Origin of the sequence: Streptomyces sp. NPDC102259, from assembly GCF_044766465.1 — a bacterium.
Classification (GTDB): Bacteria; Actinomycetota; Actinomycetes; order Streptomycetales; family Streptomycetaceae; genus Streptomyces.
The window spans coordinates 112601-169331 of record NZ_JBIWMA010000008.1 but is presented as its reverse complement, the minus strand read 5'-3'; the positions used below and the strand labels follow the sequence as shown (position 1 = coordinate 169331).

Below are 56731 nucleotides of genomic sequence, written 5' to 3'. Positions count from 1 at the left end.
CCGGACAGCGCGGCGACCAGGCGCTCTCCGTCGTCATTCTCGACCCGACCCCTTCGGTCGCCGCCGCACAGCGCAAGAAGCCCGACGAACTGGCGTCCATCGTCCAGGACTTGACCACCCTCCTCGAGAACATCACGCCGATGCTCGAGAAGGGCCGTTACCCGGAGAAGACCTCCGGCAAGCAGATCGCCGGTCTGCTGCGCGCGGTCGCCGACCAGTTGGACGTCTGACCGGTAACGGCCGACGGAAAATCGGTATCCGTCACGGCGTCACGGGAAATCGAGCGCATGCGGGCCGAGGGGCGGCAACAGTCCCTCGGCCGCCGCGCGCGTCAGCAATCCCCTGACCGCCGCATAGCCGTGCTCGCCCAGATCCGCCGTGAACTCGTTGACGTACAGACCGATGTGCTGGTCGGCGACGGACGGGTCCATTTCCTGAGCGTGTTCCATGACGTACGGGCGGGAGACCTCGGGGGCGTCCCGGGCGGCGCGTACGGAGGCGCGGATCGAGTCGGCGAGCCGGGTGAGGGTCTGCGCGCCCAGTGAGCGCTTGGCGATGATGGCGCCGAGCGGGATCGGCAGCCCGGTCGTGGACTCCCAGTACTCGCCCATGTCCGCGAGCTTGTGCAGCCCGTAGTCGCGGTAGGTGAAGCGGGCCTCGTGGATCACCAACCCCGCGTCGACCTTCCCGTCCCGCACGGCCGGCATGATCTCGTGGAACGGCATGACGACGATCTCGCCGACGCCCCCCGGCACCAGCTCCGCCGCCCAGAGCCGGAACAGCAGGTACGCCGTCGACCGCTCGCTGGGCACGGCGACCGTGCGGCCGGTCAGCGCCCCGCCGCCGAGAGCGTGCGAGCCGCCCCCGGTCCCGGCCTCTCTCGTCAGCACCAGCGGGCCGCAGCCCCGGCCCAGCGCGCCCCCGCACGGCAGCAGCGCGTACGTGTCCAGGACGTACGGCAGCACGGCGTACGACACCTTCAGCACGTCGAACTCGCCGCGCTCGGCCATGCCGTTGGTGATGTCGATGTCCGCGAACGTCACGTCGAGCCCCGGCGCGCCCGGCACCCGGGCGTGGGCGAGGGCGTCGAAGACGAACGTGTCGTTCGGGCAGGGCGAGTACGCGATCTTCAGATCGTCACCGGTCATGTGGGTTCCAACTCTCCAGGACGGGTGTGAGCTTCCCGAAGGCCGTGGTCAGGGCGGCGAGCGCCGCGCCGATGCGCCAGGCGTCGCGGTCGCGCGGGCCGACGGGGTTGGAGACCGCGCGGATCTCCAGCACGGGAACGCCGTGCGCGGCGGCGGCCTCGGCGACCCCGAAACCCTCCATCGCCTCGGCCAGGGCGCGCGGGTGCAGCTCACGCAGGACGGCGGCCCGGGCGGCGCTGCCGGTGACCGTCGAGACGGTCAGGACGACGCCCGTCAGGGCGCCGGTGGCGGCCGCGGCCGCCCGTACGAGGGACTCCGGCGGACGGTGGGTGACGGCGCCGAAGCCCAGCTCGGTGACGGGCAGGAAGCCGTCGGCGGTCTCGGCGCCCAGGTCGGCGGCGGTGATCTCGTCGGCGAGGACCAGGGAACCGACGGGGGCGGCGGGCGCGAAGCCGCCGGCGATGCCCGTCGAGACGACGAGGCCGTAGGGGGCACCGCTCAGCGCGGCCGCCGTGAGGGCGGCCGAGACGGAGGCGGCGGCCAGGGCAGGGCCGACCCCGGCGGCGAGAAGGTCGTGGGGACCGTCCGTGCGGTGCAGGGTCACGCCCGGCAGGCGCACCTCACGGCCGGGCCCGGGCAGCCCCCGAGCCACCGCGTCCCGTTCGGCGGGGACCGCGGTGGCCACGAGGACACGGTGGCGGGACGTGGTCAGTCGTCCTTCTTGAGCTTGAACGACCACAGGCCGGTCACACCCTGGCTGTCCTTCTTCCCGTCGCCGGCCTTGATGGAGACGAGGGTGGAGTCGCCCTGGGCGCCGTACTGGGCGTTGAAGAACACGCTGCCCGGGATCGTGCGGTAGGTCTTGTCGCTGTCCTCGGTGAGCGGCTGACCGTTCATCAGGATCGTCCAGCGCTTGTCGGCCACGTCGGGGTCGACGCCGAAGCGGACGGTCTCGTCCGGGTCGACGGTGATCGACTTGATGTCCTTGTCCGCGAGGCACTTGGTCAGCGCGGCGGCCTGGAGGGTGTCGCCCTCCCCGCCACAGGTGGCCTCGGCGCTGACCGAGGCGCGGCCGACGGTGATCGTGGACAGCGGGGTCGGCTTGTCGCAGGCCGACAGGACGAGCAGTCCGGCACAAACGGCGCCGGCCGCGGCGACGACGCGACGGCGTCGCGCGACGCCAGGTACATCAGCGGCTCCGCCGCGGGGCAACGTGGTCATGGCGGAAGGCTATCGGGCACGTCCAGCCGTCTCTTTACGTGGGGGGCGGCGTTGGCCGTGTGTCGGGCCACGCGGTTACGCCACGCGGGGTTTCGCACCGCTCCCGTGCCGCACCGAGGACAGCAGACCGCGGACCGTGGTCAGCCAGCCCAGCGCGAGCACCCCGGCGGCCACCGACAGGCCCAGCGCGCCGTTCAGCGGCATCACGATGCCGACCGCGCCGCCGAACACCCAGCACACCTGGAGCAGCGTCTCCGAGCGGGCGAACGCCGAGGTGCGCACCAGCTCGGGCACGTCCCGCTGGATCAGCGCGTCCAGCGACAGCTTGGCCAGGGCCTGCGAGAACCCGGCCACCGCCGCCATGCACGCCACCAGGAACGCCCCGAAGAACACCGCGGCGGTGATGGCCGCGCCCAGCACGACGGCGACGACGGTCACGATGATCAGCTCCGGGGCCTTGGAGCGCAGCCACGCCCCCACCGCCGTACCGAGCGCGTTGCCCACGCCCGCCGACACCGCCACCATGCCCAGCGACACGGCCGCGCTCTGCCCGGTCAGCGGGTGCTCGCGCAGCAGGAACGCCAGGAAGAAGGTCAGGAACCCGGACAGCCAGCGCAGGGCCGCGTTGGCGCCGAGGGCGTGGGTGACGGCGATGCCGACGGTCCGCAGGCCCGGCCGCTTCACCGGCTGCCGGTGCGGGCCGTGCAGGTGCTGTTCGTCGGCGGCGAGCAGCGCGACGGCCTCGCCCTTGGCGGAGTCGACCTTGCGGGGCAGCGAGAAGGACAGGAACGTACCGGCCACGAAGATCACGAAGGCGCCGTAGAGCGGGTAGCGCGGCCCGAGGGCCTGGAGCCCCGCCCCGACGGGCGCGGCGATCCCGGTGGCGAGGAGACCGCCCAGGGTGACCCGTGAGTTGGCCTTGACCAGGGAGAACCCGGGTGGCAGCAGCCGGGGCACCACGGCGCTTCTGACCACCCCGTACGCCTTGGAGGAGACGAGCACGCCCAGCGCGGCCGGATACAACTCGATGCTGCCGGTGGCGACGGCGCCGGACAGCACGAGCGCGAGGAGCGCCCTGGCGAGCATGGACCCGGCCATGGCGGCGCGCCGCCCGTGCGGGAGCCGGTCGAGCAGGGGGCCGATCACGGGGGCGAGGACGGTGAAGGGGGCCATGGTGATGGCGAGGTACAGCGCGACGCGACCGCGGGCCTCGTCCGTGGGCACCGAGAAGAACACGGTGGAGGCGAGCGCGATGGTGATCATGACATCGCCGGCGCCGTTCACGCCGTGCAGCTCGATCAGCTTGCCGAGGCCGGACTCGCCGGCGCCGTGCGCGTGGGTGGCCTTCCGGATGCCGCGGGCGGTTCCGGTGAAGGGGAAGTGCAGGGCACGGCCGACCGCGCGGACGGACCCGCTCATCCGGCCCGAACCGCTCACCCGGCTCCTCCCCTTGTTCCCCTTCGTCGCACCGATCCCGGTGGCGCCCTGGGGTGTCCTCGCGGCTGCCACCCCGTCATAGTGCCCCGGAAAAGCGGTACGTAGTGCGGTTACCGCGCGTATGGGCGTGTGATCGTCGCCGCGACGGGCCGGTCCGGAGGGGATTCGACGGCGGTTCGTCGGCTTCTGTGAGCGGGAAACGTCCCGTCGGTGTAGGCCGAGCGTCCGCGAGCAGGTAGCGTGCGTAGCGCGCCGTGGCGATTGTTCTCGGCCGCGCGCCTCCCGGCCATCCCGCAGAATGGATGACAGCAGGTGCGCCCGAGCGCGATCGGGCGCGGACGTCGACGCGGCACTCCCCCAGTGCTTGAAGAGCCTGGGAGGTAACCCCAGCCGCTCCGTCCGCACCCGCCGCCTTCAGGCCGGCGCACCGAGAGACGGCGTAGGAGAGAAGCGATACCTGTGAGCGCAGCGACCACGCGAAGCCGCACCCCCGACCGCCTGTGCGCCGAGGCCGTCGACCTCGCACGCGCCGCAGCCGAGGAGGCAGCCGCCCCCGGCGTGGTGGGCGAGCATGCGGGGCTGGTCTCCGAGGGCGACCGGGTGGTCACCCACTACTTCGAGTGCAAGGAGCTGGGCTACCGCGGCTGGCGCTGGGCGGCGACGGTGGCACGGGCCTCGCGCGCCAAGACCGTCACGCTCGACGAGGTGGTGCTGCTGCCCGGCCCGGACGCGGTCCTGGCCCCCGAATGGGTTCCGTGGAGCGACCGGCTGCGCCCCGGCGACATGGGCCCCGGCGACCTCCTGCCCACGGACGCGGAGGACCTGCGTCTGGAGCCCGGCTACACCGGCGAGGACGATCCGCGTCTCCAGCCGGGCTACTTCGACTCGGACGAGCCGACGCCGAACTCGCCCCTCTCCGAGGAGATGGCCGAGCTGGTGGAGGCGGAGGACGCGGAGGTGACGCCGGCCCCGCCCGCGGCCCTCCCGGCCGCTCCGCGCCGGGGCACCATCGCCGCCGTCGCCGAGGAACTCGGCCTGCGTCGCGCCCGGGTCCTGTCCCGCTACGGTCTGCACACCGCGGCGGACCGCTGGGAGGACGGCTTCGGCCCCAAGACCCCCATGGCCCAGGCGGCCCCCGCGTCCTGTGTGAGCTGCGGTTTCCTCACTCCCATCGGCGGCTCCCTCGGTCAGGCCTTCGGCGTCTGCGCCAACGAGTTCTCCCCGGCCGACGGCCGGGTGGTCTCCCTGGCGTACGGCTGCGGCGGCCACTCGGAGGCGGCGGTCATGCCGACGCCCCCGCGGCCGGCGCCACCGGTGATCGACGAGACCCGGGTCGACCCGTTCCCGCTCCGCCCGGCACCGGACTCGGGTTCCGTGCCGGACACGACGGACGAGGACACGGCGGAACTGGGCCACTCCTAGGTCCCGCCCGCAGGCCCCGCCCGTAGGTCCCGCCCAAGTGGGGGACCGGCCCCTGGTCCCCGGTGTCACCGGCTCCTCGGGCCTCCCGCGGCCCGGCCGCCGGCTGGCACTGGCCCCTGGAGCGCCCTGACACAGGCTCCGGGGCCTGGTGGGCCGCCCTGGTGTCATCTGACTCCCGCCGGGGTCCCTCGGTCCTCCGGGGCCGCTCCCCCTGAGCCTCCCGGGGCTGCTCCCAGGGGTCTCCCTGAGCCTCCCGGGGCCGCTCCCAGGGCCCCGGGACCGACCGGGGGGACCTCACGATGTCCCCGGAGGGGCCGCGCGGGGCCCGGCTCCGCCCTGCTCGCCGGTCGGGGTTCGTAGTCGTTGTGTGATTGTGATGTGAGGGGTGGCCGGGGTCCGGGCACGGCTTCGCGGGGCGTTCTGCCGTCACTCCGTCGCGCGGTACCTTCGAGCCCACGCCGATGAGGAGAGTGAACGTGAGCAAGTTCGTGCGGCCGGCACCCGAGGGCGCGGACCCCTTCGGCACGGCCCGCCTGCGTCGCGGAGTACTGGACGCCTGGGCCACGAGCCCCGCCCGATTCCGGGAGGACGCCAACGCCGAGGAGGACCTCGTCCTCGGCGGGTACCGGGACCGGCTCGTCGTCGAGCTCGCGCAGAACGCCGCCGACGCCGCCGCCAGGGCCGGCGTTCCGGGACGGCTGCGGCTCACCCTCCGGGACGGCGTCCTCGTCGCCGCCAACACCGGCGCACCCCTGGACGCCACCGGGGTGGAGTCCCTCGCCACCCTCCGCGCCTCCGCCAAGCGCGAGGCCCGGCAGTCGGCCGTGGCCGTCGGGCGGTTCGGTGTCGGCTTCGCCGCCGTCCTCGCCGTCACCGACGAGCCCGCCGTGGTCGGGCGGCACGGCGGTGTCCGCTGGGACCTGGCCGAGGCCCGCGAACTCGCCTCCGACACCGCCCGGCACAGTCCGGGGCTCGGCGACGAGATCCGGCGGCGGGACGGCCATGTGCCCCTGCTCCGGCTCCCCTTCGCCGCCCAGGGCACCGCCCCCGACCCGTACGACACGGCCGTCATCCTGCCGCTGCGGGACACCGCCGCCGCCGACCTCGCCGAACGCCTCCTCGCCGGCGTCGACGAGGCCCTCCTCCTCGCCCTCCCGGGCCTGGAAGAGGTCGTGATCGAGATCGGCGACGACGCGCCCCGCGTCCTGCGCCGGGACACCGACGCCGACGACGACACCCTCACGGTCGTGGCGGACACGCGGGACGGGACCACCCGCTGGCGCGTCGTCGCGGCGCACGGCCCCCTCACGCCCGACCTCCTCGTCGACCGCCCGGTGGAGGAGCGGCTGCGCCCCCACTGGTCGGTCACCTGGGCCGTACCGGTCGACGACGACGGTTCGCCCGCCCGGCCCCGCACCACCCCCGTTCTGCACGCCCCCACCCCCAGCGACGAGCCCCTCGGCGTCCCCGCCCTGCTCATCGCCTCCTTCCCGCTCGACACCACCCGCCGGCACGTCGCCCCCGGCCCGCTCACCGACCACCTGGTGCAGCGCGCGGCGGACGCGTACGTCGAACTCCTCGCCGGCTGGCGGCCGGTGGGCGCCGGGATCATCGACCTGGTGCCCGGGCCGCTGGGCAAGGGGGAGCTCGACGGGGCGCTGCGCCAGGCGATCCTGGAGCGGCTGCCGCGGACCGCGTTCCTGCCGCCCGCCGTCCGGCCCGTCCCCGAGGACGAGGACAAGGGCGACGACGCGGTCGCGTTCCCGGAAGCCCTCCGTCCGCGGGACGCCGAGGTCGTCGAGGGCGCCGGCGCCGACACCGTGCGGGTGCTGGCGGAGGTGCTGCCCACCCTGCTGCCCGCCGGGCTGGAGCGGCGCGTCGAGCTGCGCACGCTCGGCGTCGCCCGGATCCCGCTCGCCGACGCCGTGGACCGGCTGGCCGGCCTGGAGAAGGACCCGGAGTGGTGGTACCGGCTCTACGACACCCTCGCCGGCGTCGACCCGGACCGGCTCTCCGGGCTGCCGGTGCCGCTGGCCGGGGGCGCCTCCCAGGGTTTCGGCGCCGGGGGAGTGCGGACCGCCATCGGTCCCCGCCAGGTGCTGCTGCCCACGGCGGACGCGGCCGGCCCCGACCCGGAGGTGCTCGCCCGCCTCGGCCTCAAGGTCGCCCACCAGGACGCCGCGCATCCCCTCCTGGAGAAGCTCGGCGCCCTGCCCGCCACCCCCCGCGCCGTCCTGACCACCCCGCAGGTGCGGGCCGCCGTCGCCGCGTCCCTGGACGACGACGGCGGCGCCTGGGACGACCAGGACACCCCGGACGCCGAGGAGCTCGCCGACACCGTGCTCGCGTTGGTCCGCGACGCGGGCCTGGAGCCGGGCGACGAACCCTGGCTCGGCGCCCTCGCGCTGCCCGACGAGGAGGGAGAGCTCGTCCCCGCCGGTGAACTGGTGCTGCCGGGCAGTCCGTTCGCCGCCGTCATCCGGGAGGACGAACTCGCCCACGTCGACGCCGAACTGGCGGACCGGTGGGGCGAGCAGCCCCTCGCCGCCTGTGGCGTCCTCGCGAACTTCGCGCTCGTCCGGGCCACCGACGTAGTCCTCGACCCGGACGAACTGGAGCCCCGCGAGGGGGACTTCGCCGAGCCCGACGACGCAGGCCTGCTGGACGCCGTCGACGTGTGGTGCGAGGACATCCTCGACCGGTTCCCCGACAGCCCGGTGCCCCCGGTCGCCACCGAGCTGGTCGCCGTCCGCGACCTCGACCTCGTCGACGACGACCGCTGGCCGCAGGCCCTCGCGCTGCTCGCCCAGCCGCCCCTGCGGGACGCCCTCACCCAGCCCGTCCGGATCCTGCTGCCCGACGGCACCCACGAGGCCGTCAGGCCGTACACCGCCTGGTGGCTGCGCGGGAACCCGGTGCTCGACGGCCGCCGTCCGGCCGGTCTGCTGGCGGCCGGCGGGGATCCGCTCCTGCACGGGCTGTACGAGGAGGCCGACGCCACCGGCTTCGACGACGAGCAGGTGCTGCGCGCCCTCGGCGTGCGGACCTCCGTGGCCGCGCTCCTCGACGAGCCCGGCGGCGCGGCCGAACTCCTGGACCGCCTCGCCGACCCGGAACGCCCCGTCACGGCCGCTCAACTGCACGGGCTCTACGGCGCGTTGGCCGAGCTGGATCCCGAACGGGTGACCCTCCCGGACGAGCTGCGGGCGGTCGTCGACGGACAGGTCGAGGTCGTGGACGCGGCCGACGCCGTCGTCGTCGACTCGCCCGATCTGCTGCCCTTCACCGAGGGTGTGCCGCTGCTTCCGGTACGGCCGTCCCGGGCCGCCGGACTGGCCGAGCTGTTCCAGGTGCGGCGGCTCAGCGAGTCCGTGACCGGGCGGATCGACTCCGAGGGCGTCGAGCACGACGTACCGGAGTCGGTGCGTGTGCTGCTCGGGCCGCGCACGCCCGACACGTACGTCGAACACGAGGAACTCGTCGTCGACGGCGTGGAGATCGACTGGCGGCTGACCGACGACGGCGTGCTGCACGCCGCGACCCTGGAGGGCGTCGCCGCCGGACTCGCCTGGGCGGCGAGGCAGTGGCCGCGCCGCTTCGAGGTCGCCGCCCTGCTGGAGGACCCGTCACGGACCGCGGAACTGGCCCGCGACCGCTGGTTCGACTGACCACGGCACGGCACGGCACGGCACGGCACGGTCCGGATCGAGCGCCCTCGCGGGCTTCCGCGGGGGCGCTCACATCTTCCGCGCAATTTCTCCATCGAACGTGCAACCGTCGGACTGGGGTACGAGTCTCTTCCCGTGAAAGCGATTTCAACGGGGGGAAAACCTATGCGCATCCGCGCCACCGCCGCCGTCTCCTTCGGCGCTCTGGCCCTCGCCGGTCTGGCCGTTCCGGCCGCACAGGCCGCGCCCAGCGACGGCGGTGTCGGCGACACCCGGATCACCAAGGTCGTCGTCGACGGTGACAACAAGGTGCCCGTCTCCACCAACGCGGCGAAGACCATCTCCATCAGCGTGACCGCCACGGACGACTCCGGCATCAAGAGCGCCGAGCACTTCACGCTGACGGGCCCCGACTACGGCTTCGAGATGACCGGCACGCCGACCTGCAAGAAGGTCAACGCCACCACCTCCACGTGCACCGCCTCCGTGAAGGTGGACCCGAGGACCGACTACTTCAGCAACAAGAACGCCGGCACCTGGTACGTCGACGCGTGGATCGACGCGGCCGACGGCGACTTCGTGTGGAAGGAGAAGGCCGGTTCCTTCCACTTCCAGCGCGTCTCCAAGCTGACGGTCAACGCGACGCCGGAGCCCGTGAAGAAGGGCAAGACGATCACCGTGACGGGCTCCCTCACCCGTGCCAACTGGGAGACGCTCAAGTTCGGCGGCTACGGCGCCCAGTCGGTGCAGCTCCAGTACAAGAAGAAGGGCTCCACCAAGTGGAGCACCCTGAAGACCGTCAGGACGACCTCCACCGGCGGTCTGAAGACCACCGTGAAGGCGACGGCGGACGGCAACTACCGCTACGCCTTCGTGGGCAACACGACCACGGCGGCGGTCACGGCCGCGAGCGACTTCGTCGACGTCAAGTAGGCACGCCCGCACCACGGAACGGCCGCACTACGGAACGGCCGATCGTCCGGGAAGTCGTTTCACGTACAACCATTTCCCGGTTTCAGGAATCTGATCAGACGAGCCGACAGGCTCGTCGACCACTTGGGCTCGCTGGTGGCACCCGCCCGGAGAGCCCCTTGATCCCCTTGGGACATTCATGCGCATACGAGCCACCGTGGCCGCCGTCACCGGCGCCCTGGCCCTGTCCGCCTTCGCCGTACCGGCCGCGCAGGCCACCGGCAGCGACACGCACAACCCCGTCGACACCCTGAAGGCCCTTCACGCGGCCACCTCCGGCAAGAACGCCTTCACCGGCGCCACCGCCGACACCGGCACCCCGTACGCGCTGGACGCCAAGTTCGGCAACGTCAAGATCAACAGCGGCAAGCCGATCGTCGCGGGCACCAGCGCCAAGGTCACGGTCCCGGTCACCTTCACGGTCACGCACGGCGCGGACGTCGACGTCACCGCCGACGACACCGAGCTGGACCTGGTCATCTACCGCGGTTCGTACAGCAGCCCGGCCAACATCCTGGTCGGCGACGACTGGCCGGCCTGCACCAACACCTCGGCCACGGTCGCCAGTTGCAAGGGCACCCTCGACATCTACCCGGATGAGGAGCTGCTCAACGCCGACGCCACCACGTGGAAGGCGCTCGGCTACGTCATCGACTGGAACGACGTCGACCCGTACACCACCGACGACATCGACTGGACCAAGGTCGGTTACGCCGAGGGCGACGCCCTGGCCACCACCAAGCTCCAGCGGCTGTCCAGGCTGACGGTCAACGCCGCGCCGGAGCCGGTGAAGAAGGGCAAGACCATCACCGTCACGGGCAGCCTGACCCGTGCCAACTGGGACAGCGGCAAGTACACCGGCTACTCCGGCGTCTACGCCCAGCTCCAGTTCCGCAAGAAGAACTCCACCACCTACACCACGGTGAAGTCGGTCAAGACCACCTCGACCGGCGCGCTGAAGACCACCGTCAAGGCGGGCGTGGACGGCTACTACCGCTACAGCTTCGTCGGCACCACGACCGCCCCGGCGGTCAAGGCCGCGGGTGACTTCATCGACGTCAAGTAAGACGCCGAGACAAAGCACCGAGCAAAACAAAAGCACCAAGACAAAGCACCGAGACAAGACGCCGTAGCAAGAGCGGCCGGCTCCGGAACTCCGGGGCCGGCCGTTCGCCGCTCTTCCCCGGTTCTTACCTCGCGCCGTACAACCGGCGCCATCCGTCATGGATCTCATCCGATGAGTCAACAGACTCCGAGATCTCTCCTCCATCTGGGGAACGCACATGCGCATACGCGCCCTCGTGGTCGCCTCCTCCGGCGCCCTCGCTCTCTCCGCCCTCGCCGTCCCGGCCGCCCAGGCCGCTCCGACGGCGGCGCCGAACGTCACCTTCTCCGCCATGAAGGTCAACGCGGGCAAGGCCGTCGTGGTCGGCCCCTCGGCCAAGGTCACCGTCACCGCCACGTACACCGTGACGAAGCCCGCGAGCCTCAGCGCGAGCTCCTTCGACAGCGGTCCGATGCTCTACCGGGGTGCCTCGCTCGGCGCGAACTCCCAGATCATCGCCGGTGACGAGCCGGGCACCTGCAAGACCGTCTCCACGACGGTCCTCAGCTGCACCGCCAAGATCCAGTTCCGTCCCACCGTCTCCAGCGCGTACGACGACCTGGCCAACAGCCAGGCCGGCACCTGGAAGGTGGGCGCTCTCGCCCTCCCGCACGACGCCGCCGCCGAGACCGACCTGAAGTGGCAGAGCAACCTGGGCGCGGTCAACGTGCAGCGCCAGGCGCAGCTGACGGCCGACGCCACGCCCGAGCCGGTGAAGAAGGGCAAGACCCTCACCATCACGGGCAAGCTGACCCGCGCCAACTGGGACACCAACAAGCTCGGCGGCTACGCGGCCCAGCCGGTGAAGCTCCAGTTCAAGAAGAAGGGCAGCACCACCTACACCACGGTCAAGACCGTGAAGACCAGCTCGACCGGCGCCCTGAAGACCACGGTCAAGGCCGCCGCCGACGGCTACTACCGCTACAGCTTCGCCGGCACCACGACGACCCCGGCGGTCAGCGCGGCGGGCGACTTCGTCGACGTCAAGTGACAAGCCAGCTAGTTAGCTAGGCAGGGAAACGGCGGTCGACCCATTTCCAGGAGATCTCCAGGGCGACCGCCGCCACCGCCGCCACCCCCACCGCGATCCACGGCATGGTCATCCCGACCAGCTTCAGGGCGAAGAAGTCCTGAAGCCACGGGACCACCAGCACCAGCACGAACGCTGCGCCCATCGAGGCCACCAGCAGCACCCGCCACCAGGTGTAGGGGCGGGCGATGATCGCCAGCACCCACATCGAGATCAGGAACAGCGTGAGGGTCGCCGCACTGGTCTCGGCCTCCAAGGAGCCCGCACCGGTGTAGTGGTGACGGGCGACCAGGTAGGTGGCGAAGGTCGCGATCCCGGCCAGCACCCCGCCGGGGATCGAGTACCGCATCACGCGTCGTACGAAGTGCGGCCGGGCCCGTTCGGTGTTGGGGGCGAGGGCGAGGAAGAAGGCCGGGATGCCGATCGTGAGGGTGGACAGCAGCGTCAGGTGCCGGGGCAGGAAGGGGTATTCGACCTGCCAGCAGACCACCAGCAGGGCCAGCAGCACCGAGTAGACCGTCTTCACCAGGAACAGGGTCGCGACGCGCGTGATGTTGCCGATGACCCGCCGGCCCTCCGCCACCACCGACGGCAGGGTCGCGAAGCTGTTGTTCAGCAGCACGATCTGCGCGACTGCCCGGGTGGCCTCGGAGCCCGAGCCCATCGCGACGCCGATGTCGGCGTCCTTCAGCGCGAGGACGTCGTTGACTCCGTCCCCGGTCATCGCGACCGTGTGCCCGCGCGACTGGAGCGCGCCGACGATGTCCCGCTTCTGCTGCGGGGTGACCCGGCCGAACACCGTTCCCTCGTCCAGGGCCCGGCCCATGCCCTCCGGCTCGGCGGGCAGCCGGCGCGCGTCGACCGTACGGCCGTCCAGCCCGAGCTTCGCGGCCACCGCCCCCACCGACACCGCGTTGTCGCCGGAGATGATTTTGGCGCGGACGTCCTGCTCGGCGAAGTAGCGCAGGGTGTCGGCGGCGTCCGGCCGCAGCCGCTGTTCGAGTACGACGAGTGCGGCGGGCTTGGCGCCGCGTGCGGGTTCGGGGTCGTCGAGGTCGCGGGCGGCGCGGGCCAGCAGCAGCACCCGCAGGCCCTGCTCGTTGAGCCGCTCGGTCTCGGCGAGGGCGGGATCGTCGTCGGGCAGCAGCACGTCGGGTGCCCCCAGCAGCCAGGTGCCGTTCTCCCCGTTGCCCTCGCTGAGACTGGCGCCGCTGTACTTGCGGGCGGAGGAGAAGGGCAGGGACTCGGTGCAGCGCCAGTCCTCGGCGTCCGGGTAGGCGTCGATGATCGCCTGGAGCGAGGCGTTCGGCCTCGGGTCGGACTCGCCGAGGGCCCCGAGCACCCGGCGTACGTACGCCTCGTCGTAGCCGTCGAGGGTGTTCAGCCCGGTGACGTCCATGCCGCCCTCGGTGAGCGTGCCGGTCTTGTCCAGGCAGACGGTGTCGACGCGGGCGAGGCCCTCGATGGCCGGCAGCTCCTGCACCAGGCACTGTTTTCGGCCGAGTCGGATGACGCCGATCGCGAAGGCGACCGAGGTGAGCAGGACGAGCCCCTCGGGGACCATCGGGACGATGCCTCCGACGGTGCGGGCGATGGACTCCTTGAGGTCGTTGTTCTTGACGAAGAGCTGTGTGACGACCAGGCCGATCGCGGCCGGGACCATCATCCAGGTCACGTACTTGAGGATCGTGGAGATGCCGGAGCGCAGCTCGGAGTGGACGAGCGTGAAGCGGGAGGCCTCCTCCGCGAGCTGGGCGGCGTAGGCCTCCCGGCCGACCTTCGTGGCCTGGAAGGCGCCGCCGCCGGCCACCACGAAGCTGCCCGACATGACCTGGTCGCCCGGCCGTTTGACGACGGGGTCGGCCTCGCCGGTGAGCAGTGACTCGTCGATCTCCAGCCCGTCCGCCTCGGCGCACACCCCGTCCACGGCGATTTTGTCCCCGGGGCCGATCTCGATGAGGTCGTCCAGGACGAGTGCGGAGGTGGAGACCTCGACGGCGGTGCCGTCGCGGCGGACGGTGGGCCGGGCCTCGCCGACGACCGCGAGGGAGTCCAGGGTCTGCTTCGCCCGCCACTCCTGGATGATGCCAATGCCGGTGTTGGCGAGGATGACGAAGCCGAACAGGCCGTCCTGGATGGGCGCGACGAACAGCATGACCACCCAGAGGACGCCGATGATCGCGTTGAACCGGGTGAAGACGTTCGCCCGGACGATCTCGCCCACGGAGCGGCTGCTGCGGACGGGTACGTCGTTCACCTGACCGCGCGCGACCCGGTCCGCGACCTCGGCGGCGGTGAGGCCGGTCGCCGTCGGCACGGAGACGGGGGCGTCGGTGTGGGCCATGGGATCGACGGTACGTGTGGATCTGGGGCTTCACCCCCCGGGGACGCCGAAGATCCGACCTCGGGAGGAGGGGCGCGGCGCCGTCCGGTACCTCGGTAGTAGCGCCCTGGGACCTGCCTGGGGGAGAGCCTGGGGGACAGCCCCTAGTCGGTGACCGGGCCCACGGGCTCGGCCGGCTCGCTCGCGGCGTCCCGTTTGATCGCCGCGTCCCGTTTGCGGACGTACCAGATGCCGATGAGGCCGAGTCCGGCGCCCGCGAGGCACGTCCAGATCCACCATGCGTGGCCGTGGTCGTCGTACCAGCCGTAGAAGGGGAGCTGGACGAGGAAGAGGACGAACCAGAGGATCGTGCCGCCGGTGACGGTGGCGACCACGGGGCCCTCCAGGGGTTCCGGCGCCTCGTGTTCAGGGATCCACTTCTTCATGGTGCTCAGCTTACGAGGCAGTCGGGTCTACGCGCGGAGATGGCCGATCCGAACGTTATATGTTCATACTGAAACGGTTTGGTACTGACCACTTCTCTTCGTAGGAAACTCCAAAAAGATGCCCACGTCGGCCCCCGCCAAGGTCCCCGCCCCTGAACAGCCGGGAGCCACGCCCCTCTTCGGCGCCCTCGACCGTTACTTCAGGATCACCGAACGGGGCAGCACCCTGCCCCGCGAGATCCGGGGCGGTTTCGCCACCTTCTTCGCGATGGCGTACATCATCGTGCTGAACCCGATCATCCTCGGCAGCGCGAAGGACATGTACGGGCATCAGCTCGACAACGGCCAGCTGGTCACCGCCACCTGTGTGACGGCCGCCTTCACCACGCTCCTCATGGGTGTGATCGGCAACGTGCCCATCGCGCTGGCCGCCGGCCTCGGCGTGAACTCGGTGGTCGCGCTCCAGCTCGCCCCCCGGATGTCCTGGGCGGACGCCATGGGCATGGTCGTGCTCGCGGGCTTCGTGGTCATGCTCCTGGTCGCCACCGGTCTGCGTGAGCGCGTCATGAACGCGGTGCCCTTCGGCCTGCGCAAGGCGATCAGCATCGGTATCGGCCTGTTCATCATGCTGATCGGGCTCGTCGACTCCGGCTTCGTCAGCCGGATCCCGGACGCCGCCCACACCACCGTCCCGCTCCAGCTCGGCGCCGACGGTCACCTGAACGGCTGGCCGGTCCTCGTCTTCATCCTGGGCGCCCTGCTCACGCTGGCCCTGATCACCCGCAAGGTGCCCGGCGCGATCCTCATCTCGATCGTCGCGATGACCGTTCTCGCGCTGATCATCAACGCGGTGGCGACGATCCCGTCCTGGGGTCTCACCACCCCCGAGTGGCCCGGCAACCCCGTCGCCAGCCCCGACTTCGGGCTCATCGGCGAGTTCAGCCTCTTCGGCGGATTCGGCAAGGTCGGCGTCCTGACCGGCGTCCTCTTCGTCTTCACGGTCCTGCTGTCGTGCTTCTTCGACGCGATGGGCACGATCATGGGCGTCAGCGACGAGGCCAAGCTGACCAACGCCAAGGGCGAGATGCCCGGCATCAACAAGGTCCTCTTCGTCGACGGCCTCGCGGTCGCCGCGGGCGGCGCCAGCTCCTCCTCCGCCACCACCGCCTTCGTGGAGTCCACGGCCGGCGTCGGCGAGGGCGCGCGCACCGGCCTCGCGAACATCGTCACCGGCGGCCTCTTCACCGTCGCGCTGTTCCTCACGCCGATCGCCACGATGGTCCCGTCCCAGGCCGCCACGCCCGCCCTGCTCGCGGTGGGCTTCCTGATCCTGGCCGGCTCGGTCAAGGAGATCGACTGGGCCGACCACACCATCGCCATCCCGGCCTTCATCACCATGGTGATGATGCCGTTCACCTACTCGATCACCAACGGCATCGGCATGGGCTTCATCACCTTCGTGCTGCTGCGTCTGGCGGCCGGGCGTGGCCGGGAGGTCCCGGCGCCGATGTACGTGGTCTTCGCCGTCTTCGCCTTCTACTACCTGATGCCGGCCCTCGGCCTCACCTGACGGCCCTCGGCCCTGACGGCCCCCGGCCTCACCTGATCCCCGCCCGCCCGCGGCGGTTCAGGTGAGGCCGTAGAACTTCTCCGTCTCCTCGACGGCGGTCTGGAACCGCTCGTCGAAGTCATCGCGAATGAGCGTCTGGACGACATAGTCCTGGACGCTCATTCCCCTTTTCGCGGCATGCTGCCGGAGCCGCTCGAGCAGCTCCTCGTCTATCCGCAGGCTGAGCACACTGGTCCCCATGGGACGAGGGTCGCGGGCACGTACCGCAGTCCGGTCACTTTCCGCTGCCTACTCACTCGTTCGAGTGATGGAGAGGTTTCCGTGGCCGGGGTCCTGGGGAATCGCGGCACCCCTCAGCTTGTTTAGCCAGAGTAATGAGTTATCCTAAAGAGATGCCTGACCTCACCCATGGCGACAACGCTGCCGCCGTGAACTCCCTGCGTTCGGCCGTGATGCGGCTGTCCCGTCGACTCAAGCACCAGCGGGTCGACGAGTCGCTGAGCCCCACCGAGATGTCGGTGCTCGGCACCCTCTCCCTCTGCGGCAGTGCCACCCCGGGCGAGCTCGCCCGCAAGGAGCACGTGCAGCCGCCCTCGATGACCCGCATCGTGGCGTTGCTGGAGGCCAAGGGTCTGGTCCGGCTGGAGCCGCACCCCGAGGACCGGCGCCAGAAGGTCGTCACCAAGACCGAGCAGGCCGAGGCCATGCTCGAGGAGAGCCGCGCCAAGCGGAACGCCTTCCTGGCCACCCTGGTCGACGGCCTCGACGAGGACGAGTGGGCGAAACTGCGCGCCGCCGCCCCCGTGCTGGAGAAACTCGCACACCTGTAGACAGCCGTCAGGCCTTGAGGAGGCGACCCTTTTGAGTTCGGGATCCGGAGCAGACTCCGCCCCCGCACCGACCACCCACGAGACCCTTGTCGAGGAGCCCGCCGCGGGCGCCCGCAAGTCATCCATGTTCAGCTCTCTGAAGGTCAGGAACTACCGCCTGTTCTTCATGGGCCAGGTCGTGTCCAACATCGGCACCTGGATGCAGCGCATCGCCCAGGACTGGCTGGTCCTCAGCCTCACCGGCTCCGCGACCGCCGTCGGCGTCACGACGGCCCTCCAGTTCCTGCCGATGCTGCTCTTCGGCCTCTACGGCGGCGTGCTCGTCGACCGGCTGCCCAAGCGCCGGACGCTGCTGTTCACCCAGTCCGCGATGGCCCTCACCGGCATCGCGCTCGCCGTCCTCACGCTCTCCGGCCACGTCCAGGTCTGGCACGTCTACGTCGCCGCCTTCGCCGTGGGCCTCGCGACCGTCCTGGACAACCCGGCCCGCCAGACCTTCGTCTCCGAGATGGTCGGGCCCGACCAGCTCCAGAACGCGGTCAGCCTCAACTCCGCGAACTTCCAGTCGGCGCGGCTGGTCGGCCCGGCGGTGGCCGGCGTGATGATCACCGGCGTCGGGACCGGCTGGGCGTTCCTCCTCAACGGGCTGTCCTTCGTCGCCCCCCTCGCCGGCCTGCTGCTGATGCGCTCGCGCGAGCTGCACGCCGTCCACCGCGCCCCACGCGGCAAGGGCCAGCTGCGCGAGGGGCTCCACTACGTCGCCGGGCGCCCCGAGCTGATCTGGACGATCGTCCTGGTCGGGTTCGTCAGCACCTTCGGCTTCAACTTCCCCGTCTACCTCTCGGCCTTCGCCGACGACGTCTTCCACGCGGGCGCCGGCTCCTACAGCCTGTTCAACACGCTGATGGCGGTGGGCTCCCTGGCGGGCGCCCTGCTCGCGGCCCGGCGCGGCACGGCCCGGATGCGGGTGCTGGTCGCCGGAGCGGTGGCCTTCGGCACCATGGAGATCGTGGCCTCCATGGCCCCCTCCCTGTGGCTGTTCGCCCTGCTCATGGCCCCGATCGGCATGTTCGGCATGACGGTCAACGTCACCGCCAACAGCAGCGTCCAGATGAGCACCGACCCGGCCATGCGCGGCCGGGTGATGGCCCTCTACATGATGGTGTTCATGGGCGGCGCCCCGATCGGCGCGCCGATCGCCGGCTGGATCACCGACGCGTACGGCGTCCGGGCGGGCCTGGCGGCGGGCGGGGTCGTCTCGGCCGCCGCGGCCGCCACCATCGGCCTGGTCCTGGCCCGGATGGGCAACCTGCGTCTGACGGTGGGCTGGAACCGCGGCCACCCGAGCGTGCGGTTCGTGCCCAGGGAGAACCGGGAACTCGCCGCGGTGGCGTGACGCCGACGCCGTACGCCGTCACCCGTCCCGCCGTCGTCCGTCACTGTCAGCCGTCAGCCGTCAGCCGTCAGCCGTCAGCCGTCAGTCGACAGCCGGCGCCCGTAGCCCGTCGCCGTCACCCGTCATTCGGAGGGTGCGGCGGGGGGGCCGCACCCTGCGGGCCAGCACCTGGCCCGGCCAGGCGTGTTCGCCGACGGTGTACGCCTCGGTCGAGGTGAAGCCGTTGGCCTCGTAATAGGCGACGAGCTTGCGGTCGTCGCCCGCGTAGCAGTCCACCCGCAGCAGGGCGACGCCCGCCCGCCGGGTCTCCTCGGCGGCGTGCGCGAGCAGCGCGCTGCCCACGCCGTGGCCCTTGAAGCGGCGGTCGGAGGCGAGCCAGTGGATGTACCGCTCCGGCTCCCCGGGCGGCGACAGATGGGCCAGATACGCGCCGGGCGAGTCGGTGAGGGTCAGGGCGGCGGCCGGCACGCCGTCGGCCTCGGCGATGAACGCCCAGCCCTCGTCGACGTACCGGGCGACCGACTCCACCGTCTTCGGGTTCTCCGACAGGGGACTCGTCCCCCACTGGCCGGGACGCCCCTGCGCGGCCAGCCACGCCACGCTGCTGTCGAGCATGCCGAGTATCACGGGGACGTCGTCGGGCCCGCCGTCTCTGATGGTGATCCGCATGACGCCCATCATGCCGGGCGTGCGGCCCCGCCGGCCGGGAAAATCGGGGGCATGAGACTCTTCGCCGCCGTGCTGCCCCCGGACGACATCGTCGACGAACTCGCCGCGGCGGTCGCCCGGTTGCACACCCTGCCCGGTGCGGAAGGCCTGCGCTGGACGGGCCGCCCCGGCTGGCACTTCACCCTCGCCTTCTACGGAGAGGTCGACGACGACCTCGTACCGGAGCTGACGGCACGGCTGGGCCGGGCCGCGCGTCGCGGCACGCCCTTCGCGCTGGCCGTGCGGGGCGGGGGACAGTTCGGGCACGGGCGGGCGCTGTGGGCCGGAGCGGCCGGGGACGTACCGGAGCTGCGGCTGCTGGCCGACCGGGCGGAGGCGGCGGCCCGGAAGGCCGGCGTGGAGATGGGGGAGCACCGCCGCTACAAGGCCCACCTGACGCTGGCCCGCAGCCGGGACGCGGTGGACGTGCGGCGGTTCGTCGAGGCGCTGGACGTCTTCGAGGGCCGTACCTGGACGGTGGGGGAGCTGGTGCTGGTGCGCAGCAACCTGCCGAAGTCCGGCGTTCCCGGGGAGCAGCCCCGTTACGAGGCGGTCGGGCGCTGGGCGCTCGGCGGGGCCGGTTAGGCTCGACGCGTGGACCCGAAGACCCGGAACCGGATCATGGCCGGTGCGCTAGTGCTGATGTTCGTCGTGGTGGCGATGGCGGCGGCGGTCGGCAGATAGCCGAAGCCACCGAACCTACCGCCGCCGCCGTGCCGTGCCGTGTCGTGCCCGCGGGCGGGCGGACGGGCCCCTGTCAGGGCCCTGCCGCCGCTACCAGGCGAAGGCCTCCGGGGACGGCCCCGGGCCGGGGAAGATGTCGTCCAGGCCGGACAGCAGCTCCTCGCTCAGCTCCAGTTCGACCGCGCGCAGGGCGGAGTCGAGCTGCTCGGCGGTGCGCGGACCGACGATCGGTCCGGTCACGCCGGGGCGGGTGAGCAGCCAGGCCAGGGCGGCCTCGCCGGGCTCGATGCCGTGCTTGTCCAGGAGGTCCTCGTAGGCCTGGATCTGCGCGCGTGAGGTGGGGTCGGCGAGGGTGTCCGCGGCCCGGCCGGAGGACCGGCGCCCGCCCGACACCTCCTTCTTGATCACACCGCCGAGGAGACCTCCTTGGAGCGGCGACCAGGGGATGACCCCGAGCCCGTACTCCTGCGCGGCCGGGATGACCTCCATCTCGGCGCGGCGCTCGGCGAGGTTGTACAGGCACTGCTCGCTGACGAGACCGATGGTGCCGCCACGGCGGGCGGCGATCTCGTTGGCCTGGGCGATCTTGTAGCCGGGGAAGTTGGACGACCCGGCGTAGAGGATCTTGCCCTGCTGCACCAGTACGTCGATGGCCTGCCAGATCTCCTCGAAGGGAGTGCTGCGGTCGACGTGGTGGAACTGGTAGAGGTCGATGTGGTCGGTGCCGAGCCGCTTGAGGCTGGCGTCGACGGCCCGCCGGATGTTCAGCGCGGAGAGCTTGTCGTGGTTCGGCCAGGCGTCGCCGTCGGCCATGTTGCCGTACACCTTGGTGGCGAGGACCACCTGGTCACGGCGTCCGCCACCCTTCGCGAACCAGCTGCCGATGATCTCCTCGGTACGGCCCTTGTTCTCACCCCAGCCGTACACGTTCGCGGTGTCGAAGAAGTTGATGCCCGCGCCGAGCGCCGCGTCCATGATCGCGTGGCTGTCGGTCTCGTCGGTCTGCGGGCCGAAGTTCATGGTGCCGAGGACGAGGCGGCTGACCTTGAGTCCGGTACGTCCGAGCTGCGTGTACTTCATGGAGTACAAGCCAACGACCTGGAGTGCGCTCCATGCAAGGGGGACCGGCCGGGGAACGGGTCAGTCGCGGGGGAACTCGTCGGTCTTGAGGGCGAGGCCGACCACCGTCCCGGTGAGGTCGATGTCGTCGCCGAAGTCGACCTTCGTCCGCGTGACGTAGTCGCCCTCCTTAGGGTGGGTGTAGAGGTAGCACCGGCCCTTGTAGGGATCGGCGATGAGGTACACCGGGACTTCGGCCGTGGCGTAGGCGAGCTTCTTCGGGCCGTAGTCGTTCGCTGCTGTGTCTTTGGAGATGACCTCGGCCACGAACTCGACGTCCTGGTAGCGCCAGCGGCCCTTGCTGTCCTTCACGGAGCGGTCGGCCATGGCGGCCATGTCGCATGCAAAGCCGTTCAGGTGGCCAGGGAAGTCGATGCGCACGTCGGATGCGAGTCGCTTGCGGGGGTATTTGTCCCGCAGCTGCTCGAAAATGGCCGAGATGATCTCCCAGTGGTGCTGCCGTTGCGGTGACATGAAGATGTTTCCCCCGACGATTTCAACTTTCGTTCCCTCGGGGACGGGCATCTTCTCGAGCCACTCGAACATGACGTCCAGAGACAGCTCGTCGCTCTCTTCGGCCATCGTGATCCTGTCCTCAATGACGGTCATCGTGGCGCTCCTCCCCGGCGGCCCCACGGACCGGTGCCGCCGCGCAGTACAACGATACGCACGGTGACCGAGTCACGGCGCGGAGCGCATATGCCAGAAGGTGGGGGCGGACGCGGACCTCAGCCCGCGTACTCCCCGCCCAGTTCCCACCCCTGGTACATCGCCTCCGCGAAGGCCGACGCCAGCTGGTGTTCGCCGTTCGTGTTCGGGTGGGTGCCGTCGTAGGTGTCGGTGTCGATGTCCCAGGTCGGCGGGACCGAGGCCAGCAGGATGGGGGAGTTCGGCTCGTCCAGGTCGGCGGCCGTCTTCGCCAGGAGTTCGTTGAAGCGGGCGACCTGGGCGGCGAAGGGCTCGTCGTTCGCGGCGCGGATGTTGGGGATGACCGGCAGCCACACCATGGCGATCCGCGGGTTCGCGGCGCGGGCCTCGGCGGTGAAGGCGCGCGCGTTCTCCGCGGTCTGCTCGGCGTTCGTGTAGAAGCCCAGATCGATCAGGCCGAGCGAGACCAGCAGGACGTCCGCCCGGGACTTCCGTACGGCCTCGCCGATCAGCGGGGCCATGTGCAGCCAGCCCTCGCCCCAGCCGGCCAGATGACCGCGCGGGAACTCGGGGTCGGCGTAGGCGTACGACACGGGCGAGTCCGTCGCCTTGTCGTAGAGCGTCTCGCGGGGGCCGGACAGGGTGAACGGGCCGCCGTACGTCGCGCACAGGTGCCGCCACATGTGGTAGCGCCATGTGTGGTCGCCCGTGCTGCCGATCGTCATCGAGTCGCCTACGGGCATGAACCTGAGCATCCGCTCATGATGGAGGATCGGCAGAGGATCACCGTCGCCGGGGGCGTGTGAGACGGGCCACGAATCCGTGAACGGGAGGGCGGGATGGCAGGCTTGTGGCATGCGCCGATCTTTCGCCGTCCGAGCCGGAGCCCTTCTCGCCGGAGTCCTCCTCTCGGGTGCCTTCACCGTGCTCGCCGCGTCCACCGCCCACGCGGCCGACGGGGACAAGGGATTCACCATCGAGGATCCGCGCATCACCGAGTCCAGCGGCCTCGCCGCCTCCCGTCAGCACCCGGGCGTCTACTGGACCCACAACGACAGCGACGACGGCCCCTACCTCTACGCCGTCGACAGCGCGACCGGGAAGACGGTCGCCCGCCTCACCCTGACCGGCATCGGCACCCCCCGCGACGTCGAGGCGATCTCCATCGGTCCCGGCAACGAGATCTGGGTCGGCGACATCGGCGACAACCTCGGCGGCACCTGGCAGTACGTGTGGATCTACCGGCTGCCCGAGCCGAAGGAACTCGTCGACCGGACCGTCAAGGCCACGCAGTACGTCGTGAAGTACTCCGACGGCGCCCGCGACGCCGAGTCGCTCCTCGTGCACCCCAAGACCGGGCGGGTCTACGTCATCGACAAGAAGGAGGACGGCGGGCACCTCTACGAGGGGCCGGCGAAGCTCTCCGCCTCCGGGGCGAACATCTTCAAGCCCGTCGCCGCCGTCGACCTCTGGGCCACCGACGCCGCCTTCTCCCCGGACGGCGCCCAGCTCGCCGTCCGCGGCTACTTCGGCGGCATCTCCTACGCCTGGAACGGCGGCAAGATCAAGCGTGAGGGGCGGCTCGACGTGCCGCTGCAACGACAGGGGGAGTCCGTCAGCTACTCCGCCGACGGCACCAAGGTCATGTACGGGAGCGAGGGTTCCGGGAGCTCCGTGGTGGCGGAGGACGCGCCCGAAGGCGCCGCTTCGGGTACCAAGTCGCCGTCCGGGGGCGGAGGTTCGAGTGCCTCGGGGGAGGACGGCGGATCCTCGGCCGGCGTCGGCGTCAAGTTCGGCGCGCTGGCGGTCGCCGCGGTCTGCGTCGCCGTCTTCGGTCTCCGCCGGCTTCTGCGCCGTAACTGAGCGGCTTTGCGCGACGCCACCATTGCCGCTCTTCTTGACGTGGTCATGGTGTGTCAGTTTCCTGGGTGGTGCGCGGTGTGTGGGAGCGCTCCCATATGTTTCGGGCCCGCGCCTCCCGAGAGGAAGCAGCGAGATGTCCCGCAGCTTGCGAAGAATGCTGTGCGGCCTGGCCGCCGCACTTCTGATCCCGCTGGGAGCCGGAGCGCAGACGGCCCACGCGGCAGACACCACCGTGGCGGACGCCGTCGCGGCCGAGGCCGGGGCCGGCTACTGGCACACCAGCGGCCGGCAGATCCTGGACGCCGCCGGACAGCCGGTCCGGATCGCCGGGATCAACTGGTTCGGCTTCGAGACCGGCAACTACGTCGTCCACGGACTCTGGTCCCGTGACTACAAGAGCATGATCGACCAGATGAGGTCGCTGGGCTACAACACGATCCGCATCCCCTACAACGACGACCTCTTCAAGAGCACCACCGTCCCCAACAGCATCGACTTCAGCAGCGGCAAGAACGCCGACCTCCAGGGCCTGAACTCGCTCCAGATCCTGGACCGGCTCGTCTCGTACGCCGGTCAGGACGGTCTGAAGGTCATCCTCGACCGGCACCGGCCGGACGCGGGCGGGCAGTCGGCGCTCTGGTACACGGCCGCGGTCCCCGAGTCGACGTGGATCACCAACCTCAAGGCCCTCGCGACCCGTTACAAGGGCCAGGACACGGTCGTCGGCATCGATCTGCACAACGAGCCCCACGATCCCGCCTGCTGGGGCTGCGGGGACACCGCGACCGACTGGCGGCTGGCCGCGCAGCGCGCCGGCAACGCCGTCCTGTCGGTCAACCCCGCCCTCCTGATCTTCGTCGAGGGCGTGCAGTCCTTCAACGGCGTCTCCGGCTGGTGGGGCGGCAACCTGATGGGCGTCGGCCAGTACCCGGTGCAGCTCGACGTGGCGAACCGGGTCGTGTACTCGGCCCACGACTACGCGACGAGCGTCGCCCAGCAGAGCTGGTTCAGCGACCCGACGTTCCCCGCGAACATGCCGGGGATCTGGGACAAGTACTGGGGCTACATCTTCAAGCAGAACATCGCGCCCGTCTGGGTGGGCGAGTTCGGCACCACCCTCCAGTCGACGGTGGACCAGAAGTGGCTGGCGGCCCTGGTGAGCTACCTCCGGCCGACGTCGACGTACGGCGCCGACTCCTTCCACTGGACCTTCTGGTCCTGGAACCCCAACTCCGGTGACACGGGCGGCATCCTCAAGGACGACTGGCAGACCGTCGACACCGTGAAGGACGGGTACCTGACGAGCGTCAAGGCGCCGGGCTTCCCGGGGACCGGCGGGAGCGGCGGAGGGGGCGGTGGTGGCGGCGGCACGGCCACCTGCGCCGCCGCCTACACCGTCAGCAGCGACTGGGGCGGCGGCTTCAACGCCGAGGTGAAGGTCACCAACACCGGGACCACGGCGATCGGTTCCTGGAAGGTGACCTGGGCCTTCGGCGGCGCGCAGCAGATCACCAGCATGTGGAACGCCTCGTACACCCAGAGCGGGGCCGGCGTGACCGCGGTGAACGTCTCGCACAACGGGGCGGTCCCGGCGGGCGGTTCGGCGAGCTTCGGATTCGGTGGTGCGCCCGGGGGCGGGGGTGTGCCGAGCGTGACCTGCACGGCAGCCTGACCGGTGCACGACGAGGGCGCCCGACGCGACGTCGCGCCGGGCGCCCGGCGGGACCTGCCGACCCCGACCCCCTCGAACGGCGAAACCGAGGAGGGGCGCTCCGCGGTGTTCCGCGGGGCGCCCCTCGTCGTCGTACGTCGTCGTACGCGAGTCATCGTCGTACGGGAGAAGTGATCAGAGCTTCTCGATCACGTAGTCGATGCTCTTCGTGAGCGCCTCGACGTCGGCCGGGTCGACCGCCGGGAACATCGCGACGCGCAGCTGGTTGCGGCCGAGCTTGCGGTAGGGCTCGGTGTCGACGATGCCGTTGGCGCGCAGCACCTTGGCGACGGCGGCGGCGTCGATCTCGTCGGAGAAGTCGATCGTGCCGATGACCTGGGAGCGCTTGGCCGGGTCCGTGACGAACGGAGTCGCGTGCTTCGACTCCTCGGCCCAGCTGTAGAGGCGGGTGGAGGAGTCCTTCGTACGGGCCGTGGACCAGGCCAGGCCGCCCTGGCCGTTGATCCACTCCAGCTGCTGGTTCAGCAGGAAGAGGGTGGACAGAGCCGGGGTGTTGTACGTCTGGTTCTTGCGGGAGTTGTCGATCGCCGTGGGCAGCGAGAAGAACTCCGGGATGTGGCGGCCGGACGCGTGGATCCGCTCCGCGCGCTCGATCGCGGCGGGGGAGAACACGCCGATCCACAGGCCGCCGTCGGAGGCGAAGGACTTCTGCGGGGCGAAGTAGTAGACGTCGGTCTCGGCGATGTCGACCGGCAGGCCGCCCGCGCCGGAGGTGGCGTCCACGAGGACCAGGGACCCGGAGTCCGCGCCCGCGACCCGCTTCAGCGGGGCGGCGACACCGGTCGACGTCTCGTTGTGCGTGAACGCGTAGACGTCGACGCCCGCCTCGGCCGCCGGCTCGGGGTGGGTGCCCGGGTCGGAGGAGATGACGGTCGGCTCCGCGAGCCAGGGGGCGAGCTTCGCCGCCTTCGCGAACTTGGAGCTGAACTCACCGAACGTGAGGTGCTGCGACTTGTTCTCGATCAGGCCATGGGTCGCGATGTCCCAGAACGCGGTGGAGCCGCCGTTGCCGAGGATGACCTCGTAGCCCTCGGGGAGGGAGAACAGCTCGGAGATGCCCTCGCGCACCTGGCCGACCAGGTTCTTGACCGGGGCCTGGCGGTGGGACGTGCCGAGGAGGGACGTACCGGTTGCGGCCAGGGCGTCCAGCGCCTCGACCCGCACCTTGGAGGGGCCCGCGCCGAATCGACCGTCGGCGGGCTTGATGTCAGCAGGAATCTGGATCTCAGCCACGGAAGGGAGGTTAGCCGGTGGGGGAAACCTGGGTGAAACCTGGTCCGTCGGGTGAGACGGTTCGTGTCGCCGTGCCGGGGCCGTGCCGGGGCTCCCCCCCGGTCCCCCTTCCGGCCTGGACGACCAGGCCCCCTTTTGGCCTGGGAGCCCCAACAGGCTGTAGGCGCGGGCGCATGCTGGTTTGCTGAAGTCATGACGGATCTCGAGGCCGAGCTGCGCAAGGCCGTCCGGGGTGATGTCGGCTTCGACGTCACCTCCCGGGCGCTCGTGACCATGGACGCGTCGAACTACCGCCGCGTCCCCCTGGGCGTGGTCGCGCCCCGGGACGGTGACGACGTGGCGGCCGTGCTGGAGGTGTGCCGGTCGGCCGGGGTCCCGGTGGTGGCGCGAGGCGGGGGTACGTCCATCGCGGGGCAGGCCACCGGCGTCGGCGTGGTGCTGGACTTCACCCGTCATATGAACCGGTTGGTCGCCCTGGATCCGGAGGCGCGGACGGCCGTCGTGCAGCCGGGGCTGGTCCTCGACCGGCTCCAGGCGGCCGCCGCCCCGCACGGGCTGCGCTTCGGCCCCGACCCCTCCACCCACAGCCGCTGCACGCTCGGCGGGATGATCGGCAACAACTCGTGCGGCTCCCACTCGGTGGCGTGGGGGACGACGGCGGACGGTGTGCGCGAGCTGGAGGTCGTCACCGCGCGGGGGCGGCGGCTGCGGCTCGGGCAGGGGTGGGCAGGGGCGCCGGACGGCCTGCGCGCACTGGTGGACGGGGAGCTCGCCCGGCTGCGGACCGGCTTTCCCGAGCTGCCCCGCCGTATCTCGGGGTACGCGCTGGACGCGCTGCTGCCGGAGAACGGCACCGACGTCGCCCGTTCCTTCTGCGGCGGCGAAGGCACCCTGGGCGTGCTCACGGAGGCCGTCGTACGGCTCGTCGAGGCTCCACGCGCGCGTGTGCTCGCGGTGCTCGGCTACGCCGACGAGGCCGCCGCCGCCGAGGCCGCGGCCGGACTGCTGCCGTTCGGGCCGCTGACGGTGGAGGGGATGGCGGCCGACCTGGTGCCGCCGGGCGCGGCGGCCGGGCTGCCGCGGGGCGGTGCCTGGCTGTTCGTGGAGACGGGCGGCGAGTCGCGGAGCGAGGCACGCGCGCGTGCGGAGGCGATCGTGCGCGCGGCGGACGTCCTGGACGCGCGGGTCGTGCGGGATCCCGCCGGGCAGCGGGCGCTGTGGCGGATCCGGGAGGACGCGAGCGGGACGGCGACCCGCATGGCGGACGGCACGGAGGCCTGGCCCGGCTGGGAGGACTGCGCGGTGCCGCCGGCCCGGCTCGGCGCGTATCTGCGGGACTTCCGGGTGCTGCTCACCGACCACGGTCTGCGCGGCACGCCGTACGGGCATTTCGGGGACGGCTGCATCCACGTCCGTATCGACTTCGACCTGCTGACGGGGGCGGGGATCGCCCGTTTCCGTCGGTTCTCCGAGGAGCTGGCCGAATTGGTCGTGGCCCACGGCGGCTCCCTCTCCGGCGAACACGGCGACGGCCAGGCCCGCGCCGAACTGCTGCCGAAGATGTACGGGGCGGACATGGTCGCGCTGTTCGAGCGGGCCAAGGCGGCCTGGGACCCGGACGACCTCCTCAACCCGGGGATGCTGGTGCGTCCCGCGCCCCTCGACAGCAACCTGCGCTTCGCCGTCCTCCCGCGCGAGCCGGTCGACGTGGCCTTCGGCTACCCGTCCGACGGCGGTGACTTCTCGGCGGCGGTGCGCCGGTGCGTCGGCGTGGCGAAGTGCCGTACGACGACCGTGCCGGGGGCTGGGGCTGGGGCTGGGGCTGGGGCGGGGGTGATGTGTCCCTCGTTCCGGGTCACGGGCCGGGAGGAGCACTCCACGCGCGGGCGGGCCCGGCTGCTGCACGAGATGCTGGCCGGTGAGCTGGTGACCGACGGCTGGCGCTCCACGGAGGTCCGGGACGCGCTCGACCTGTGCCTGTCCTGCAAGGGCTGCCGCTCCGACTGCCCCGTCGAGGTCGACATGGCCACCTACAAGGCGGAGTTCCTGCACCACCACTACGAGGGGCGCCGACGCCCGGCCGCCCACTACAGCATGGGGCGGCTGCCGGTGTGGCTGCGGTGGGCGAGCCGGCTGCGGGCGGCCGCCCTGCTCAACGCGCTCGCCTCGGTCGGGCCGCTCGCGGGCGTCGCCAAGCGGCTGGGCGGGATCGCGGCCGAGCGGGACATCCCGCGGCTGGCGCGGGAGACGTTCAGCGGGTGGTGGCGGCGCAGGGCGCCCGTTTCCGGGCCGGGGCGGGCCGGCGACCTGGTCGTCCTGTGGCCCGACACCTTCACCGAGCACCTCTCACCGTCCGTGGGCCGGGCCGCCGTACGGGTCCTGGAGGCGGCCGGGCTGCGGGTGGCGCTGCCGCCGACCCTGCGGATGCGGGGCCGGCCGGTGGGCGACGGCCGGTCGAGGAGCGCGGCCGCGTTGCTGCCTACCGCCCGCCGGGGCCGGGTCTGCTGCGGGCTGACGTACGTCTCCACCGGCCAGCTCGACCACGCGCGCGTGGTGCTGCGCCGCACGCTCGACCTGATGGAGCCGGTGCTGGAGACGGCCGCGCCGGTCGTCGTCCTGGAGCCGAGCTGTGCGGCCGCCCTGCGCACCGACCTGCCCGAGCTGTTGCACGACGATCCGCGCGCGGCCCGCCTCGCCGCCCGCGTCCTGACCTTCGCGGAGGCCCTGGAGCGGCACGCGCCCGAGTGGACCCCGCCCCGCCTCGACCGTCCGGCGGTCGGCCAGACCCACTGCCACCAGCACGCGGTCCTGGGCGACGCGGCCGAGCGGCGGCTGCGCGAGGCCGCGGGTCTCACCGGCGACCTGAGCGGCGGGTGCTGCGGTCTGGCCGGCAACTTCGGCTTCGAGAAGGGCCACTTCGAGGTGTCGGCGGCCTGTGCGCGGGAGCAGCTCCTGCCGGCCGTGCGGGACGCTCCCGAGGGAGCGGTGGTCCTGGCGGACGGCTTCTCCTGCCGCACCCAGCTGGACCAGTTGGCGGGGGTCCGGGGGAGGCACCTCGCGGAGGTCCTGGCGGACCACCTGGAGGACGAGGGACGGGAGCACTGAGGGGAGGGCGGCCTGCGCGGGTGGTGGCGGGCGGTGGCGGGCGTGGCTGACCCCGGGACGTGCGGGGGCGGCTCCTACGCTGGCCGGGACGGTCGTCCGGCGATGCGAACGGGCGATTCGAACAGTCATTCGAAGGAGCTCGTGTATGAGTCTGCGCGTCCAGTCCGTCACCCGTGACGAGCACCTGGCGTTCGTCGCGGCCCGCCCCTCCGCCAGCCATATGCAGCTCCCGTCCTGGGGCGACGTGAAGCCGGACTGGCGGGCGGAGAGCCTGGGTTGGACCGACGGGACGGGCGCGCTCGTGGGGGCGGGGCTGGTGCTGCTCCGGCCGTTGCCGAGACTGAAGCCGAAGAGGTACCTGGCGTATCTGCCCGAGGGGCCGCTCGTCGACTGGCACGCGCCGGATCTGGTCGAACGCTGGCTGGAGCCGATGCTCGCGTGGCTGAAGGCGCGGGGGGCGTTCTCCGTGAAGATGGGCCCACCCGTCGTCGTACGGCGATGGAGCGCCGACGCGGTGAAGGCGGCCGTCGCCGACCTGGGCGCCCACCGGCTGCGGGACGCCGAGGCGACCTCGTACGAGCCGCGCGCCCTCGAAGTCGCCGACCGGCTGCGCCGCGCGGGCTGGCAGCAGACCGAGCCGGGCGGAGAGGACGGCTTCGCGGCCGGCCAGCCCCGCTACGTCTTCCAGGTCCCGTTCGCCGGTCGCACGCTGGAGGACGTCCACAGCGGCCTCAACCAGCAGTGGCGGCGCAACATCAAGAAGGCCGAGAAGGCCGGCGTGAAGGTCGTCCGGGGCGGCGCCGAGGACCTTCCGGCGTTCTACGGGCTGTACACCGAGACCGCCGAGCGCGACCGCTTCATCCCGCGCCCGCTGTCCTACTTCCAGCGTATGTGGGGCGCGCTGAACGCCGAACACCCCGACCGTATGCGGCTCTACCTCGCCCACCACGACGGCGAGGTCCTGGCCGGGGCGACCATGCTGACCGTCGGCGTGCACGTCTGGTACTCCTACGGCGCCTCCACCGGCCGCAGGCGCGAGGTCCAGCCGAACAACGCCATGCAGTGGCGCATGATGTGCGACGCCCATGAACTCGGCGCCGCCGTCTACGACTTGAGGGGCATCACCGACACCCTGGAGGAGTCCAACCACCTGCTCGGCCTGCTCCGCTTCAAGGTGGGCACGGGCGGACAGGCCGTGGAGTACCTGGGTGAGTGGGACTTCCCGCTCAACAAGCTGCTGCACAGGGCACTGGACCTCTACATGGCCCGCAGATAGCTGCCCGCCCCAACTCCCAGGTTCTCCAAGGGTATTCACAGCAGGGCTTTGCTCATTTTGCCGTGCGCTTGAATGAGAACCGTGTAAGTTTCTGGGTGTCGGGAACCGGACGCGGAATTCCCGAAGAGTTGACGAAAGTACAGCGCCATCTCCCCCCTAAGGAGTCGCAATGAGCTTCAAGAAGCTTGCCCCGCTGCCCCCCAAGCCCAAGTCGAAGCAGCTCCCGCCTCCGCCGAAGCCCAAGCCGAAGAAGAAGCTCCAGCCGCAGCCCCCGCTGCCCGGCCGGGACAACTGAGCAGTTCCCGAAAGGGCCGATGGTGCACCGTCGGCCCCTTCTTCTTTTATTCCTGAGCTGGAGGCGCGAAATGGGCAAGGAATATGAGGAAGGGGAGGATGGTGTGGAGGAAGAGGAATTCGAATACGAAACTCCCACCATTCCGGCCCGCACCGCTTTCCGTCGTTTCTTTCCGCTGACCAGAGGCCTGCGGAAATGGCTGGTGATCGTCTGGGTGTGCACGGTCCTCGCCGCGCTCGCCGAGACCGAGGCGATCCTGCTCTTCGGCGAACTCACCGACAACGCCCTGCGGCAGGGTTCGCTCGGAGCGTTCTGGGCGCCGGCCGCGAAGTGGCTGGCCGTCGCCGTCGTCGGCGCGCTCGTCGCCTACGCGGGCAACTCCCTGGCCGCGTGGGCCACCGAACGCTTCGTGATGCGGCTGCGCGAGCATGTCTTCGACCACGTACAGCGGTTGCCGCCCCACTTCTTCCAACGTCACCGCCAGGGCGACCTGTTGTCCCGCCTGACGAGTGACGTCGAGGCGATCGAGACGCTGGTGGTGTCCGGGCTGGTGGGCGCCGCCTCGGCGGTCTTCAGCGCGCTCTTCTACGCGGCCGCCGCCTTCTGGCTGCGCTGGGACCTGGCCGCCGCCACCTTCGTCCTGGCCCCGCTCTTCTGGCTGGCCGCCCGCCGCTTCTCCGGCTCCATCAAGGACGTGTCGAGGGCCGGCCGGGTGGCGGACGGCGCGATCACCTCCGTCGTCGAGGAGTCCCTCGGCAACATCGTCCTCACCCAGGCCTACGACCGTCGCGACGCCGAACGCCGGCGTCTGCACGAGGAGGCGACCGCCTGGTTCCGTGCCTCCGTCCGGTCGACCCGGTTGAACGAGGCGTACGAGCAGTCGGTGCAGGTCATCGAGACGGTCTGCGTGCTCGCGGTGATCGGCATCGGCGCCTGGGAGATCTCCACCGGCCGGATGACCCTCGGCCAGCTCCTCGCCTTCGCCGCCTTCCTCGGCTACCTCTACCCGCCCGTCCAGGGGCTGGCCCAGCTCGGCCTGACCGTCACCGCGGCCACGGCGGGCGCGGAACGGCTGATCGAGATCCTGGACGTCGACCCCTCCGTCGAAGACCCCAGGAGCGCTGTCGAGGTGGGCCGCCCGGACGGCACGGTCGAGGTCAGGGACGTCGGCTTCCGCTATCCCGGCGCGGACCGGAGCGCCCTGGAGGGGCTGTCGTTCACCGTGCGCCCCGGCGAGCTGGTGATCATCACCGGCCCGAGCGGCGCGGGCAAGTCCACCGTCTCCAAGCTGCTGCTGCGCTTCTACGACCCGGACGCGGGCGACGTCCTGCTCGACGGCGTCCCCCTACGGGACTTCCCCCTGGCCCGGCTGCGCGAGTACGTGACCCTGCTCCCGCAGGAGACGCTCGTCCTGCACGACACCGTCCGCGCGAACATCGCCTGCGGCCGGCCCGGCGCCAGCGACCAGGCGATCGAGGAGGCGGCTCGGGCGGCCGACGCGCACGGCTTCATCGCCGCGCTTCCCGACGGCTACGACACGAGGGTCGACCCCCACTCCGCCCGGCTCTCCGGCGGCCAGCTCCAACGTCTGGCGATCGCCCGGGCGATCCTGCGCGACGCGCCCGTCCTGGTCCTGGACGAGCCGACGACGGGCCTGGACGCGATCGCCGCCCGCCGGGTCGTGAAGCCCCTGCGCCGCCTGATGGCGGGCCGCACCACGATCATGATCACCCACGACCTCAACCTCGCTCCCGACGCCGACCGCATCCTCGTCGTCGACTGCGGCCGGATCGCGGAGTCGGGCCGCCACGAGGAGCTCCTGGCCCGCGGCGGCGCGTACGCCCGGCTGCACCGCTCGCAGAACAACGCGGTGACGGACACGGGCGAGCTGCGGTTGCCGTTGTTCGTGGCGGGACCGGCGGCAGAGCCTACGGCGGCACCCCAGGCGTACGCGTACCAGGCGTACGCGTACGGGTACGGCGACGCATACGACCACGGATACGCCGGTCACGCCGACTTCTACGGGCAGGGGGACGGTTACGCGTACGGGCAGCCCTACGGGCAGGGGCAGGCGTACGGGCAGGGCCAGACGTACGGGCAGGGACCCGCCCCGGAGGCGTACGTCCCGGAGGCGTACGTCCCGGAGGTCTACGTCCAGGCGGCCTTCGTCCCGGAGGCGCACGCACCAGGGGTCCACGCCCCGCAGGCGTACGCCGCAGCTTGGGCGGGAGCCACGGCCTGGACCGGGCGGCAGCCCGCTCCCGGGACGTACGGAACCGTCCCGACGACCCTCGCCGACGGCCGCCCGCTGTTTCGCGACGAGGAGTACCCGGCGCCGTCGGGCAGCTGACGTCTCACAGCCCGAGACAGTGGCATAACGGCTTCACACCCCTGACCAAGTCCACTACCCTGGACTGGACAGTGCATCGTGATGTACACGCCTCGTGCCGAGCCCCAGGACCGCCCGTGACTGCCCCCGACACCGCCGCCCCACTCCAGCTCGCCCCCGACGCCACGGCGACCGGCGCCCCCGGATCCCCGGGCCGTCTGGGCGCCCTCGGCCCGGTCGGCCTCGTGCTCGCCGGGGGCATCTCGGTGCAGTTCGGCGGCGCGCTGGCGGTGACGCTGATGCCGAGGGCGGGCGCGCTGGGCGTGGTGGCGCTGCGGCTCCTGGTGGCGGCGGTGGTCCTGCTGGTGATCTGCCGGCCACGGCTGCGCGGCCACTCCCGCACGGACTGGGGCACGGTCGTCGTCTTCGGCGTCACGATGGCCGCGATGAACGGCCTCTTCTACCAAGCCGTGGACCGCATCCCGCTGGGTGCGGCGGTGACCCTGGAGGTCCTCGGCCCCCTCGCGCTGTCGGTCGTGGTCTCGCGCCGCGCGCTGAACCTCGTCTGGGCCGGCCTCGCTCTCGCGGGCGTCTTCCTGCTCAGCGGAGGCGGCGGCGGGGACGGCGGGCACGGCGGGGGGTTCGGCGGCGGCCTCGACCTGGTGGGTGTCGCGTTCGCGCTGGGGGCGGGGGCCATGTGGGCGGCGTACATCGTCTTCAGCGCCCGCACCGGCCGCCGTTTCCCACAGGCGGACGGTCTGGCGCTGGCGATGGCGGTGGGCGCGCTGCTCTTCCTCCCGCTGGGCCTCGCCGAGTCGGGCACGAAACTGGCCGACCCGGTGACGCTGGGCCTGGGCGCGGCGGTGGCTTTGCTCTCCTCGGTCCTCCCCTACACCCTCGAACTCCTCGCCCTGCGCCGCATGCCCGCCTCGACCTTCGCGATCATGATGAGTCTGGAGCCGGCCGTCGCCGCCGTCGCGGGCTTCCTGATCCTCGACCAGACCCTGACCACGATCCAGGCGGCCGCGATCGCCCTGGTCGTCGCGGCGAGCATGGGCGCGGTCCGGACGCAGGTGGGGCGGTCGAAGCCGGCGGTCCCGGAGGCCTGACGGGCGCCTCGACCGCCCACGGACCGCCGGAGGCGGCCCGGTCACGATGACCGGTCGGGTCGTACTCAAGGGAGTGCGGCAAGGGATCGATCCGGCCGAGGCAGGGGTGCCGGTTCACCGCCGACGACCTCGCGGGCCAGTCTCTCGGCCTGCACGTCACCGGCATGGCCGCGCCGCAGGGCGTCGGCGCCGCCCTCGCGGGCACGCCGGCCCAACTGATCTCCCCGGCCGCCGCGATGACGCCGACGGCGGCCGGCTCGGTCGCCGTGACCCTGGCCCTCGCGGCGCTGGGCAGGCGCGAGGAGCGTCGGCGGCCGGCCGTTTCCGGTGCGCGTCCGGGCGTCCTGCCGGCACCCGCGGTCGACGACTGACCGGGCCGGAAGGGGGCGGCCGCGTCTCTCCCCGCCCGGCGTCGATCGAGGAGCGGGTGGAGGGAAATTAATGCAAGCATGCTTGATTGTTTCTTGCCCCGCTGCCATGCTCCACCCCATGGCCGACCCGACGCCCGTGCTCGACGACCTCCGCGCCGAAAGCGATCAACTCGACCGGCTGGTTGCCGAGTTGAGTGCCGATCGGTGGACGCTCCCGACCCCCGCCCCCGGCTGGACCGTCGCCCACCAGATCGCGCACCTCGCCTGGACCGACCACTCCTCCGTGCTGGCCGTGACCGATCAGGACGCGTTCGCCCATGAGGTCGAGAAGGCGCTCGCCGCGCCCGGGGACTTCGTCGACAACGGCGCGCGGGAGGGGGCGGCCAAGCCGCCCGAGCGGTTGCTCGCGGACTGGCGGGCCGGTCGCGAGGCCCTGGCGGACGCGCTGCGGAAGGCGCCCGCGGGAGCGCGATTCCCCTGGTACGGGCCGCCCATGTCGGCCGCCTCCATGGCCACCGCCCGGCTCATGGAGACCTGGGCCCACGGCCAGGACGTGGCGGAAGCGCTGGGCGAGGCGCCCGCACCCACCGACCGGCTCCGGCACATCGTCCGCCTCGGCGTCCGCACCCGGGACTTCGCCTTCGGCGTGCACGGACTGTCCACGCCGTTCGAGGAATTCCGCGTCGAACTCCGCTCCCCGTCCGGCGAGTTGTGGACGTACGGCCCCGAGGACGCCACGGATCGCGTGACCGGCCCCGCCCTCGACTTCTGCCTCCTGGTCACCCAGCGCGCCCACCGCGCCGACCTCGCCCTGCGCGCCGAAGGCCCCGACGCCGACCGCTGGCTGGACATCGCCCAGGCCTTCGCGGGCCCGCCCGGCACCGGGCGCCCGCCCAAGGGGGCCACCCGGTGACGGTCCTGCGCATAGGCAACGCCTCCGGCTTCTACGGCGACCGCTTCGACGCCCTGCGCGACATGCTCACCGGCGGCGAACTCGACGTCGTCACCGGCGACTACCTCGCCGAGCTGACCATGCTGATCCTCGGCCGCGACCGGCTGAAGAACCCCGCCGCCGGATACGCCCGCACCTTCCTCCGGCAACTGGAGGAGTCCCTCGGCCTCGCCCACGACCGAGGCGTCCGCGTCGTGACCAACGCCGGAGGTCTCAACCCGGCCGGACTCGCGGACGCCGTACGGCAGTTGGCGGAGCGGCTCGGCATCCCGGCACGCGTCGCGCACGTCGAGGGCGACGACCTCGGCGCGCGGTATCCCGGCAGCCTCACCGCCCACGCCTATCTCGGCGGCTCCGGCATCGCCGCCTGCCTGCGGGAGGGCGCGGACGTCGTCGTCACCGGGCGGGTCACCGACGCGGCCCTCGTCACCGGCCCCGCCGCCGCCCACTTCGGCTGGGGGTCCGAGGAGTACGACCGGCTAGCGGGCGCCGTCGTCGCCGGACACGTCCTGGAGTGCGGGACGCAGGCCACCGGCGGCAACTACGCCTTCTTCGCCGAGGGCGGCCGTGACCTGCGGCGACCCGGCTTCCCGCTCGCCGAGATCCACGAGGACGGCAGCTGCGTCATCACCAAGCACCCGGGCACCGGCGGCTTCGTCGACGTCGGCACGGTGACCGCCCAGCTGCTGTACGAGACGACGGGCGCCCGATACGCCGGCCCCGACGTCACCGCCCGCCTGGACACCGTACGGCTCACCCAGGACGGCCCCGACCGGGTACGGATCCACGGCGTGCGCGGGGAGGCCCCGCCCCCGACCCTCAAGGTCGGCCGCACCCGCCTCGGCGGTTTCCGCAACGAGGTCGTGTTCGTGCTCACCGGCCTGGACATCGAGGCCAAGGCCGCGCTCGTGCGGGAACAGATGGCGCAGGCGTTCCTCACGACGCGCCCGGCGGAGGTCCGTTGGGAGCTGGTCCGCACCGACCGGGCCGACGCCGACACCGAGGAGACCGCGAGCGCCCTGCTCCGGCTCGTCGTACGCGACCCCGAACAGGAGGCCGTGGGGCGCGCGTTGAGCGGGGCGGCCGTGGAGCTGGCGCTGGCGAGCTATCCCGGCTTCCATGTGCTCGCGCCACCCGGGAACGGTTCCCCCTACGGGGTGTTCGAGGCCGCGTACGTGCCGCAGGAGGACGTCGCCCACATCGCCGCCCTCGACGACGGCCGCCGCCTGCCCGTTGCCGCGCCCCCGGCCGTCGGCACCCGGGTACTCGAGGACGTACCGGAACCGGACCTGCCGGATCCGCTGTCCCCAGGCCCCGTACGGCGCGCCCCCCTCGGGCTCGTGGCCGGCGCCCGCAGCGGCGACAAGGGCGGCAACGCCAACGTGGGGGTGTGGGCCCGCACGGACGACGCCTGGCGCTGGCTCGCCCACGAACTGACGGCCGACCGGTTCCGGCAGCTCATCCCCGAGAGCCGCGAGCTGACCGTCACCCGTCACGCCCTGCCCCGGCTGCGCGCCCTGAACTTCGTCGTCGAGGGCGTCCTCGGCGCCGGGGTGGCCGCCCAGCACCGCTTCGACCCGCAGGCCAAGGCACTCGGCGAATGGCTGCGCTCCCGACACCTGGACATCCCGGAGGCCCTCCTGTGACGGCTCTCACGTCCGCCCTGGACCCTCAGGGCCCCGACTACCGCGCGCACCGCGAGGCCATGCTCGCCAAGCTCGCCGACCTCGACACCGAGCACGCGAAGGCCCTCGCGGGAGGAGGGGAGAAGTACGTCGCCAGGCACCGCGCGCGCGGCAAGCTCCTCGCCCGCGAGCGCATCGAGCTGCTCCTCGACCCCGACACGCCGTTCCTGGAACTGTCACCGCTGGCCGCCTGGGGAAGCGACTACACGGTGGGAGCCTCCCTCATCACCGGCATCGGGGTCGTCGAGGGCGTGGAGTGCCTGATCATTGCCAACGATCCGACCGTGCGCGGGGGCGCCAGCAACCCCTGGTCCCTGAAGAAGGCCCTGCGCGCCAACGACATCGCCCTCGCCAACCGGCTGCCCTGCATCAGCCTGGTGGAGTCCGGCGGGGCCGACCTGCCCTCGCAGAAGGAGATCTTCATCCCGGGCGGGGCCGTCTTCCGCGACCTGACCCGGCTGTCCGCCGCCGGGATCCCGACCGTCGCCGTCGTCTTCGGGAACTCGACCGCGGGCGGCGCGTACATCCCCGGCATGTCCGACCACGCGATCATGGTCAAGGAGCGGGCGAAGGTGTTCCTCGGCGGGCCGCCCCTGGTGAAGATGGCCACCGGCGAGGAGAGTGACGACGAGTCCCTGGGCGGCGCGGAGATGCACGCGCGCGTGTCCGGCCTCGCCGACCACTTCGCCGTCGACGAGCGGGACGCGCTGCGGCAGGCGCGCCGCGTGGTGGCCCGCCTCAACCATCGCAAGGCCTACCGGGACCCTGGTCCGGCGATCCCTCCCAAGTACGACGAGGAAGAACTCCTCGGCATCGTCCCCGGGGATCTGCGCACCCCCTTCGACCCGCGCGAGGTGATCGCGCGGATCGTCGACGCCTCCGACTTCGACGAGTTCAAGCCCCTCTACGGGACGAGCCTCGTCACCGGCTGGGCGACCCTGCACGGCTACCCGGTCGGGATCCTGGCCAACGCCCAGGGCGTGCTGTTCAGCGCTGAGTCCCAGAAGGCCGCCCAGTTCATCCAGCTCGCCAACCAGCGCGACATCCCGCTCCTCTTCCTGCACAACACCACCGGCTACATGGTCGGAAAGGAGTACGAGCAGGGCGGCATCATCAAGCACGGCGCGATGATGATCAACGCGGTCGCCAACTCGAAGGTCCCGCACCTGTCCGTCCTCGTGGGCGCCTCGTACGGGGCCGGCCACTACGGCATGTGCGGGCGCGCCTACGACCCCCGGTTCCTCTTCGCCTGGCCGAGCGCCAAGTCGGCGGTGATGGGCCCGCAGCAGCTCGCCGGGGTCCTGTCGATCGTCGCCCGGCAGTCTTCGGCCGCGAAGGGCCTGCCCTACGACGACGACGCGGACGCCGCCCTGCGCGCCATGGTGGAGCAGCAGATCGAGTCCGAGTCGCTGCCGATGTTCCTGTCCGGGCGGCTGTACGACGACGGTGTCATCGACCCGCGCGACACCCGCACCGTTCTCGGCCTGTGCCTGTCGGCCGTCCACACCGCGCCCTTCGAAGGTGCGCGGGGCGGCTTCGGCGTCTTCCGGATGTGAGGCTCATGATTACTTCCGTTCTGGTGGCCAACCGCGGCGAGATCGCCTGCCGCGTCTTCCGCACCTGCCGCGAGGCGGGCATCCGCACCGTCGCCGTGCACTCGGACGCCGACGCGGGCGCCCTCCACGCGCGCGTGGCCGACTCGGCCGTACGGCTGCCGGGCGGCGCGCCCGCGGACACCTACCTGCGAGCCGACCTCGTGGTGAAGGCCGCCGTCGGCGCGGGCGCGGACGCCGTGCACCCCGGCTACGGCTTCCTCTCCGAGAACGCCGACTTCGCGCGCGCCGTCCTGGACGCGGGCCTCGTCTGGATCGGACCGCCGCCCGAGGCGATCGAGGCGATGGCGTCCAAGACGCGCGCCAAGCAGCTCATGGGGCTCGCCCCGCTCGCCGCGGACGAGGTGACGGAAGCCGATCTGCCGGTGCTGGTGAAGGCGGCCGCGGGCGGCGGCGGGCGCGGTATGCGCATCGTGCGCCGGCTGGCGGAGCTGGGCGCCGCGCTGGAGGGGGCCCGCGCCGAGGCCGCGAGCGCCTTCGGTGACGGCGAGGTGTTCGTCGAGCCGTACGTCGAGAACGGCCGCCATGTCGAGGTGCAGATCCTCGCCGACACACACGGCACGGTGTGGGCGCTCGGCACCCGCGACTGCTCCCTCCAGCGGCGCCACCAGAAGGTGATCGAGGAGGCGCCGGCGCCGGGCCTGTCCGAGCGGTCGGCGCAGGAACTGCGCGCGCTGGCCGTGCGCGCCGCGCGGGCCGTCTCGTACGTCGGCGCCGGCACCGTCGAGTTCCTCGTCGCCGACGGCCGCGCGCACTTCCTGGAGATGAACACCCGCCTCCAGGTCGAACACCCCGTCACGGAGGCCGTCTTCGGGCTCGACCTGGTGGCCGAGCAGATCAGGGTCGCGGAGGGCGCCGCCCTGGACCCCGAGCCCCCACGCGCGCGTGGCCACGCGGTCGAGGCCCGTCTCTACGCCGAGGACCCGGCGAACGACTGGACCCCGCAGACCGGCACCCTGCACCGGCTGACCGTGCCCGAGGGCGTCCGCCTGGACACCGGCTACGGCGACGGCGACGACATCGGCGTCCACTACGACCCCATGCTCGCCAAGGTCGTCGCCCACGCCCCCACGCGCGCGGAGGCGATCCGCAAGCTCGCGGGCGCCCTGGAACGCACGGTCCTGCACGGCCCGGTCACCAACCGCGACCTGCTGGTCCGCTCCCTGCGCCACCCGGAGTTCACCGCCGCCCGCATGGACACCGGCTTCTACGACCGGCACCTCGGCGACCTCACCGTCCCGGCCCCCGACCCGTACGCCCCGCTGGCCGCCGCCCTCGCGGACGCGCGCACCCGCTCGCCGCTGGGCGGCTGGCGCAACCTGCCGTCCCAGCCGCAGACGAAGCGGTACGCGACGGCGGGCGAGGAGACGGAGGTCCGCTACCGCCACACCCGGACCGGCCTCACGGCCGAGGGCGTGCAGGTGGTGCACGCCGACCCCGGCCTGGTCGTCCTGGAGATCGACGGCGTACGGCGCCGCTTCGAGGTCGCCCGCTACGGCGACCGCGTCCACGTCAACGGCACCGCCCTCACCGCGCTGCCCCGCTTTCCCGACCCGGAGGCCCAGCACGCCCCCGGCTCCCTGCTCGCGCCGATGCCCGGCACGGTCGTCAAGCTCGCGGACGGTCTCATCACCGGATCGAGTGTCCGGGCCGGTGAACCGCTGCTGTGGCTCGAAGCGATGAAGATGCAGCACGTCATTTCGGCCCCGGTGGAGGGCACGGTGACGGCATTGCCGGTGACGACAGGACAGCAGGTGCAGGTCGGCACCCTGCTGGCGGTAGTGCAGGAGACCTAGGGGCGCGACCAGCCACGACGAACCGCACGCGAAGGAGCCCCATGACCACCCTCATCGAATCCGACGAGCACAAGGCACTCCGTGAGGCCGTCTCGGCCTTCGCCAAGAGTCACGCCCACGACTCCGGCCCGGGCTACGACCCCGGCCCCGGGCCCGGCTCCGGCCCTGGCTCCGGCTCCGGCTCCGGCTCCGAGAGGAGCAGCCTCTGGCAGGAAGCAGCCAAGCTCGGCTACATCGGCGTCAACCTGCCGGAGGCGTACGGCGGCGGAGGCGGCGGCATCACCGAGCTCTCCCTGGTCCTCGAAGAGCTCGGCGCCGCCGGAGCCCCGCTCCTGATGATGATCGTCTCCCCGGCGATCTGCGGCACGGTCATCGCCCGCTTCGGCACCGAGGCGCAGAAGCGGGAGTGGCTCCCGGCCCTGGCCGACGGCAGCCGCCTCATGGCCTTCGGCATCACCGAACCCGACGCCGGCTCCAACAGCCACCGCATCACCACCACCGCCCGCCGCGACCCCGCGAGCGGCGACTGGCTGCTGACCGGCCGCAAGGTCTTCGTCTCCGGCGTCGACATCGCCGACGCCACCCTGATCGTCGGCCGCACCGAGGACGCCCGCACCGGCAGCCTCAAGCCCTGCCTGTTCATCGTCCCGCGGGACGCCGAAGGCTTCTCCCGCCGCCGCATCGACATGGAACTGACCAGCGTGGAGAAGCAGTTCGAGCTCGTCCTGGACGAGGTGCGGCTCCCGGCGGAGGCGCTCGTCGGCGACGAGGACGCGGGCCTGCTCCAGCTCTTCGCCGGACTCAACCCCGAGCGCATCATGACGGCCGCCTTCGCGATCGGCATGGGCCGCCACGCGCTCGCCAAGGCGATCGCGTACGCGCGCGAGCGCACCGTCTGGAAGAGCCCGATCGGCGCCCACCAGGCCATCGCGCACCCCCTCGCGCAGGCCCACATCGACCTGGAACTGGCCCGTCTGATGATGCAGAAGGCGGCCCACCTGTACGACGCGGGGGACGACGTCGGCGCGGGCGAGGCCGCCAACATGGCGAAGTACGCGGCCGGGGAGGCCTGTGTGAAGGCGGTCGACCAGGCCGTGCACACCCTCGGCGGCAACGGCCTCACACGCGAGTTCGGCCTCGCCAAGCTGATAACCGCCTCCCGCGTGGCTCGTATCGCCCCGGTGAGCCGGGAGATGATTCTCAACTACGTCTCCCACCAGACCCTGGGTCTGCCCAAGTCGTACTGACCGCAGCCGGCAACCGTCGTGTCCGGCGCGCGAGGAGGAACCATGTTCCGCAGCGAGTTCGCAGACGTCCCGCCCGTGGAACTCCCCATCCACGACGCCGTGCTGGGCCGCGCCGCCGAGTTCGGCGAACTTCCGGCGCTCGTCGACGGCACGGACGGCACCACCCTCACGTACGACCAGGTGGACCGGTTCCACCGGAGGGTCGCCGCCGCGCTCGCCGAGGCCGGGGTCCGCAAGGGCGACGTACTGGCCCTGCACAGCCCCAACACCGTCGCCTTCCCGCTCGCCTTCTACGCGGCCACGCGCGCGGGCGCCACGGTCACCACCGTGCACCCGCTCGCCACCGCCGAGGAGTTCGCCAAACAGCTCGACGACTCCGCCGCCCGCTGGATCATCACCGTCTCCCCGCTGCTCCAGACCGCTCGGAGGGCGGCCGAACTCGTGGGCGGCGTCGAGGAGATCTTCGTCTGCGACACCGCCGCCGGGCACCGCTCGCTCGTCGACATGCTCGCCTCGGCGGCCCCGGAACCGCAGGTGGACATCGACCCGGTGGAGGACGTGGCGGCCCTGCCGTACTCCTCCGGGACCACCGGCGTCCCCAAGGGCGTGATGCTCACCCACCGGCAGATCGCCACCAACCTCGCCCAGCTCCGCTCGGTGATGTCCGCGGGCCCCGGCGACCGCATCCTCGCCGTGCTGCCGTTCTTCCACATCTACGGCCTGACCGCCCTGATGAACGCGCCCCTGCGGCAGGGCGCCACCGTCGTGGTGCTGCCCCGCTTCGACCTGGAGAGCTTCCTCGCGGCCATCCAGAACCACCGCATCACGGGCCTGTACGTGGCCCCGCCGATCGTCCTCGCCCTCGCCAAGCACCCGGCGGTCGCCCAGTACGACCTGTCGTCCCTGCGGTACGTCGTCAGCGCGGCCGCGCCCCTGGACGCCGACCTCGCCGCCGCCTGCGCCCAGCGCCTGGGCCTGCCTCCGGTCGGCCAGGCCTACGGCATGACGGAACTGTCCCCGGGCACCCACGTCGTCCCGCTCGACGCCATGCGGGACGCCCCCGCCGGCACCGTCGGCAAGCTCATCGCCGGCACCGAGATGCGGATCGTCTCCCTCGACGACCCCGACAAGGACCTCGACGTCGACGAGCCCGGCGAGATCCTCATCCGGGGACCGCAGATCATGAAGGGCTACCTGGGGCGCCCCGACGCCACCGCCGACATGATCGACGGCGACGGCTGGCTGCACACCGGCGACGTCGGGCGGGTCGACCCGGACGGCTGGCTGTTCGTCGTCGACCGGGTCAAGGAACTGATCAAGTACAAGGGCTTCCAGGTGGCCCCCGCCGAACTCGAGGCCCTCCTGCTCACCCACCCCGGCATAGCGGACGCGGCCGTCATCGGCGTCTACAACGACGACGGCAACGAGGTCCCGCACGCGTACGTGGTCCGGCAGCCCACGTCACCCGACCTCTCCGAAGGAGAGATCGCGATGTACGTCGCCGAGCGGGTCGCCCCCTACAAGCGCGTCCGTCAGGTCACCTTCATCGACGCCGTGCCGCGCGCCGTCTCCGGGAAGATCCTGCGCCGCCAACTGAGGGAGCGTGCATGACGACCGCCCTGGTCGGACGGACCCGCGTCCGAGGAGTCGAGACCCTCAGCCTCGACTCGCCCGCCACCCGCAACGCCCTCTCGGGCGCCCTCGTGAGCGAACTGACGGACGCGCTCGGAAGGTGCGACAAGGACGACGACGTACGCGCCGTCGTCCTCACCCACACCGGCAACACCTTCAGCGCGGGCGCCGACCTGAAGGACCCGCCGCCGCCCCACGCGGTGCCCGCGCTGCTCCGGCGGATCATCGAGCTGCGCAAGCCCGTGGTGGCCCGGGTCGCCGGGCACGTGCGGGCGGGCGGTCTGGGCGTGCTCGGGGCCTGCGACCTCGCGTTCGCCTCCGGGGCGGCCACCTTCGCGTTCACGGAGGTGCGCATCGGGGTCGCGCCCGCCGTCATCTCGCTGCCGCTGCTGCCCCGCGTCGACCCGCGTGCCCTCGCCCGCTACTGCCTCACCGGCGAGACCTTCGGCGCGGCCGAGGCGGCCCGGATCGGCCTCGTCACCCAGTCGGCCGGCGACGCGGGCCTGGACGAGGCCCTCGCACCCGTCCTCGACGGCCTGCGCCGGGCCGCACCCGAGGCCCTGGCGAGGACGAAGGAGCTGCTCACGGCTAAGGTGCTGGAGGCCTTCGTCGAGGACGCGGGCGAGATGACCAGGCTCTCGGCCTCGTTGTTCGCCGGCCCCGACGCCCGCGAGGGAATGACGGCCTTCCTCGAACGACGGGATCCTCCATGGGTGTTGTGACCACGGACGACCGCACCCCGGACGACCGCACCCCGGACGACCGCACCCCGGGTGACCGTGCCCCGGCCGACCGCACTCCGGCCGACCGGGTGCCCAAGCAGGACCGCAGCCGGGCCACCCGGCAGCGGCTCCTGGCGGCGGCCGTGGCCTGCCTCGCCGAACGCGGCTGGGCGGGCTCCACGGTCTCCGTCGTCGCCGAGCGCGCGGGCGTCTCCCGGGGCGCGGCCCAGCACCACTTCCCCACCCGCGAGGACCTCTTCACCGCGGCCGTCGAGTACGTCGCCGAGGAACGCTCGGAGGCGTTGCGCGCGCTGTTCCCGCAGGGAGCGACGGGCGACCGGCGTGCGGTCGTCACCGCTCTCGTGGGCCTCTACACCGGCCCCCTCTTCCGCGCCGCCCTGCACCTGTGGGTGGCCGCCTCCAACGAGGAGCAGCTGCGCCCGCGCGTGACCGAGCTGGAGGCCCGCGTGGGCCGCGAGAGCCACCGCATAGCCGTCGAGCTCCTGGGCGCCGACGAGTCCGCGCCCGGCGTCCGCGAGACCGTCCAGGGCCTGCTGGACATGGCGCGCGGCCTCGGCCTCGCCAACCTCCTCACCGACGACGCGGGGCGCCGCGAGCGAGTGGTGGCGCAGTGGGCGGGACTCCTGGACGACACGCTCGGCTGAACCCACCACCGGCTCCGCCCCGGCCCGACGGTTCCGCCCCCCGGGTCCGAAGCCCTCGTCCTCGTCCTTGTTCCCGCTCCCGCTCCCGCTCCCGCCCCCGGTCCGGTCACGGGCTGAGCCGCTCCACCTGCCAGCTCCCGTCCGGCTCCGCCACGTACCGCAGCCGGTCGTGCAGCCGGTTCAGTCGTCCCTGCCAGAACTCCACCGACTGCGGGGCCACCCGGAAACCGCCCCAGTGCGGCGGCACCGGCACCTGCTCGCCCTCCGGGTAGCGGGCCGCCAGCTCGGCGTAGGAGGCGTCGAGGTCGGCGCGGCCGGCGATCACCGAGGACTGGGCGCTGGCCCAGGCGCCGAGCTGGGAGCCGTGCGGCCGGGTCCGGAAGTACGCGGCGGTCTCGTCGCGCCCGGTGCGCCGGGCCACGCCCCGCACGATGACCTGCCGGGCCATCGGATGCCAGGGGAAGAGCAGCGAGACGTACGGGTTCTCGGCGAGGTCGCGGGCCTTGCGGGAGTCGTAGTTGGTGTAGAAGACGAAGCCCTGCTCGTCGAAGTGCTTCAGCAGCACCGTGCGGGAGCCGGGCCGGCCCTCGGCGTCCGCGGTGGAGACGACCATGGCGTTCGGCTCGAAGAGATGGGCCTCGACGGCCGCGTCCTTGAACCAGCGGGCGAACTGCTCCACGGGTGTGGCGGCCAGCCCGGCCTCGGACAGCCCCTCGGCCCGGTACTGCTTGCGCATGGCGGCGGGATCGGGGACGGGGCCGGGGGAGACGGCGTCTGCGTCGGTCACGTGGTCATCTTGCCGTATGGCCCACCGACGCAGACCACCCCACCGAAGGTGGCACTGAGTGCCGCGACCACTCCCCAAAGGTGGCACTCGGAGATATGGTGCAGAGGCACCCGTCGCCGCCGTTCCGCCCCGGTGGGGTGCCGGTCGGGTGACCGACGGCCGCACGGGGCATCACTGGAGTACCGCCCAGGACCGCGAGTCTTCGCACCCTCAATGCACAGGACCGTGGAACCATCGGCGCCGCCCGTCGCACACCCGCTGTCGCCCACATCCCGTCGCACACATCACGAGGAGCCGCCCGATGTCCGACTTCGTACCCGGACTCGAAGGAGTCGTCGCGTTCGAGACGGAGATCGCCGAACCCGACAAGGAGGGCGGCGCCCTGCGGTACCGGGGCGTCGACATCGAGGACCTGGTCGGCCACGTTTCCTTCGGCAACGTCTGGGGCCTGCTCGTCGACGGCGCCTTCAACCCGGGTCTGCCGCCCGCCGAGCCGTTCCCGATCCCCGTCCACTCCGGCGACATCCGCGTCGACGTGCAGTCCGCGCTCGCCATGCTCGCGCCGGTCTGGGGCCTCAAACCCCTGCTCGACATCGATGCCGAGCAGGCCCGCGCGGACCTGGCCCGCGCCGCCGTCATGGCCCTCTCCTACGTCGCCCAGTCCGCGCGCGGACAGGGCCGGCCGATGGTCCCGCAGCGGGAGATCGACAAGGCGCAGTCCGTCGTCGAGCGGTTCATGATCCGCTGGCGCGGCGAACCGGACCCCAAGCACGTGGCCGCGGTCGACGCCTACTGGACGTCAGCCGCCGAACACGGCATGAACGCGTCCACGTTCACGGCACGGGTGATCGCCTCCACGGGCGCCGACGTCGCCGCCGCCCTGTCCGGCGCCGTGGGAGCCATGTCGGGCCCGCTGCACGGCGGCGCCCCCTCCCGCGTCCTCGGCATGATCGAGGAGATCGAGCGGACCGGGGACGCGGAGGCGTACGTCAAGCAGGCCCTCGACAAGGGTGAGCGACTCATGGGCTTCGGCCACCGCGTCTACCGAGCCGAGGACCCCCGCGCGCGGGTGCTGCGCCGTACGGCCCGTGAGCTGGGCGCGCCGCGCTTCGAGATCGCCGAAGCCCTGGAGAAGGCGGCCCTCGCGGAACTCCACGCCCGCCGCCCCGACCGGGTCCTGGCGACGAACGTCGAGTTCTGGGCGGCCATCATCCTGGACTTCGCCGAGGTCCCGGCGCACATGTTCACCTCGATGTTCACCTGCGCCCGCACGGCGGGCTGGTCGGCGCACATCCTGGAGCAGAAGCGCACCGGCCGCCTGGTCCGCCCCTCGGCCCGTTACATCGGCCCGGGCTCCCGCGGCCCTCAGGAGATCGAGGGCTACGGGGCCATCAGCGGTTAGGGCGGCTGTTGCGGCGGAATCACACCGTCACAAGCGGCATCACGCGGGGCTGAGCAGCTCCGCGTGATGCCGTTCGGCCACCAGCGGGTGGGCCCGCAGCTTGCCCTTCAGCTCGTTGAAGCCGTACTCGGCGAAGAGCGGGTTGGCCGGGTCGTCGGTCACGCCGGGCGCGGCGGAGGCGTGCGGGAAGGGCAGCGGCTCGACGCGGGCGTCCAGACGGGGGTTGTAGAAGAAGGGCACGGAGAACCGCTCGACGGCGCTCGGCGGCGACACGACCCGGTGGTTGGTGGCCACGAGATACCCGTTGGTCGCCACCTCAAGCAGCTCACCCAGGTTGACGACGAAGGCGCCGGGCAGCGGCGGGACGTCGTGGAACAGCCCGTCCGCGCGCTGCACCTGGAGCCCGCCGACCTGGTCCTGGAGCAGCAGCGTCAGGAACCCGTAGTCCTTGTGCGCCCCGACGCCCTGACCGGCGCCGTCGCCCGCGCTTCCCGGATACCGCACGAGCTTCAGATGCGGATGCGCCCGCTCCCCGAAGGCCTGGTCGTAGAAGTCGACGGGCGCCCCGATCGAGGCGAGCAGCTCGTGCAGCAGCTTCTCGGCGACGGCGCTCAGCCGCTCGATCCACGCGAGCGCGGCGGTCCGCAGCGCGGGCAGTCCGGCGGGCCACTGGTTGGGCCCCTCCAGCCACCAGTAGGCGGGCTCGTCGGGCCCGGGCGTCCGGGCGGGCCGCTCGGCCCCTATGTCGAGCTGGTCCCGCCAGTCCTGCCGTCCGCCGGTCCGCTCGTCACCGGTCCGCGTGTAGCCGCGGAAGTGCGGCGAGCGCACGTTGTCGATGGCGAGCCGCTCGGCCTCGGGCAGTGCGAAGAAGGCCCGCATGGCGGACAGCAGCTCGCCGGTCTCCCGCTCGCCGACCCCGTGCCCGACCAGCTGGAAGAACCCCACGTCGTGCGCGGCACTGTGCAGCTGAGCGTGCAGCAGCGCCCGCGCCTGGGGACCGCGGTCGGCGGCGGAGAGATCGATGATCGGCAGTTGCTGGTACGACGGGTTCGTCATGGTACGTCCGCAGGTGTACGGGGCCCGGCCGCCGCCGTGGGTGGGTGGCGCACGGGTGCCAGGTGGGCAAGAGGGAGGGGAACGCAGGCGGATGTGAACCGCGGAAGGGGCTGGAGGCTCAGAGGGAGCGTCGACAGCCCATGCTCGTGACGCGGACGTAGTCCACGTGGCGGCGTCGAACGAGCGCAAGCATGCGCCCAGGGTACTGCCTGACGAAAGATCCGTACGTGGCGCGGATCACGCCCCGCAAACCCTGCGGGCGGAAGGCCGGGAAAGCGGAAGCCGGGAAAGCGGAAGCCGGGGAAGCGGAAGGCCGGAAAAGCAGGCGACCCGCGAGTCTGGTCCTCGCTCAGGAGGGCCGGCCGGACGTACCGGCGACTCGCGGGTCGGGTGACTGCGTTGAATTGGCCGGTTGCGTGCAACTCACACACGCCGGTCCGGCACCGCACTCAGTGGGCGACGGGCCTAGCCCGCAGCCACCTCCGACGTCCGGTGTGCATACATGCTTCGGACCACCTCCTTTCCTTCGGTACCGCACACCCTAGGAACCCATCTCCGATCGCTCAAGTGTTTTTCTCGGATGTTGACTCGGCGGACCGGAAGACGATTCCCTGCTCGCGTGACCGATCTTCGTCAGCCGGTGGCGACCGTCATCGCGCGCGTGCGGACGGCCTGCGGTTCGCGCGGGCACGCGGCTTCGCCGAGGTCGAGCGGTAGGTGCTCGACGGCGGGACGGCGGAATGGGTCGACCTGCGGCTCCTGCCCCGCGATGGGAAGGGCGCGGTACAACGATTCCTCTGCAATCTTGCGGGAACCATATGTGGGCTGCGTCACGTTCGAGTTGAATGAGGGCAAGTGAGCGAACCTGCAGGGGGTCCAGGTGAGTGCTTCCCGACGTAGTGGGACCACCGACGAGCTGGGGCCGGACGAGCCCGAGCGGTCGGGCGGTGACGGCCCCACGCCCCCGGACGGCGCGGAGACCCCGGTCGGCCCGGTCGGCCCGGACGGCACCGATCTGCTCGCCGCGCTGCTCGACGGCATGGACGCGGCGCTCTGCGCGTTCGACGGCGACGGCATCGTCACCCACTGGAACCGCGAGGCCGAGCGCATCCTCGGCTGGAGCGCCACCGAGGCGGTCGGCCGGCACGGCTTCGCGGGATGGGCCGTGCGCAAGGCCGACGCCGAGGACATCGAGGGCCGGCTGATGTCCGCCATGCACGCGCCGGGCCGTCAGGTCCACGAGTTCGCGCTGCTGACCAAGGACGGCGGCCGCGTCCTCGTGCGCAGCCAGTCCGCCGCCGTGCGCGGGCCCGACGGCAAACCCGCGGGGCTGTACTTCGCCTTCAGCGAGGTGCACGCCCAGATCGACCTGGAGCGCTCCATCGCGCTCAGCGAGGCCCTCTTCGACGACGCCTCCTGGGGGGTCGTCCTGGTCGACGCCGACCTGCGTCCCGCCGTCGTCAACGCGCACGCCGCCCGCGCGCTCGGCACGGGCCGTACGGCCGCCCTGGGCCGCCCCCTGGGCGATCTGCTCACCCGGGGCGTCGAGGAGCTGGAGAACGCGCTGACGTACGTCCTCGCCGAGGGCGCCCCGCCGGCCCCCGCCGAGCTGTGGGTCGGGGTGCGCACCCCGGAGGGCGAGAAGCGGCGCTGCTGGCGCAGCGGCTTCCTGAGGCTGGCCTCGCCGCTCGCCGAGGAGCCGGTGCCCCTCGGGGTCGGCTGGATCTTCCAGGACGTCACCGAGGCGAAGCAGGGCGAGCAGGAGGCCTCGCTGCTGCGCTTCCGCGGCAACCAGCTGCACCGGGCCGCCCGCGCGGCGGCCGAGTGCGAGGACCCCGCCGAGGCGGCCACCGTGCACCTGGACTTCGCGCTCGCCGGGTTCGCCGACCACGCCCTGGTCGACCGGGTGATGGGCGGCGCCTCGGCCGACACGGAGGGGGCCGGGCCGCTGCGGCTGATGCGGATCGCGGCCACCCCGTCGGGCGGGCCGGGTCCCGCCGCGCTCACCGGGCACACGGGCCTGCCCGTCCGCTACGGCGAGGCGCACCCGGCGCTCCAGTGCGTGGCGCGGGCCGGTTCGGTGCGGGCCGGGGTGGGCTCCGTGCCGGCCGACGAGGCGAGGGAGTGGGCCCGGGCGCGCCTGTGGCCCGACGACACGGTGCACGCCCTGTGCGCGGTACTGCGCAGCCGGGGTCGCACCCTGGGGGTCGTGACGTTCCTGCGCGGCGGTGGCCGCACGGCCTTCGAGCGTTCCGACGCGATCTACGCCGAGGACGTCGCCGTCCGGATGGCCGCGGCCCTGGACCTCGCCGATCTGACCGGAGCCGCCGACGCGGCGGGCCGGGGCGACGACGTCTGACCCTGGGCGACGGCGCCTGACCCGCGCGGTCGGTCCCCGGGCTGCCGGTGGCGCGGGTTCAGCGGCGGTAGAAGATCCGGTCCCGGTACTCCTCCATGATCCGCCCGTTCCAGTCGTGGCCGCCGTCGACGTTGCCGGAGCGCAGCAGCGGGGGCTCGATGCCGCCCTCGGCGAGGACGCCGGCCGCGGTGGCCATCACGGCCTGGAGGAGGGCCGAGGTGACGACCGTGGAGGCGGGGGCGAAGGGCGCGGGGACGGTGTCGAGGGTGAGCTCGGCGTCACCGACCGCGATCTTCGAGTCGAGGACGATGTCGCAGTGGTCCTTCAGGAACGTTCCGGAGGCGTTGCGGGGCGTCGTCTGCGACGCGTAGGCCACCGATGTCAGGCCGATGACCCGGACGCCCAGGGCGCGGGCGTTCTGGGCCATCTCCACGGGCAGGGCGTTGCGGCCGGACAGCGAGATGATGACGAGGGCGTCGCCCGCGCGCAGGGGCGATGTGTCCAGGACGGCGCCGGCGAGGCCTTCGACGCGCTCCAGGGCGGAGCCGAGGGTGGCGGGGGAGACGTCGACGCCGACGACGCCCGGGACCGCGAGCAGGTTCATCAGGGCGAGGCCGCCCGCGCGGTAGACGACGTCCTGAGCGGCGAGGGAGGAGTGACCGGCGCCGAAGGCGAAGAGGCGGCCGCCGGCGGCCACGGTGTCGGCGAGCAGCGTGCCGGCGGCCTCGACGGTGTCGGCCTCCTCGTCGCGGGCCCGCTGGAGCAGGGCGATCGCGGCGTCGAAGAACTGGGCGGCGAGCTTGCGGTCGCTCATCCGAAGGGCCCCTTTGCCGTGGCGGGTGTCCGTGTCGCGGATCACCGTGCGGTCTGGACCAGTGCGCTGTCAATACGCCCGGTGACGTTGGGGCGGCCGGGGCGACGGTCGGCCCGCGCCGGCTGCGCACGCCCCGATGTAACCGCCTCGTTTCAACGGCGCGGCACGCTTGTCAGTGGTATCCGGCAGAATTGACTCCAGGGCCAGCGCACGCGCCGGAGAGCCGTTCAGCCTTCGGCAGAGCCAGCAGAGCTAATCGAGGGGCACACATGTCCGGACTGATCGACACCACGGAGATGTATCTCCGCACCATCCTCGAGCTGGAGGAGGAAGGCGTGGTGCCCATGCGTGCCCGGATCGCCGAACGCCTCGACCAGAGCGGGCCGACGGTCAGCCAGACGGTGGCGCGCATGGAGCGCGACGGTCTGGTCTCCGTGGCCAGCGACCGCCACCTCGAGCTCACCGACGAGGGCCGCCGGCTGGCGACGCGCGTGATGCGCAAGCACCGCCTCGCCGAGTGTCTCCTGGTCGACGTGATCGGCCTGGAGTGGGAGCAGGTGCACGCCGAGGCCTGCCGCTGGGAGCACGTGATGAGCGAGGCCGTCGAGCGTCGCGTGCTGGAGCTGCTGCGGCACCCGACCGAGTCGCCGTACGGCAACCCGATCCCGGGCCTGGAGGAGCTGGGCGAGAAGGACGGCGCCGACCCGTTCCTGGACGAGGGCATGGTCTCGCTGGCCGACCTCGACCCGGGCCTGGAGGGCAAGACGGTCGTCGTGCGCCGGATCGGCGAGCCGATCCAGACGGACGCGCAGCTGATGTACACGCTGCGTCGCGCGGGCGTGCAGCCCGGTTCGGTGGTGAGTGTGACGGAGTCGGCGGGCGGTGTCCTGGTGGGCAGCGGCGGCGAGGCGGCCGAGCTGGAGTCGGACGTCGCGTCCCACGTGTTCGTCGCGAAGCGCTGAGCTCCGCCCGGCGGGCGCGGCACGTCGTCAGGGCGGCCCCCGTCGTCGAAACGCTGAGGATTGTTCAACTCCTGGGGAGCGTGGGGAAGTTGGGCCGTTGCGTCGATCTCGTCGATTCGCAGATTCCCTGTGTCGAATCGCAGCGCTCCGGCGCTTCACGTGCCAGGCTGTCGCGTGGGGCATATGACCTGAGGGGGGCCTGATGCCGTGGCGTGGAGCAGTGGAGAGCCCCGGTGCCGTAAGGCACCGGGGCCTGTCCTCCCCTGTTCTGACCCGGAGCCCCGAGCTCTCAGGGTCATTCCCCGCGGACCGATTTCCCCGAGCGGTCCGCCTCCCGCTGAAGGTCTCCCCTCGGCAGCGGCGATCATTCCTTGAGTGTGGTCACTCGAACGAGGGGTGTTGTGCGCGGAGAGTGCATTTCTCGAAAGGCCATTCGATAGCCTGCGGGTGATTGAAGGCAGTACGAAGGCATCGGAAGCGCAGCGGTATGACGGCTAGGGGGTGCCAGGACCTATGGCGCGACGCATCGACGTGACCGGGGCGGGCGGCGTACGCCTGGCGGCCTGGGAGTTCGGTGACCCGCCCAAGGGCGACCCGGCGAAAGCGGTGACGGAGCCCGTGATTCCGCCCCAGTCCGCGCGGAAGCGGGAGGGGGTCCGGTCCGCCGAGCCCCTTGAGAACGGCGCCGGACGCAGGCCGGGCGTCCTGTTACTGCACGGTCTGATGGGCCGGGCCTCGCACTGGGCGTCCACCGCCCGCTGGCTCTCCGAGCGGCACCGCGCGGTCGCCCTCGACCAGCGCGGTCACGGCCAGAGCGCTAAGTCGCCCGGGGCCGCCTTCACCCGCGAGGCCTATGTCGAGGACGCGGAGGCCGCCCTGGAGCAGCTCGGCCTCGCCCCGGCCGTCCTCATCGGCCACGCCATGGGCGCCCTCACCGCGTGGCAGCTCGCCGCCAAGCGCCCCGACCTGGTGCAGGGCCTGATCGTCTGCGACATGCGGGCCTCCGCGCTGGGAGCGGCCTCGCAGCGCGAGTGGGGCGACTGGTTCAAGTCCTGGCCGGCCCCCTTCGCCACGCTCGCCGACGTCCGCAAGTGGTTCGGCGAGGACGACCCCTGGGTGGAACGCCCGAACCCGTCCCGGGGCGAGTTCTACGCCGAGGTGATGCACGAGTCGCCGGACGGCTGGCGTCCCGTCTTCGAGCCCGAGCAGATGCTCAAGTCCCGCGAGACCTGGGTCTACGACGCGCACTGGGAGGAGCTCACCCAGGTCCAGTGCCCGGCGCTGGTGGTGCGCGGCCTGGACGGCGAGCTCGGCCGCGCCGAGGCCCAGGAGATGGTGCGGGTCCTGCCGCGCGGCGCGTACGCGGAGGTCGCCGACGCCGGGCACCTGGTGCACTACGACCAGCCGGAGGGATGGCGCACGGCGATCGAACCGTTCCTCGACGCCGTACTCGCCCCCGAAACCCCCTGAAGCCTCCTCCGAGCCCCCGAACCCCCGAGCCCCGAACCCGCCGAGAGGCCCACCCAAGCCCCCTGAGGCCCGCCCAAGCCCCTGAGGCCCTCCGGGCCCGCAGGTCGGGCCCCTCGACGGCCGGGCGGTCGCCCAGCCATGCCGGTCCGGCAGCCGGGCGGTCACCCAGCCATGCCGGTCCGGCGGTCGGGTGGTCACCCGGTCGCTCCGGTCGGGCGGTCAGCCCTTGCTCACCGCCGTCAGGATCTCCGGAAGGCGCGCCGCCGTGCGGGGAGCGGCCAGGCGCAGTCCCAGCAGCGTGATCGCCGCGCCGTACACCGCGCCCCCGGGCAGCAGCAGCCAGGTCCAGGAGTCCCCGCCCTCGGTGACGTGCAGCCAGATCGTCACCGCGATGACGGGCGCGCACAGCAGGGCCGCCGAGACCATCCCGCCGAAGATCGCGATCCAGGCGAGCCCGGCCTGGCCGGGGGCGACGTTCTTGTAGCCCTCCTGCGGGATCGAGTAGGGGAAGCGGGCCGAGGTCCAGGCGCCCGTCGCCAGCATCGCGCCGAGCAGCGCGAGGGACAGCCCCAGCGCCTCGGGCAGCTTCGACCAGTCGCCGAGCATCGCCGTCGTCAGCACGGTCACCAGCGTCGCGTACGGCAGGGTGATCAGCAGCAGGGCCAGCGCCCGCGCGCGCAGCTCGGCGTACGCGTCCCGGCGCGAGGAGATCGTCATCGCGACCATCCAGAACGCGGACGTGTCCTGCCCGAACTGGTTGTACATCTGGATGCCGAGCATCCCGGCGGCGAAGCAGGCGAAGTAGATCGAGCCGGTGCCCTGCAAGGCGTTGAAGACGGGCACGATCAGCCCGATCGCCAGCGACGTCACCCAGGCCGCCTTGGTCTTCGGGTCGCGCCAGATGTAGCGCAGCCCGCGCTCCATGACGGTGCCGGTGCGCCCGCCCGGCAGCAACCGCCCGAGCCCCGCCGAGTTCCGTCGGTCCCGCGCGGCCGGCTCGGCCCCCTGGAGGGTGGACCCGTCGGGCGAGATCATCAACCGGGTCAGGCTCCGCGTCCACGCCCGCACCAGCAGCACCAGAGCGCCCGCGCTGACGGCGATCTGCGCGGCGGCCATCCCGTACGCGCCCTCGCTCACCGAGTCCACCGCGCCGATCGTCGAGGCGGGCGGCAGCCAGCGCAGCACGTCCGCCGCCGGATCGAGCTGCCCGAGACCGGACGTCCCGAGCCGCTGCGCCCCGAAGTTGACGAGCTGCGCCCCGATCGCGATGACCAGCCCGCTCAGCACCGCGAGATCGCGTCCCTTACGGCTGGTCAGCAGCCGGATGTTGGCGGCGGCCACGGCCCGGGCGAGCGCCACGCACACCAGCAGCCCGAGGGCGACGGCGAGCACGCCCACCGCCCACGCGGCGGCCCCGTGCGCCACGGACACCACCGACCCCACCAGCATCAGCAGCGTGAACAACGGCCCGATGCCCACCAGCGAGGCCGCCAGCAGCGCCCGTACCAGCGGCCGGGGCCGCAGCGGCAGGATCACCAGCCGGGTCGGGTCCAGGGTCTCGTCACCACTGGGGAAGAACAGCGGCATCACCGCCCAGCCCAGCCCCAGCACCGCCGCGAGCAGCACCACCAGCGACACCGCGTGGTCGTGCCCGCGCAACGCGATCAGGCCGAGCAGCTGAAGCGCGGCGAACAGCAGCGTGACGACGGCCGAGGCGACGTACGCGGCCCGCCGCCCACCCGACTGCCGCAGCCCGTTGCGCAGCAGCGACAGCTTCAGCCGTACGACGGTGGGGACGAGGCCCGGCGGGGAGGTCGGCTCGCTCACCGGGCCGCCCCGCCGCCCAGCCAGTCGAGGTCGGAGCCGGTGTCCCGCCCCTGCGCCCCGACGAGTTCGAGAAACGCCTGCTGCAGGGAGGGAGCCGACCCCCGCACCTCCTCCAGCGTCCCGTGCGCCCGGATCCGGCCCGCCGCCAGCACCGCCACCCAGTCGCACAGCGACTCGACGAGCTCCATGACATGGGAGGAGAAGACGACCGTCGCCCCGGACGCGGTGTACCGCTCCAGCACGCCCCGGATGATCTGCGCGGACACCGGGTCGACGCCCTCGAACGGCTCGTCCAGGAAGAGCACTTCGGGGTTGTGCAGCAGCGCGGTCGCGAGCCCGATCTTCTTGCGCATGCCGGTCGAGTAGTCGACGACGAGCTTGTGCTGGGCCCCGGCCAGATCGAGGACGTCGAGCAGCTGCGTGGCCCGCTTGTCGACCTCGGCGCCCGGCAGCCCCCGCAACCGCCCGCTGTAGCCGAGGAGTTCACGCCCCGACAGCCGTTCGAACAGCCGCAGCCCCTCCGGCAGCACCCCGATCCGCGCCTTCACCTCGACGGGATCCCGCCACACGTCGTGCCCGACGACCTCGACGGACCCCTGATCGGGCCGCAACAGCCCGGTCACCATCGACAGGGTCGTGGTCTTCCCGGCCCCGTTCGGCCCGACGAGCCCGATGAACTTCCCGGAGGGCAGATCGAGATCG

At 72.1% G+C, this 56731-nt stretch carries 48 protein-coding genes (2 of these 48 cut by a window edge); 30 read left to right on the top strand and 18 right to left on the bottom strand.

The window, feature by feature from the left end; genetic code table 11:
* Nucleotides 1–230 carry the 3' portion of a cold-shock protein gene (locus ACIRPU_RS20530; protein ID WP_020130260.1) on the top strand. It extends 154 nt beyond the left edge of the window, so 230 of the gene's 384 nt are visible here — the last part of the coding sequence; its start codon lies beyond the left edge, outside the window; its stop codon occupies nt 228–230.
* A gap of 39 nt (nt 231–269) precedes the next feature.
* Here ACIRPU_RS20530 and ACIRPU_RS20525 read toward each other — a convergent pair whose 3' ends face one another.
* The 4 genes from ACIRPU_RS20525 to ACIRPU_RS20510 form a co-directional block, all read right to left on the bottom strand.
* Nucleotides 270–1148, bottom strand: coding sequence for a 1,4-dihydroxy-6-naphthoate synthase (locus tag ACIRPU_RS20525; RefSeq protein ID WP_403869099.1), 879 nt, complete (start codon nt 1146–1148; stop codon nt 270–272).
* On the bottom strand, nt 1138–1860 hold the full coding sequence (locus tag ACIRPU_RS20520) for a futalosine hydrolase (RefSeq protein ID WP_403869500.1): 723 nt from the start codon (nt 1858–1860) through the stop codon (nt 1138–1140). The genes ACIRPU_RS20525 and ACIRPU_RS20520 overlap by 11 nt, the downstream gene beginning before the upstream one ends.
* The gene (locus ACIRPU_RS20515; RefSeq protein ID WP_384108692.1) at nt 1857–2369 is read right to left on the bottom strand and encodes a DUF2771 domain-containing protein; all 513 of its coding nucleotides are present in this window, start codon (nt 2367–2369) and stop codon (nt 1857–1859) included. Before ACIRPU_RS20515 ends, ACIRPU_RS20520 begins: the two co-directional genes overlap by 4 nt.
* A gap of 75 nt (nt 2370–2444) precedes the next feature.
* Entirely contained in the window at nt 2445–3878 is a 1434-nt protein-coding gene (locus tag ACIRPU_RS20510; protein ID WP_403869096.1) for an MFS transporter, read from the bottom strand.
* Between the two features lie 387 nt (nt 3879–4265).
* Here ACIRPU_RS20510 and ACIRPU_RS20505 point away from each other — a divergent pair, with 387 nt between their 5' ends.
* The 5 genes from ACIRPU_RS20505 (at nt 4266) to ACIRPU_RS20485 (ending at nt 11964) form a co-directional block, all read left to right on the top strand.
* Nucleotides 4266–5228, top strand: a complete 963-nt coding sequence (locus ACIRPU_RS20505) for a DUF3027 domain-containing protein (RefSeq protein ID WP_403869094.1) — start codon at nt 4266–4268, stop codon at nt 5226–5228.
* 476 nt (nt 5229–5704) lie between these two features.
* Nucleotides 5705–8896, top strand: coding sequence for a sacsin N-terminal ATP-binding-like domain-containing protein (locus tag ACIRPU_RS20500; protein ID WP_403869091.1), 3192 nt, complete (start codon nt 5705–5707; stop codon nt 8894–8896).
* Between the two features lie 165 nt (nt 8897–9061).
* On the top strand, nt 9062–9829 hold the full coding sequence (locus ACIRPU_RS20495) for a calcium-binding protein (RefSeq protein WP_403869088.1): 768 nt from the start codon (nt 9062–9064) through the stop codon (nt 9827–9829).
* A gap of 178 nt (nt 9830–10007) precedes the next feature.
* The gene (locus ACIRPU_RS20490) at nt 10008–10934 is read left to right on the top strand and encodes a hypothetical protein (RefSeq protein WP_403869085.1); all 927 of its coding nucleotides are present in this window, start codon (nt 10008–10010) and stop codon (nt 10932–10934) included.
* 217 nt (nt 10935–11151) lie between these two features.
* Nucleotides 11152–11964, top strand: a complete 813-nt coding sequence (locus ACIRPU_RS20485) for a hypothetical protein (protein ID WP_403869082.1) — start codon at nt 11152–11154, stop codon at nt 11962–11964.
* 16 nt (nt 11965–11980) lie between these two features.
* On the opposite strand, the gene ACIRPU_RS20480 is transcribed toward ACIRPU_RS20485, so the two are convergent.
* A complete protein-coding gene (locus ACIRPU_RS20480; protein WP_403869079.1) occupies nt 11981–14347 on the bottom strand; it encodes an HAD-IC family P-type ATPase in 2367 nt (788 codons plus the stop codon).
* A 143-nt stretch (nt 14348–14490) separates the two neighbouring features.
* Complete coding sequence (locus ACIRPU_RS20475) at nt 14491–14772, bottom strand: DUF2530 domain-containing protein (RefSeq protein ID WP_403869076.1); 282 nt, start codon at nt 14770–14772, stop codon at nt 14491–14493.
* Between the two features lie 118 nt (nt 14773–14890).
* Here ACIRPU_RS20475 and ACIRPU_RS20470 point away from each other — a divergent pair, with 118 nt between their 5' ends.
* Nucleotides 14891–16342: an NCS2 family permease gene (locus ACIRPU_RS20470; RefSeq protein WP_403869074.1), complete on the top strand. Its 1452-nt coding sequence runs from the start codon at nt 14891–14893 to the stop codon at nt 16340–16342.
* Nucleotides 16343–16399: 57 nt separating this feature from the next.
* On the opposite strand, the gene ACIRPU_RS20465 is transcribed toward ACIRPU_RS20470, so the two are convergent.
* A complete protein-coding gene (locus ACIRPU_RS20465) occupies nt 16400–16582 on the bottom strand; it encodes a CopG family antitoxin (RefSeq protein ID WP_020130247.1) in 183 nt (60 codons plus the stop codon).
* A gap of 152 nt (nt 16583–16734) precedes the next feature.
* Here ACIRPU_RS20465 and ACIRPU_RS20460 point away from each other — a divergent pair, with 152 nt between their 5' ends.
* Both ACIRPU_RS20460 and ACIRPU_RS20455 read left to right on the top strand, forming a co-directional pair.
* Nucleotides 16735–17172 (top strand): MarR family winged helix-turn-helix transcriptional regulator, encoded by a 438-nt coding sequence (locus ACIRPU_RS20460; protein ID WP_057600790.1) that lies wholly within the window; start codon nt 16735–16737, stop codon nt 17170–17172.
* 31 nt (nt 17173–17203) lie between these two features.
* Entirely contained in the window at nt 17204–18568 is a 1365-nt protein-coding gene (locus ACIRPU_RS20455) for an MFS transporter (protein ID WP_355706850.1), read from the top strand.
* Nucleotides 18569–18649: 81 nt separating this feature from the next.
* On the opposite strand, the gene ACIRPU_RS20450 is transcribed toward ACIRPU_RS20455, so the two are convergent.
* Complete coding sequence (locus ACIRPU_RS20450; RefSeq protein WP_403869070.1) at nt 18650–19237, bottom strand: GNAT family N-acetyltransferase; 588 nt, start codon at nt 19235–19237, stop codon at nt 18650–18652.
* A 51-nt stretch (nt 19238–19288) separates the two neighbouring features.
* Between ACIRPU_RS20450 and thpR the strand changes: the two genes are divergently transcribed.
* On the top strand, nt 19289–19861 hold the full coding sequence (thpR, locus tag ACIRPU_RS20445) for an RNA 2',3'-cyclic phosphodiesterase (protein WP_403869067.1): 573 nt from the start codon (nt 19289–19291) through the stop codon (nt 19859–19861).
* A gap of 189 nt (nt 19862–20050) precedes the next feature.
* On the opposite strand, the gene ACIRPU_RS20440 is transcribed toward thpR, so the two are convergent.
* From ACIRPU_RS20440 to ACIRPU_RS20430, 3 genes are all read right to left on the bottom strand, one after another.
* Nucleotides 20051–21040 carry an aldo/keto reductase gene (locus ACIRPU_RS20440; RefSeq protein ID WP_403869064.1) on the bottom strand — a complete coding sequence of 330 codons (990 nt, stop codon included), beginning with the start codon at nt 21038–21040 and terminating at the stop codon, nt 20051–20053.
* A 60-nt stretch (nt 21041–21100) separates the two neighbouring features.
* Nucleotides 21101–21688 (bottom strand): Uma2 family endonuclease, encoded by a 588-nt coding sequence (locus tag ACIRPU_RS20435; RefSeq protein WP_403869061.1) that lies wholly within the window; start codon nt 21686–21688, stop codon nt 21101–21103.
* Nucleotides 21689–21807: 119 nt separating this feature from the next.
* Nucleotides 21808–22482 carry an SGNH/GDSL hydrolase family protein gene (locus ACIRPU_RS20430; RefSeq protein WP_403869059.1) on the bottom strand — a complete coding sequence of 225 codons (675 nt, stop codon included), beginning with the start codon at nt 22480–22482 and terminating at the stop codon, nt 21808–21810.
* A gap of 100 nt (nt 22483–22582) precedes the next feature.
* On the opposite strand from ACIRPU_RS20430, the gene ACIRPU_RS20425 reads away from it, so the two are divergent.
* Together ACIRPU_RS20425 and ACIRPU_RS20420 are read left to right on the top strand one after the other, a co-directional pair.
* Nucleotides 22583–23590 (top strand): WD40 repeat domain-containing protein, encoded by a 1008-nt coding sequence (locus tag ACIRPU_RS20425; protein ID WP_403869056.1) that lies wholly within the window; start codon nt 22583–22585, stop codon nt 23588–23590.
* Between the two features lie 133 nt (nt 23591–23723).
* The gene (locus ACIRPU_RS20420) at nt 23724–25262 is read left to right on the top strand and encodes a cellulase family glycosylhydrolase (RefSeq protein ID WP_403869054.1); all 1539 of its coding nucleotides are present in this window, start codon (nt 23724–23726) and stop codon (nt 25260–25262) included.
* A gap of 174 nt (nt 25263–25436) precedes the next feature.
* On the opposite strand, the gene serC is transcribed toward ACIRPU_RS20420, so the two are convergent.
* The gene (serC, locus tag ACIRPU_RS20415; protein WP_403869051.1) at nt 25437–26555 is read right to left on the bottom strand and encodes a phosphoserine transaminase; all 1119 of its coding nucleotides are present in this window, start codon (nt 26553–26555) and stop codon (nt 25437–25439) included.
* 192 nt (nt 26556–26747) lie between these two features.
* On the opposite strand from serC, the gene ACIRPU_RS20410 reads away from it, so the two are divergent.
* From ACIRPU_RS20410 to ACIRPU_RS20345, 14 genes are all read left to right on the top strand, one after another.
* Nucleotides 26748–29660 carry an FAD-binding and (Fe-S)-binding domain-containing protein gene (locus ACIRPU_RS20410; RefSeq protein WP_403869048.1) on the top strand — a complete coding sequence of 971 codons (2913 nt, stop codon included), beginning with the start codon at nt 26748–26750 and terminating at the stop codon, nt 29658–29660.
* A 145-nt stretch (nt 29661–29805) separates the two neighbouring features.
* Nucleotides 29806–30936 carry a lipid II:glycine glycyltransferase FemX gene (locus ACIRPU_RS20405; protein ID WP_403869045.1) on the top strand — a complete coding sequence of 377 codons (1131 nt, stop codon included), beginning with the start codon at nt 29806–29808 and terminating at the stop codon, nt 30934–30936.
* A gap of 169 nt (nt 30937–31105) precedes the next feature.
* Nucleotides 31106–31231, top strand: a complete 126-nt coding sequence (locus ACIRPU_RS20400; RefSeq protein WP_351763093.1) for a hypothetical protein — start codon at nt 31106–31108, stop codon at nt 31229–31231.
* Between the two features lie 103 nt (nt 31232–31334).
* A complete protein-coding gene (locus tag ACIRPU_RS20395) occupies nt 31335–33581 on the top strand; it encodes an ABC transporter ATP-binding protein (RefSeq protein WP_403869042.1) in 2247 nt (748 codons plus the stop codon).
* Between the two features lie 116 nt (nt 33582–33697).
* A complete protein-coding gene (locus tag ACIRPU_RS20390) occupies nt 33698–34669 on the top strand; it encodes an EamA family transporter (protein WP_403869039.1) in 972 nt (323 codons plus the stop codon).
* 164 nt (nt 34670–34833) lie between these two features.
* On the top strand, nt 34834–35040 hold the full coding sequence (locus ACIRPU_RS20385) for a hypothetical protein (RefSeq protein WP_403869036.1): 207 nt from the start codon (nt 34834–34836) through the stop codon (nt 35038–35040).
* Between the two features lie 118 nt (nt 35041–35158).
* Nucleotides 35159–35953: a TIGR03084 family metal-binding protein gene (locus tag ACIRPU_RS20380; RefSeq protein WP_403869033.1), complete on the top strand. Its 795-nt coding sequence runs from the start codon at nt 35159–35161 to the stop codon at nt 35951–35953.
* On the top strand, nt 35950–37638 hold the full coding sequence (locus ACIRPU_RS20375) for an acyclic terpene utilization AtuA family protein (protein WP_403869030.1): 1689 nt from the start codon (nt 35950–35952) through the stop codon (nt 37636–37638). The genes ACIRPU_RS20380 and ACIRPU_RS20375 overlap by 4 nt, the downstream gene beginning before the upstream one ends.
* Complete coding sequence (locus ACIRPU_RS20370) at nt 37635–39233, top strand: acyl-CoA carboxylase subunit beta (protein ID WP_403869027.1); 1599 nt, start codon at nt 37635–37637, stop codon at nt 39231–39233. The genes ACIRPU_RS20375 and ACIRPU_RS20370 overlap by 4 nt, the downstream gene beginning before the upstream one ends.
* A gap of 5 nt (nt 39234–39238) precedes the next feature.
* Nucleotides 39239–41086, top strand: coding sequence for an acetyl/propionyl/methylcrotonyl-CoA carboxylase subunit alpha (locus tag ACIRPU_RS20365; RefSeq protein WP_403869024.1), 1848 nt, complete (start codon nt 39239–39241; stop codon nt 41084–41086).
* A gap of 41 nt (nt 41087–41127) precedes the next feature.
* On the top strand, nt 41128–42333 hold the full coding sequence (locus tag ACIRPU_RS20360; protein WP_403869021.1) for an acyl-CoA dehydrogenase family protein: 1206 nt from the start codon (nt 41128–41130) through the stop codon (nt 42331–42333).
* Nucleotides 42334–42375: 42 nt separating this feature from the next.
* Complete coding sequence (locus tag ACIRPU_RS20355; RefSeq protein WP_403869018.1) at nt 42376–43944, top strand: 4-coumarate--CoA ligase family protein; 1569 nt, start codon at nt 42376–42378, stop codon at nt 43942–43944.
* The gene (locus ACIRPU_RS20350; RefSeq protein ID WP_384108769.1) at nt 43941–44687 is read left to right on the top strand and encodes an enoyl-CoA hydratase family protein; all 747 of its coding nucleotides are present in this window, start codon (nt 43941–43943) and stop codon (nt 44685–44687) included. The genes ACIRPU_RS20355 and ACIRPU_RS20350 overlap by 4 nt, the downstream gene beginning before the upstream one ends.
* Complete coding sequence (locus tag ACIRPU_RS20345; RefSeq protein WP_403869015.1) at nt 44675–45352, top strand: TetR/AcrR family transcriptional regulator; 678 nt, start codon at nt 44675–44677, stop codon at nt 45350–45352. The genes ACIRPU_RS20350 and ACIRPU_RS20345 overlap by 13 nt, the downstream gene beginning before the upstream one ends.
* 106 nt (nt 45353–45458) lie before the next feature.
* Here the strand turns inward: ACIRPU_RS20345 and pdxH are convergent, their stop codons facing one another.
* Entirely contained in the window at nt 45459–46139 is a 681-nt protein-coding gene (gene pdxH / locus ACIRPU_RS20340) for a pyridoxamine 5'-phosphate oxidase (protein ID WP_355706829.1), read from the bottom strand.
* Nucleotides 46140–46440: 301 nt separating this feature from the next.
* Between pdxH and ACIRPU_RS20335 the strand changes: the two genes are divergently transcribed.
* Entirely contained in the window at nt 46441–47541 is a 1101-nt protein-coding gene (locus tag ACIRPU_RS20335; protein ID WP_403869012.1) for a citrate synthase 2, read from the top strand.
* A 39-nt stretch (nt 47542–47580) separates the two neighbouring features.
* Here the strand turns inward: ACIRPU_RS20335 and ACIRPU_RS20330 are convergent, their stop codons facing one another.
* Nucleotides 47581–48597, bottom strand: coding sequence for an isopenicillin N synthase family dioxygenase (locus tag ACIRPU_RS20330; RefSeq protein ID WP_384108780.1), 1017 nt, complete (start codon nt 48595–48597; stop codon nt 47581–47583).
* 633 nt (nt 48598–49230) lie between these two features.
* Nucleotides 49231–49386 (bottom strand): hypothetical protein, encoded by a 156-nt coding sequence (locus ACIRPU_RS20325; RefSeq protein ID WP_403869009.1) that lies wholly within the window; start codon nt 49384–49386, stop codon nt 49231–49233.
* A 91-nt stretch (nt 49387–49477) separates the two neighbouring features.
* Here ACIRPU_RS20325 and ACIRPU_RS20320 point away from each other — a divergent pair, with 91 nt between their 5' ends.
* Entirely contained in the window at nt 49478–50956 is a 1479-nt protein-coding gene (locus ACIRPU_RS20320) for a PAS domain-containing protein (protein WP_403869006.1), read from the top strand.
* Nucleotides 50957–51014: 58 nt separating this feature from the next.
* On the opposite strand, the gene ACIRPU_RS20315 is transcribed toward ACIRPU_RS20320, so the two are convergent.
* Nucleotides 51015–51770 (bottom strand): SIS domain-containing protein, encoded by a 756-nt coding sequence (locus ACIRPU_RS20315; RefSeq protein ID WP_403869003.1) that lies wholly within the window; start codon nt 51768–51770, stop codon nt 51015–51017.
* A 269-nt stretch (nt 51771–52039) separates the two neighbouring features.
* Between ACIRPU_RS20315 and ACIRPU_RS20310 the strand changes: the two genes are divergently transcribed.
* Nucleotides 52040–52732, top strand: coding sequence for a metal-dependent transcriptional regulator (locus tag ACIRPU_RS20310; RefSeq protein ID WP_020130217.1), 693 nt, complete (start codon nt 52040–52042; stop codon nt 52730–52732).
* Between the two features lie 513 nt (nt 52733–53245).
* Nucleotides 53246–54202 (top strand): alpha/beta fold hydrolase, encoded by a 957-nt coding sequence (locus ACIRPU_RS20305; RefSeq protein WP_403869000.1) that lies wholly within the window; start codon nt 53246–53248, stop codon nt 54200–54202.
* 219 nt (nt 54203–54421) lie between these two features.
* On the opposite strand, the gene ACIRPU_RS20300 is transcribed toward ACIRPU_RS20305, so the two are convergent.
* Together ACIRPU_RS20300 and ACIRPU_RS20295 are read right to left on the bottom strand one after the other, a co-directional pair.
* Nucleotides 54422–56029 carry a transporter gene (locus ACIRPU_RS20300; RefSeq protein WP_403868997.1) on the bottom strand — a complete coding sequence of 536 codons (1608 nt, stop codon included), beginning with the start codon at nt 56027–56029 and terminating at the stop codon, nt 54422–54424.
* Nucleotides 56026–56731, bottom strand: partial view of an ABC transporter ATP-binding protein gene (locus tag ACIRPU_RS20295; RefSeq protein ID WP_355706821.1) — the 3' portion only. Its footprint extends 65 nt past the window's final position; 706 of the gene's 771 nt are visible here — the last part of the coding sequence; its start codon lies off the right edge, out of view; it ends in the stop codon at nt 56026–56028. The genes ACIRPU_RS20300 and ACIRPU_RS20295 overlap by 4 nt, the downstream gene beginning before the upstream one ends.

What these genes read in the sequence shown, in the direction of transcription:
- ACIRPU_RS20525 (WP_403869099.1), bottom strand. Translation starts at nt 1,148, where the DNA reads ATGACCGGTGACGATCTGAAGATCGCGTACTCGCCCTGCCCGAACGAC.
- ACIRPU_RS20515 (WP_384108692.1), bottom strand. Translation starts at nt 2,369, where the DNA reads ATGACCACGTTGCCCCGCGGCGGAGCCGCTGATGTACCTGGCGTCGCG.
- ACIRPU_RS20495 (WP_403869088.1), top strand. Translation starts at nt 9,062, where the DNA reads ATGCGCATCCGCGCCACCGCCGCCGTCTCCTTCGGCGCTCTGGCCCTC.
- ACIRPU_RS20490 (WP_403869085.1), top strand. Translation starts at nt 10,008, where the DNA reads ATGCGCATACGAGCCACCGTGGCCGCCGTCACCGGCGCCCTGGCCCTG.
- ACIRPU_RS20485 (WP_403869082.1), top strand. Translation starts at nt 11,152, where the DNA reads ATGCGCATACGCGCCCTCGTGGTCGCCTCCTCCGGCGCCCTCGCTCTC.
- ACIRPU_RS20480 (WP_403869079.1), bottom strand. Translation starts at nt 14,347, where the DNA reads ATGGCCCACACCGACGCCCCCGTCTCCGTGCCGACGGCGACCGGCCTC.
- ACIRPU_RS20475 (WP_403869076.1), bottom strand. Translation starts at nt 14,772, where the DNA reads ATGAAGAAGTGGATCCCTGAACACGAGGCGCCGGAACCCCTGGAGGGC.
- ACIRPU_RS20470 (WP_403869074.1), top strand. Translation starts at nt 14,891, where the DNA reads ATGCCCACGTCGGCCCCCGCCAAGGTCCCCGCCCCTGAACAGCCGGGA.
- ACIRPU_RS20465 (WP_020130247.1), bottom strand. Translation starts at nt 16,582, where the DNA reads ATGGGGACCAGTGTGCTCAGCCTGCGGATAGACGAGGAGCTGCTCGAG.
- ACIRPU_RS20460 (WP_057600790.1), top strand. Translation starts at nt 16,735, where the DNA reads ATGCCTGACCTCACCCATGGCGACAACGCTGCCGCCGTGAACTCCCTG.
- ACIRPU_RS20450 (WP_403869070.1), bottom strand. Translation starts at nt 19,237, where the DNA reads ATGCGGATCACCATCAGAGACGGCGGGCCCGACGACGTCCCCGTGATA.
- thpR (WP_403869067.1), top strand. Translation starts at nt 19,289, where the DNA reads ATGAGACTCTTCGCCGCCGTGCTGCCCCCGGACGACATCGTCGACGAA.
- ACIRPU_RS20440 (WP_403869064.1), bottom strand. Translation starts at nt 21,040, where the DNA reads ATGAAGTACACGCAGCTCGGACGTACCGGACTCAAGGTCAGCCGCCTC.
- ACIRPU_RS20435 (WP_403869061.1), bottom strand. Translation starts at nt 21,688, where the DNA reads ATGACCGTCATTGAGGACAGGATCACGATGGCCGAAGAGAGCGACGAG.
- ACIRPU_RS20430 (WP_403869059.1), bottom strand. Translation starts at nt 22,482, where the DNA reads ATGCTCAGGTTCATGCCCGTAGGCGACTCGATGACGATCGGCAGCACG.
- ACIRPU_RS20425 (WP_403869056.1), top strand. Translation starts at nt 22,583, where the DNA reads ATGCGCCGATCTTTCGCCGTCCGAGCCGGAGCCCTTCTCGCCGGAGTC.
- ACIRPU_RS20420 (WP_403869054.1), top strand. Translation starts at nt 23,724, where the DNA reads ATGTCCCGCAGCTTGCGAAGAATGCTGTGCGGCCTGGCCGCCGCACTT.
- ACIRPU_RS20410 (WP_403869048.1), top strand. Translation starts at nt 26,748, where the DNA reads ATGACGGATCTCGAGGCCGAGCTGCGCAAGGCCGTCCGGGGTGATGTC.
- ACIRPU_RS20405 (WP_403869045.1), top strand. Translation starts at nt 29,806, where the DNA reads ATGAGTCTGCGCGTCCAGTCCGTCACCCGTGACGAGCACCTGGCGTTC.
- ACIRPU_RS20400 (WP_351763093.1), top strand. Translation starts at nt 31,106, where the DNA reads ATGAGCTTCAAGAAGCTTGCCCCGCTGCCCCCCAAGCCCAAGTCGAAG.
- ACIRPU_RS20385 (WP_403869036.1), top strand. Translation starts at nt 34,834, where the DNA reads ATGGCCGCGCCGCAGGGCGTCGGCGCCGCCCTCGCGGGCACGCCGGCC.
- ACIRPU_RS20380 (WP_403869033.1), top strand. Translation starts at nt 35,159, where the DNA reads ATGGCCGACCCGACGCCCGTGCTCGACGACCTCCGCGCCGAAAGCGAT.
- ACIRPU_RS20365 (WP_403869024.1), top strand. Translation starts at nt 39,239, where the DNA reads ATGATTACTTCCGTTCTGGTGGCCAACCGCGGCGAGATCGCCTGCCGC.
- ACIRPU_RS20360 (WP_403869021.1), top strand. Translation starts at nt 41,128, where the DNA reads ATGACCACCCTCATCGAATCCGACGAGCACAAGGCACTCCGTGAGGCC.
- ACIRPU_RS20355 (WP_403869018.1), top strand. Translation starts at nt 42,376, where the DNA reads ATGTTCCGCAGCGAGTTCGCAGACGTCCCGCCCGTGGAACTCCCCATC.
- ACIRPU_RS20350 (WP_384108769.1), top strand. Translation starts at nt 43,941, where the DNA reads ATGACGACCGCCCTGGTCGGACGGACCCGCGTCCGAGGAGTCGAGACC.
- ACIRPU_RS20345 (WP_403869015.1), top strand. Translation starts at nt 44,675, where the DNA reads ATGGGTGTTGTGACCACGGACGACCGCACCCCGGACGACCGCACCCCG.
- ACIRPU_RS20335 (WP_403869012.1), top strand. Translation starts at nt 46,441, where the DNA reads ATGTCCGACTTCGTACCCGGACTCGAAGGAGTCGTCGCGTTCGAGACG.
- ACIRPU_RS20330 (WP_384108780.1), bottom strand. Translation starts at nt 48,597, where the DNA reads ATGACGAACCCGTCGTACCAGCAACTGCCGATCATCGATCTCTCCGCC.
- ACIRPU_RS20315 (WP_403869003.1), bottom strand. Translation starts at nt 51,770, where the DNA reads ATGAGCGACCGCAAGCTCGCCGCCCAGTTCTTCGACGCCGCGATCGCC.
- ACIRPU_RS20310 (WP_020130217.1), top strand. Translation starts at nt 52,040, where the DNA reads ATGTCCGGACTGATCGACACCACGGAGATGTATCTCCGCACCATCCTC.
- ACIRPU_RS20305 (WP_403869000.1), top strand. Translation starts at nt 53,246, where the DNA reads ATGGCGCGACGCATCGACGTGACCGGGGCGGGCGGCGTACGCCTGGCG.